A 57,671-nucleotide genomic window follows, 5' to 3' on the forward strand; every position below is an offset into this window, starting at 1 on the left:
GCGTGGTCCGAAGTTGAACACGATCTGGTCTATAAACCCTACTCTGGCAACCTATCAAAGGAAGAGTTATCTATATTGGATGAGATAAATGGTATGGTATTGAGCGGGGAAATCGCTTTGGAAAGATTGCAGTCTGCCATGGCGGAACGTACGAAACGGAAGAGTGACATTACCAACAAGTACGAGTTAACCAATTTTCTGGTCAGTGCTTTTGACAAAGAGCATAAAAATAAAATCAAAATTGGTGACACCTCGCTGCTGAACAATTATTTGAGTACCATAAAAAAGCTAGATACTGATCAATTCATTGAATTCATCAATGATATCGATGTCAGTTCTAAAGATTCGGCGACCGACCAGTTACTGAATATGTTGTTGTTTAATTACCGGGTAGGTCTTAGGACTTACTTTAAAAACCTTGGCATTGCCTACCATAAAATATCCAGCTGTGAAGCGTATATTTTGTGTTGGGTAAAGCTGGAGAACAATGTAGCGGAACTATATTTCCCTGAAGAAACAGAACGTAAGAAGACGGCGTTCGATATTCTTAAAATAATACAGCACCAGGGCCGTTTAACCAAGGGAGAAATCGCGGCACTCGAACGGTCGAGAAAACTACGTAACGATATCCTACACGGCGTTCACATACCCTCCAAAAAAAGTCTGGAAAACAGCTTGTCAGAGCTCATGGATCTATCGCAGAAAGTTATAAGCAAGTTTCAGAGCCCTTCCGCGCGGGCAAGTTCATAAAGTAACCTTCGGATGCCTAGCTAATCGGCCCGGACATGTGCTTCAGCACGAGCACGTGTGACTTAAATGCCTGCCTGAAAGATCGAAATTCGAGGTATTTCACCTGGAATTCGTCACATGTTTGTTGCACAATCTTATTGATAGCTGGATAATGAACATGGCTTATTTTTGGAAAGAGGTGATGCTCGACCTGAAAATTCAACCCACCCAGCAGCCAAGTAAGGATCCTGTTTTTCGTGGCAAAATTTGCCGTCGATTGGAGTTGATGGATCATCCATTCTTCTTCTACCTTATCGGCTTCAATGGTTTTAAATTCAGTTTCTGAAACAACATGTGCTAGCTGAAAAACGGTCGCTAAACAAACCCCGCACACCATTCCGGCAACCAGCAGTCCTACCAATGTAGGTAGCCACCCTATCACCATCACGGGCACGACAACGAATATTACTAAATGGAAGGCCTTACTTACCCAAAAAATAAATTTTTCCCTTAGCGGAAAAGGGAATTTATCGGAATCCCTACCGAGTCTCTGGCGGAAATACTTTTCATAATCCTGAAAGAAAATCCAGGCCAGATAGGACAAACCATACAGCACTATAAAATAGAATTGCTGATATTTATGATGTTTACGTAGCTGCTGATCATGGTGGATACGCATGAATTTGATCTCAATATCGTGGTCCTCCCCGTCGATATTGGTGTAGGTATGGTGTGCGATATTGTGTTTCAGTTTCCAGAAATAAATATTGCCCCCTACCAGGTTCAAGGTATATGAAAGAAGGGTATTCACTTTCTTGCTGCGGGAGAACGAGTTATGTCCGGCATCGTGCATAATGTTAAATCCAATTGCTGCCAAATTTATTCCCAGGATTACACACAAGAGCGTGCTGACAGCCCAGTGTGGTTGCACGACCACCAATAACGTATATATTATCGACAGTGAAACCAAGAGAATAACAGCCTTCAGTATGATCCTCCAATCCCCCGTCCGTAGCTTCCCCTGCGCGCCGAAATACGTGTTGATACGCATTTTAAGCGATTTTGAAAATAGTGTATTTACATTGTTAAATTTTGTTGTTGTTTTCATATGCTGTAATGTTATTAAAAAACGGTTGACGGCATAGCCGTCAACCTGTTATTTCTTTTTTTTACTGAAGACATTATCAACGGTGTCCTTGGACGGGCTGTCTTTTTCTTTTTGGTAGGAAGACTGTGTCTTCTCTTTTGTGCTTTTAGTCTTTTTTTGATCTTTGCTCATGATGTATATTTTTTAGTTTACTAACGTTATTATGTCAACTCGCGCGGCGTGCTTGCTCGACGATAGACATGAAGGCATCCAATCGGCGCCCTGTTGCCTGTTTAATCTAGAGATATTACGTGCTTTAAAGAGAAGGTTGCTTGTCGGTAAACCAGCAAAAATTTCAGGATAAAACAGTATGTTTTATTTTCATATCGGACTCGCGAAAGGGATTTAAATTAATGCGAATCTTTATTTTTAAAGATACGAATAATAGTTGATATTCAAAGGATTAAAGCTAGAAAGTTTCGGAAGTCTTTTTCTTTTGAATGTATCCGTCCATAATTAACCTGGCCATTAAGTAACTAAGTGTCGATTCCGCCCCCTGATTGATATTGACAACCTTTTCTTCCAGACCGTCGAAGCATCCACCTGTAACCGGATTATAGACGTGCTGCCTGATATGGTTCCTACCAAGAAACCACTCGAATGATGTGACCAGCATTTCCCGATATCGGTTATCGTGGTCTATACGGTAAAAACGATCAAGCGCTATAATGGTGTATGCGACATCTATGGGCTGCTCCCCTCCCCTGCAATTATTCCGGGGTTTTCCTCGATGTGCCCACCCCTTGTTTGTAACAACATGTATTCCGTCATCTGCCATCACCTGGCCTAACAGAAACTCGAACGACTTATAGGCAATGACCTTATATTCCGGTTTTCCTGTAACTTCATAGGCACAGAGCATCGCCTCGGGAATGCAGCTGTTGCCATAGGTTAGGTAAGGCTCATACCAATGCCACCCGTCCCTGCTTTCGTGTCCGAACATCGCAGCCAGTCGAGCGGCCAGTATATCCAGTTGGGCATGATAGCTCCGATCTGCTACACAGCTCAACCCTTTCATTATAAAAGCCATGGATCTTGTTGAGTAGTAGCGTAAAAAATTCACCGAGGCGCGTTCCAACAGATCGCCGGCAACCTTGGTGAACGCTTCCGGCAGTAGCTGCGCCATCCCCAACAGCTCACCCAACGCCCAAATGGCGCGACCATTTGCATCTTCCAGATTTTCCTGTTCGTTCTGTTCGGTAAAACGCCCCTGCTTATCCACATAGTTTAGAAAGGTGCCATCTTCCTGCAGGCATCGGGCAATGAAATACAGATATGTTTGGATCAAGGCAAGGTCTTCATCTGCCTGATAGGATTTATAATGGTACAGTATCGCTATTAGTGCTCGCGCGTTGTCATCGAGTGCGTAACCGCTTTCCAGGTCTGGCGAACTTATATCAGCAAACTGTACCATCCCGATGTCTGTCGTCATGCGGAGAACATGGTCAAGGTTAACCGGCGGCAAGGAATAAACAACCTTCCTCCCCCCTCCGATAAGATCTTCAAATAGTTCCATATGCGCTATGGCAGCATTAGGCCACGATGTAGCCACGGTTTTTTGTATATTGATATGCCGGATCCTGTCCAAGCGTATTGTGTCGTCCAGTATCTGATTGACTGCGCTGGCCAGTTGCAGGGGTGCGTTAAAATCTATTATAATCCCCATATCTTCCTTTAACACTTCACATACATGTGGTATCGGTGTCGACACGATCGGGCATCCAGAGCTCAATGCATAGGCAAATGTACCGCTTACGGCTTGTAATGGATCTTTGGAGGTAAAAAGGTAGACATCTGTCACCAAAAGGTACGAAAGTAGATCCTCCGTTGATAGAAAATTATTGACGAACCGTACATTCTCTGCGATCCCATAGGTATCGATCAATTCTTCAAGTACGAGACGGTACCGTTCGCCTTCGGATTGAAATAAGGTTGGATGTGTCACCCCTAAAATAAGAAAAATGACCTCTGGCGCCTTTTCTATAATTTTGGGCAACGCTTCCAGGGTTGTTTCGATGCTTTTGCCGGGACCTAGCAGACCGAAGGTGCTGAGTACCTTTCTCCCTTTAAGGTCAAATCGCTCGCGTATCTCATTCTTGTCCGTCGCCGGGGTCAGGTGCGTACCGTGCTGGATGACAATGACCTTATCGGGATTGATCTGATAGTCGCTAGCAAGAATATCCGCGGAATGGTAGGTCATTACGACGAGCTTAGCGCACGCCTCCGCTATAGCGTTTACCTCCTTGAAGAGTTTTTTATCAGGACACGGCAATACAGTATGGAAGGTTACAATAACATGCTTTTCTATCTGGGAGAGCCATTCATGAAATCTCTCGCTTTGGCCTCGGAAGAGTCCGAATTCATGCTGAATGAAGACCAGGTCAATTTTATCCGACCGGTTAAGATAGGCCAGCAAGATCCCGAAAGAGTCGTCATCGGATATATTGAGCACGTGATCACTCATGAAATCATATGAAAGCCTTTCATCGTCATTTTCTATTGGTATAGGGATCTGGGAATAGGCATGTAGAAACTGATCAGAAATTGCCGTCATCAGATCTGTAGTATATGCTGCTATGCCACAGGCACGTGGCGGAAAAGTGGACAGGAATACTATTTCCCGTTTTGTTCTTGGTGTCATATATGTTTTTGAATAGATGTGAAATCTTCGCGCACCGGCGTCCTTATCCCGCAAAGCGCGGGCAGTTAGGACGTTGCATAAATAAGTAGGCAAAGAACATTAAGTACGGATAGTAAGTGCGGTTCCCTTGCACTTCATTGAACGGAGAGTGATCGTGGAGCACGTACCGTAACGATCGGAAACGCTCAACTTTTATGGAGACCACCATCTTTCGGAAATGGTGTTTGAATTTGCAAATTAATTAAATATCCAAAACATTACATTAACGTATATAAATGTACGACAAATAATTTAATTAAATATTATTTACAAGATTGTTACGTGTGGATGACATAGAAGCACTACGGTTGTTAGTCGTTTCGGTTAAAAATTGTGGTGCCAGTAAGGAAATCAGTGCAGGCAAAAAGTCGGTAGTGCTCCGGAGGTCTACGCTGTGCCTGTTTTCCATAAAACCACCCATAGCAACGCTACAGGTGGTTTCGTTATGGAGCGATAAAACGTAGATTAACGTCGTCTCCTCCTACCCTGCAGCAAACGACTGGTGAAGTAACTCACCGCCGCACCCACCACGGCCATCAAAGCCGTATGTGCGAGATTGCCCCAGTCAAAGCTGTTCCAAACCGAGCAGATCGTACCGCCGAGGGTACCTAGCTGCACATTACTCAGCGGCCTCATCACTTCCCTCCTTTCCTTCCGTTTTTGGTTTGTCGGTATCATCCTTTATCACCTGTTCGATGATGCCCAGGCCTACCGCGATGTATTTTAACACATTCAATGCCTTTGCCGGCAATTTTATCGGTGCCAGCAATACCACCTGTACCGCCTGGCTTATTTTATCTATTAACTGTCTCATTTTCTGCTATTAAAAGTTCATTTTGCACGAACTAAGTTCGTTCTGCGTGAACTAAGTTCATTCCGCATGAACTTAGTTCGTGAATTTTTACAAACACATCTCCTTTTTCCATCATCGCTGCAAGCCGCTTGTAGAGCGGGATGTACGCTTTTCTAGATTGCCGGATTTCAAGTTCATGACTTTTCTTGAAATATTTTTTGGTTTTTCCAACTAAAAGACACCCCGCCGTGTCGGCGAAATTATTGCCCATGTGGATATAGATGTAGGAGAAATTTGGCACATCCATCAACTGTATCATTCCCCTATGAAAATCAGGAAATAGCCGGTGATAACGTCCATGCATCCCACCGTAGCTACGGAACGCCAACTTATATCGCCCCGCTGGAATCGCCGTACTCCCTTTGATCTTTTCCGCACGAACTGAATCCTCCAGCACATAGCAGATGTGTTCGCCATCGATATAGAGTACAGACAGGGTACTGTTTTCCCCCTGTCTGACACGTTTTACGTGAATCTCCATCGGCTAACGCACCACGTGTGTTACCATCTCCGACCAATCCGATCGCCCGTAACCATTTACCGCACGCACGCGCACGCCGTAGCGTTGATAGGGTATCAAAGGCGCAACAACGTTCTGCCTCGATGAAGACGTGGTATACGATTCACTCCACTCATCCGGCAGACCATGTGCATCAAGCTGGCACAATTGATATTCGTACAACCTAGCCGAATTGTTTTTGTCGAAATCCAAGCGCATCTGCCCTTTCTGCCGACCGTCACTCACGGTAATCCCTGTCACTGGCAACGGCACATCATCCTTCTGCGGTAAGCTAGACACCGCAAACCCCGAACTCAATAGTTTCGGCAGATCACCATCCGCCGTCTGTGTTACATAGAAAGCCAGTCGTTTCAATAGTTGCTCCATAGCTTTTCTAGCTTGGTTCTTCGCGGCCGTATCCTCCGGGCTGCCGCGCCGCTTCGCCATCGATAGCTTCTCCTCATAATCGTTTAAGACTTCCGTCACCGTTTCCAAAGGCGGCTCCGGTGTTTCAAAGTTCACGTTGTCCGTCATGGCGAGCAACGCCGTTTTCCCTTTGACCAATACAGTTTCATCGCTGTCCCTGGTGAAACCACCCAATGCTTGTTGTTTTATGTTCATCACATAGTTGTTTTAACAGCAGGGTCCATTCCCTCGCTGTGAAACAAAAGTGGTCTGCACCGGAAAATTTTAACGGAAAACGACGACAGAAAGGCACTAATAGGCACAAAAGGGCACTAACAACGACGACAACGATCGTTAAGAAATAATCGATTATATTTGTATCGGTATGGAAAAGCAAGGAATTAGGAAAGAAACAATCGTCACATCAGTATCTAGAATGGTTGCTGATAAAGACACCGTCCGGTCGTACATCAAGGGAAAAACCTCTCTTAACGAACTTAATAAAAAAGGTGTTAAATTGGCAAAGCCACTATAAAAGCTTTTTCGGCGCACGGAAGTATCATTTCGACGGACGAAAAAGTGATGCCGATGGGCGGAAGTATCACGTCGTCGTCCATCTAAATCGTTTTGTTGCCCTACCTGACGAAACTTACGTCCATCTTTTTCGCGTCGATGGGCGGGATGATTATTCCGCTGCACAAGGCAAACGCGTTGTCGTATGCCGACAACGTTGCGATGCACAGCAGTTGATTGCTGTCGCACAAAGACATCACCATGATGGGTAGAAGGTTCGTCTCGTCACAGCAAAAAAGGCGTAGTCCGGACAAGGCGATGAAAATGAAGGCCAACTTCGTTGCCTCGATGGGCACATGCATCGTCATCTCAGGCAAAACAGCCGCATCCTTGTCCGGCATACTAACAAAGTCATACGCCGTCAAGACGTCGGCACACGGCAAAACAAAGGGGAAGCACGATCTTACCCACACCTCCCCTTACGCCAGTACGACGCGCAAAGTATCTATTATATTAACGTTTCCCTTTGCGTTTGCTTTCCTCGAAAGCGCGTCCCAGATCGTCTTCGGTATAGAAATGGCGCCTTCCCATCTTACGTGGCACCAAGATGCCACCTTCTACCCAACGGGTATAGGCACTATCTTTAATGTTCAGCTTACGCATCACCTCCTTTCGGGTGAGCAAGGTATCTATTTCGCTTGGCTGGAGAGCCGAAGAGCATGTTTGCGGTATATCCACAGCAATATCAAGTGCTTTCAGGATGGCCAATATGATGGCACATTGTACGCATTTACGTGGCCCACGGCCACAGGTATCATTGTTCATTGTAAAATGGTGTTATAAGGTTAGATAATCGTGTCGTCATAAAATGAACACGGAGCATTAATTCTATTTTTTTCTGGTCGTCTATAATAGATTATGTCATGGTTACCCCCTTTCTGTTAGTAGATACTATCATTTATTTCAGTGCAAAATGCCGGTACGTTGCTAAATCGGCAAGAAACTGTGCCCTATAGGTGCGACTAATGGGAATGATTGGATCATCCTCGTCCTGTAAATTAATCTGCTTGCCATTGTGCGCGACAACCGCATCGAGGGCTACGACAAAGCTTTGGTGTACCCGCGAAAATAGGCCGTTGGGTAACAGCTCCATTAACACATCCAACTTCGAACGAACACGAACAGTCTCTTTGGCCGTGAAGATCGACATAATCTTCTCCTTGCTGGAAATATAGCGGATATCGTTCACGAGCAAGCTGAACTCCATTCGCTTTACATCGACAATATTGATCCGCTGTACCTCCCTTTTCTCCTCTTCCCGGCTATCCACTTCAGCTATCATCCTGAACAGTAAATTCTTTACGTCTTCTATTGCAGGCATTTTAGGGATATAGCCCATCATCCCCCTACTCGAAGCATCATACACCCGATCGGTAAAACCGGAACATACCGCGAATACGGGTGGCTTCTGTAGGAGGTTAAGCAATTTAATACCGTCCAATTCCGGCATCTCCATGTCGATAAACAGAAGATCTACCGGATTTTCCCGCATAAATCTAAATGCTTTGAGCGGATCTGATTCGATCGGCAGTACTTCCAGAAAAGGGTATTCCGACAATAAACTATGTAAGATCATGATGCTTTCTGGCTGATCATCTACCATCAGCACCGTGTAAACCGATTTATTCATAACTTGTTTATATTTATCGTAAAAAAGAACTTCTCTTCATCCTGCTGTACAGCTATCTGTATCGGCAACCCAAGCCCTGCTATCTGCTTTTCCGCCATCTCCATGCCCGTACCGGTACGCACCGTTGTTTCTACTCTTTTCCAATCCATATAATTGACACATGAAATTACCCAACCTTCATTCACTCGTCGAACACTATACATTATTGGAAACTTAGGATCCAAACGCGCATATTTCAAACAATTCTCCAAGGGTAAAAGCAGTAAACCCAACGGTATATCATCTTCCGATTTTTTAAGCTCCTCTATTCCAGTACATATCACCGCACCTTCCCCATATTGCTGGTTGATCATCGCTATAAAATGTTTGAGTTGCCGTAGCTCCTCTTTAAGCGATACCAAACCCATACACCCTTGATCCACCTTATTGAAATAAGCGAGCAACTCAATCAGGGCTATAATTTTCTTTTTTTGATCAGGTTTAGAATCCAAGAGTACCGCACCAATATTTGTGCTTAAAATATTACTGATAAAATGTGTTTTTATCTCCCGCTTGATAAACTGCTGCTGCAAACCAGTCAATTTTTTTAGTAGCTGCCTCTTTTCGAAATGATGTTGTATCAAACGCGTTATCGCCACCGTAAACGCAGCCATGCTCACCACGATTATATAAGGACTTATCAGCCGTTTGCGAAAATCTGCTTCATTGTAAGGAACCGTATCGTCGAACAACTGCAAACCTACAGCAGGCATCCATTCTTGTATTAACTTATACATCACGGGAAATAATGTCCAGTAAAGTACGGTGATGCCAACCACGCCAATTATCCGCCTTGCCCACCCTCCTTTCCATACCATATCAAAACAGAGCAGGTGCACGCTATAGTAGGCCGCATACAATAGTACCACAGCGGCGATATGGCGATGCGGGATATGATCTTCTACATACTTCGCATTTACATTCCACATAAGACTATAGAGGGCAATAATAAAGATAATTGCCAGCACAGGCATTAACGATCTTGAACACGTCATATCCATTAGGTTTAGTAGATGTACGTAAACCTAATGAATCTCGAAAAAAAATAAAAATTTAATTAGTGAATTAATTGATACGAAACACGATCAAAATGCGCCATTCGCCCCCGCCATTGTATAGGTATCCATGCCTCTTTCGTGCCCAGTCGCTGTTTCCGGAAGGGAAGCAAATTTGCCGGATCGAAACTTCCATTTTGATGTAAGTAACCCCAGCATTCCCATACCCAAGGTCGGTCGGCCACCTTCTTTTCCAACCGATCGTATAAGGACTGCATACCGTGACCTATAAATCCCCGCCTATCATCCCACACACCCGGATCAATTCGCTCTACCGCGCTCAGCTTGCAAACTCCGCTTACTTCTTTCATCCACAGAGGAATAATCGGCACCTGTAATACATGGCTTATCATCGCTATTCCCTGCTTTACCTGCAAACTTCCCCCAAGGAACCGAATTGCCGTACGCAGATCTTTGTTCCCTGCTAACGTGCCTGAATTACCATCGGCAAATACGACGACATGTCTCTGCCCCCGCAAGGCGGATCTCATTTTTAGCAGCACAGCGCGGTCGTCGCTAAATAAAAAACGGTATGCGCTGCCATTGCGTTGGAGTTGTGCCTGTAACCCCAAAAAAGTGGATTCATAGCGTCTATACACCGCCCTATCTAGCAGGAGATCGAAACTTAATCCGACCTTCCCCAATGCAAGCACCGTCTCAAAATGGTTTCCCAAATGGTATAGGCAGAGCAAAGCCGGTTCAAGTTGGAGCAACATCTGTATATCGGCGGTATGTTCGATTTCCAAAAGTTTATGTTGCTTGGGTTTGTGAAATGCCTCAAAACGCCTGTATAAATCTTCATGTTCCTGCCATGGGATATGCGGCAAAAAATGGTGGATATGTGCACTAAAGAGCGCAAAAGGCCACTCAAATAATGTCTTGTTCATGTTATAAAGGTTTTATCAAAGAAGGGAGGGCGGCTCATTGCCCCCACCCTTCTGACCGTTAGCGTCTAGTATGCGTTACAGCGTAAATATCGGACATCTTTCCTTTTTCGGTTCTGCCTCGAGAAAAGGAACAATTTCGGACCAAGTCAATACTTCGGATGGCTGTACGTTAGGCTTTTTATTGAACAATACTTGTAGATTTTTCATGTTGCTTTATCTTTAAAATTTTACCATTTATCCCCCAGCAGCTTGTACCTTTCTGTTGGGAAGATATTTCTCATTTTGTCGGATCCAACGGTTCAAATCTTAAAAACCTTTCTGACAAGAAAAAAATGTGACCGTACGTTACAGCCTAAACGACGTAAATAGCGTATTCGCGTTCGTAATAATTTTCATGCTGCAATGGATTATTTGAAGGTTAAAATTTAGTGTCGTTTACGCCATATAGACGTCGTTTATGCCATATCTGTGTTTTATTCGCTTGATCTTGGAATGAAAAGTTATCAGATACGAGCCGTTTTTTCTTTACAGAATATTTTCTTTAGATTTGACCCGTTAATTAATTTATACAAACCTAGTTCAATGTGTAGGCCGCCTTTTACTGATGAGAGGGAACTGTTGCAAAAGCTGCGGGATGGAGATTCGTCTGCATTTGAACAGGTATACAATTTATATGCTGCCCCACTGGCGTATAAGATACATAAGTTGATTAAGATACAGGCTGTTGTTCAAGAATTGCATCAGGACACCTTTTTGAGATTATGGAATAACAGGAAAAGTTTAACAGAAGGTACGAATCTAAAAGCGTATATCTTCACTATTGCCCAAAACTTGTCCATAGATTTTTATCGTAAAGCTTCAAAAGACAAAGAATTGGAAAAACAACTCGCCGTCCATATTAATTTATCTTACGATCATATAGAACCCCTGCTAAGCTATAAAGAAACATCAACTATATTAGAGCAATTAATTTCACTCCTACCTCCACAGAGACAAAAGGTTTTCAGATTGATTAAACTCGAAGGCAAATCCTACGAAGAAGCGTCTGTTTACTTTGGTGTTTCGATAAGTACAATAAAAGATCACATGGCAAAATCTTCCGATTTTCTCAAGGGAAAGCTATCTGAGAACTATCCACACCTTCTATTTACCATAGCGAGCTATATTATTTTAAAATAATTTCGTTTTTTTTTAACTGAAGCCGAGAACAATTTCATTTGGTTCGTCTATATAATTAAACGAGGCTTGCCATGACGTATATCGACGATATATTCAAACGCTATTTAAACAATTCCTGTACGGAAGAGGAGCTCAGCATCTTGTTACGGTACTTTGAGCTAGACGAATATTCGGCCGATCTCAAGTCCCTTGTGGAGCAGGAACTTCTTCATATTGAGCAAGATCAGACATTGTCCAAACCACTTCTCGAAATGGTGGAACAAAATCGTTCTTTGCTGATGGAAAAGATACAAACCAGGAGCAAAAAAGATAAGATCAAAAAATTACTTATTGGCGTATCCATAGCTGCATCCATACTACTTGTCTCGACATGGACATTTTATTATTTTGGCCGTCAACCTATCGAGCAAGTCGAGCTTGCCGACCAGCACAATACCGAAATAGAGCCAGGGGGCAACCGTGCCACCCTTACGCTGGAAAATGGTCAATCTATCGTTTTGAACGAAAATAAAACCGGAATTGCTATAAGCGAAAATGGATTTGCATATATCGATGGCTCAAAAATTACGCAAAATACGGCAACGCAATATGCCACGCTATCCACGCCACGCAAGGGACAATATCAGATCGTATTGCCCGATGGTACTAATGTATGGCTTAATGCAGAATCTTCGATACGATACCCGACTGCTTTTAGCGATAATGAACGAATGGTAGAATTGAAAGGAGAAGCCTATTTTGAAGTAACCCATAAACCAAAACAGCCCTTTATTGTGAAGACCGAATCACAGTACCTGAAAGTACTAGGCACAACATTCAACGTCCATGACTATCCGGATGAACTTCACACCGTCACCACCTTAATCAGTGGCAGTGTCGAGCTAAACAGCGTAAAAAATAATACATCACAAATACTTAAACCCGAACAGCAAGCGGTTTTACGACAAAAGGGATTTGAAGTTTCAACGATAGATGTAGCACCATATGTTGCTTGGAAAGACGGAGAGTTCAGGTTCAAGGCCACACCATTGCCCGAAGCCATACGTCAAATCGAACGATGGTATGACTTGGATGTGGATTATACACATATACCTAATGATATTAAGGTACACGCATCTATACAAAGAGATAAAAACCTGTCCAGTGTACTATATGCCCTGGAAGAGATAAGCAATGTCAAATTTACGATCAAAGGGAGGAGGCTACAACTTATGAAATAATGAAGTTTACCTTGTTTGGCATCCTTACCAAAAGAATAGCCAGGGTAGTGGAATACCTTGGCTACTAAGGGGCTAACATTCTATTTATTTGTCGCTAACAGAATAATATAACCCTATAAACAACAAAGTTATGAATATTCGCTTTGTTTGCAAGGAGAAAAGAAGCTATGTAATGAGGTCATCTTTTCACCTTGATAAGCACATATTAAAAACCCTTATCGTGATAAAAACTATTGTATTATTGATACTGGCACTTAGTTTTCAGGCTACGGCTAAGGTATCAGCACAAACCATAAGTCTGACGCTAAAAAATGCAACGCTTTCCAATGCATTGGAACAAATTGGCAAACAGACCAAATACGACTTCTCTTATAATGACAGAATCTTAAAAAAAGCCAGACCAGTGAATATATCGTTGCATAATGAAAGATTGGAAACGTCATTGCAATTATTATTTGCCGAGCAGCAGCTTACCTACGAAATACGCGATCGGATTATTATCATTAAAGAAAAGAAAACCGTTAGTCAAAAGCCCCTATCGTCCGTCATACAACATAAACAGGAATTGATTCGAGGGCGCGTTACGGATGAAAAGGGCGAGCCGATGTCCGATGTAACGGTGCAGTTCAAAGGAACGACAACTGGGACCAAGACAGACGTTCAAGGACTGTATAACATCGAAGTTATCGTAAGCAACACAAACTTAGTCTTCAGCTATGTAGGCTATGCTCCCCAAGAAGTTCCCATTGCTGGGAGACAGGAAGTAAATGTGGTCTTAAAGATGCAGGACGCCAGCTTGGATGAAGTTGTCGTGGTGGGCTACGGCACCCAGAAGAGAAGCGACGTAACCGGGGCGATCGTCTCCATCAGACCGGAAGAGCTGGAAAATACGCCCTACTCCAATGTCGTACAGTCGTTACAGGGCAAGCTTCCTGGGGTGAACATCACCAACACAGGAACCAGTGCCGAAGGAGATACCCGGCTGCGGGTTCGCGCACAGAATTCAATCAACGCCGATGCCGGACCATTGATCATATTAGATGGCATTCAGTTCGAAGGATTCCTTTCGGAAATAAGCCCGAACGATATCGAATCGATCGAAGTACTCAAGGATGCTTCTTCTGCCGCGATTTATGGAGCACGCGGAGCGAATGGCGTTATGCTGATCACCACCAAGCGAGGCGTTAAGGGCAAAACTCGTCTGGCGCTGGAATCCATGCTTAGTACCAGCAACATCATCAATCGGCCAGATATGATGGATGCCACCCAGTTTTATAACTTTAAACAACGACGCATGGGATTCGTCAGTTCGTTTGAGGAACAGCAATACCAGAACGGTGTCAATACCGATTGGCTGGACTACGCCACACAGACCGGCTTCAAGCAGGATCACAACCTATCCATTTCGGGCGGAGCAGAAAAAACAAAGTTTTTTATAGCAGGAAACGCTTCCCGAACCGATGGTGTAGCACGTAACGACGTATACAATCGTTATGCACTGCGGATCAATATGGACACCGAGATCACCCCTTGGCTAACGTTCGGTACCGCCTCTACCATCGGCTATTACGACCGTCCCGGCGAGGGAGCCAACATCAGTAACGCCAGCCGGATGAATCCGTTGACAGCACCCTATGACGACGACGGAAAATTGAATTTCCAACCCAATCCAGACGATCTGAATATTGTAAATCCATTGGAAGGATTAAACATCCAAAAAGAAGATGTAGCCAGACGGATATTGACCAACAACTACATTCAGGTCGATTTCCCATTTGTGGAAGGGCTTTCGTTCAAGACCTTAACGGGTTACAACTACCGCGCACGACTGATCGAACAGTACAGTTCGTCCTCAAACACGTTACGGGGCAGTCAGGTGGGGGGCTCAGCGACGGTCAACAATCAAAACCGAGAAGAATGGTCTATTGAAAATATTCTGAGTTATACCCGAGATTTCGGACGACATAATGTCTTCCTAACGGGGGTGTATACCGCCCGGGCGTACGAAACGAAATTTCACGACAATACCGGTGTAGGGTTTCCGGGCGATCACATGTCATACTATCAATTCAGATTGGCTACCACGCTAACCCCATCCGATCAATATATCAAGGAATCTTCCTTATCACAAATGTTTCGAGCGAATTACAGCTACGACAGCAGGTACCTGTTTACCTTCACGGTGCGGCGTGATGGCTTTTCCGCTTTTGGAGCGAACAATAAATACAGTGTGTTCCCTTCTGCGGCTGTTGGATGGAATATGGAGCGGGAACCTTTTATGGAATCCCTCACCTGGCTAGATCGCTCGAAATTGCGGCTATCATTGGGCGAAAGTGGTAACCAGGCCATCGGTGCCTATTCGTCGATGCCGACCATGGCCAATCAATATTATCTGGATAACGCAGGCGATCCGTTGATCGGCTTCTATCCCAACCAGCTAGCCGATCCTACCCTTAGTTGGGAAACCACACGTCAACTCAATATCGGATGGGATTTCTCTCTACTTAAAAACCGATTATCCGGAACGGTCGACGCCTATTTTTCCAATACCCGAGCCTTGCTGTTGAACAAACAGATCCCCCAGATCAATGGCGTGACCACCATCCGACAGAATATTGGTCGGACAAAGAGCAGCGGCTTGGAGGTAGCGTTATCTTCTATCAACGTACAAAACGATAACTTCTCTTGGCGAACCAACGCTAATTTTACGTATGCCAAAAATGAAATTGTAGATGTTGGATTGTTTGATGACGATGGAAAACCCTTGGACAATGTAGCCAGCAGCTGGTTTATTGGCAGGCCCATTGGCGTCATCTATACCTATGGATTTGACGGGATTTGGCAAGAAACCGACGACATACTCCATTCACATATGCCTACCGCAAGGCCAGGCGATGTACGGATAAAGGATCACAACAACGACGGTGTCATCACGGTGGACGACCGGCATATCATCGGCCAGAACTTTCCGAAATACACCGTAGGCCTCACCAATACACTCGCCTACAAGGATCTATCCCTAAGCTTCTTTATATATGCATCTCAAGGAGCGACCCGTTTTACCGAGCATATGAACACCTATTTCAATGGGTCAACAACTATTCGGCAACGGGAATGGTGGACACCGGAAAATAAAACCAACACCTACCCCGCCAATCGAGATGATTCCAATCCTTATTCACTCAATTATTTTGGAAAGACAAACGACGCATCCTTTATTCGCTTAAGCGATATTTCGTTGGCGTATAAAATACCCCAATCGATTACCAATAAAGTAAACATAGATCGTCTAGAACTTTTTACCAACGTGAAAAATGTGCTAACGTTAACCCGATTCATAGGGCTGGATCCCGAATACGAATCGGACTTCGGCATTCCGCAAATACGAAGCTTTCTTTTCGGTGCGCGAATCGGATTTTAACCATTTCAATTACATCCAATCATGAAAACATACGCCTACAAGCTATTCATACTCCTAACGCTGACCGTAATGACGGCCGGTTGCAGCGACAGCTTTCTCGACGAGATTGCAAAAGACGAGACTTATGCAGATAACCTCTATACCGATCTGAACGGCTTTCGCCTTGCTAAAAACGCACTACTCCATTTCCCAAGGCAGGAACGAATGGAACCCATTCAATCCGCCGAGCTAGGTGTGATTTGGAAGATTGGCACCGACGTTGGCTGGGCCAATACAGAACTCTCCTGGACGAGAGGCCTCAACCAATATACAACAGCCGACCTAAACGGAATGATGCAATTTTTAAATGGTGACACCGAAGGAAGACCAGGCATATTCCTGATCTTATACAGATGCATCAGCTCCGCCAATTTGCTCATTGCCCGTTCCGGCGATCCGGATGTCGATTGGCAGGGCGGCAATGAAGCAGACAATGAAATAAATAAGAATGAAATGGTCGCTCACGCTAGGCTTATCCGTGCGTGGGCTTATCGCCACCTCGTCATGACCTTTGGTGCGGTACCGCTCAATACGACGGAAATTACCGGGGAGAACTACCGCGACGATTGGCAACGGGATCCAGTAGAAAGTATCCAAGCCCTTATTGAGGAAGATCTGCTTTTTGCAGAACAATGGTTGCCAGATAATTCCAACGATGTTACCCGTTTATCAAAGGCGATCGCGCAGCATTACTTAGCTGAACTGTACCTTTGGCAAAACAAACCCGATCAGGCAGAAGCCAAGGCCAAAGCGGTGATTGATAATCCGAATTACCAACTCATTACCGAACGATATGGTGTCCGTAGAAATGAACCCGGATGCGCGTTTATGGATCAATTCTATGACGGCAACATACTCCCCAGCCAAGGCAATACTGAAGCGCTATGGGTATTTCCAAATTCAGATGTCGACAATATCCTAGGAGCGTACAGCAATACGATGCGTCGTACCTGGGTGTCGGCGTATAACAACCGGAATATAGCTTATTCGCCCGAATACGGTGGCCGGGGTATCGGTCGTGCCGCAATCACGGCCTGGGTATTCTCCTTATACGAATCATCGGACGATCGATTTAGCGAACACGCTATTCGAAAAAGCTACGTAGATCGGGATGGGAATACGGTCGTGTGCCAAATGTCTGCATCTCAAATGACCACCAATAACCATATCTGGGCCAGTACGCGCAAATGGGATTGGACGTACGATAATCCTTCTCGCTATGGAGAAAGTTATTCTTATGCAGACCAGACCTATCTGCGATTGGCAGACACCTATCTACTGCTTGCGGAAGCATTACACATGCAAGGAAACAACAGTGAGAGTAATGGTGCCGCATTTTACATCAATCAAGTACGCCAACGTGCCCATGCGACACCTGTGTCGGCAGGCGAGGTTACACTGGATTATATTCTCGATGAACGAGCCCGCGAACTTGTAACGGAAGAATCACGTAGGGAAACGCTCATGCGTACAGGTAAATTGATCGAACGGACACGGCGATACAACCCCATTGCATCCGGAGAACGGAACGGTGGGGCGGGCATTCAGCCATTCCATACACTTTTACCGTTTCCGCAACGGATTATTGACGCCAATACCGGGCATCCATTGAAACAGAATCCTGGGTATAACTAATAGAAACCAATACGATGAGAACGATACTAAATTTAATATCCATTTTAATCGCCTTTACAACATGCAAAGGCGAAAAATTTGAATCAGACAACCGCATCCAAGGCTACCCCGAAGCAGCTATAGAAACGCTGCGTGAGGCTCCATATCCCATAGGCGCAGCCATTTCGATGGGACCGCTACGCAATAGTGAAGCATACCGCCAAACGGTAATCCAAGAAATGAGCAGTATCACAGCCGAAAATGCGATGAAGATGAATTTTATCAGCACCGGCCGTGGGGAATACTTCTGGGAAGACGCCGACTATTTGGTTGATTTTGCCGCACAAAACAATCTCCGAGTACATGGCCACACGCTACTATGGTACCGTCATACCCCCGATTGGGTAAGCGGATTTTCAGGAACAAAAGAAGAGTGGATAGCGATTATGCGTGAATATATTCAAGCGGTGGTGGGTCGCTATCGAGGGAAAATTGCCTCCTGGGATGTTCTTAATGAAATTATCCTAGATGATGGCACCCTACGCCCGTCAGTTTGGCTGAGCAACATTGGCTTGGAGTATATCGGTTTGGCTTTTAAATTTGCGCACGAGGCTGATCCTAATGCACTCCTTTTCTATAATGATTATGGACATGAATACAGCCACAACCGTCGGTTAGCAACTAAACAATTGGCAGACAGCTTGGTGAATGCCGGCGTCCCTATCCACGGCATCGGATTGCAAATGCATACCAACACCAACCGGTCCATCGACGATCTTCGGTATGCCATCATGGCCGCGGCCACAACCAAACTTTTGGTACATGTGTCGGAGCTCGATGTTGCTGTAAACCCAGATCAAAATCCTAACGCAACATTTACAGAGGCATTAGCCGCCCGGCAACAGGAGAGTTATCGCGCCGTAGCCCAGGCTATGTTGGATCTGCCGGAAGAGCAGCAGTTCGGCATTACATTTTGGGGAGTGTCTGACGACAACTCCTTCATGAGAGATAATCCCGATTGGCCATTGGTTTTCGATAGCAATTATCAACGGAAATCGGCTTATCGAGGGATTTTACAAGGGATTTACCGAAAAGGCGATCCAATGGTACCCGTATCACTTCACCAAACATCGGCTAATTTATTTGCCGACGCTCAAGTAGAAATCGCTATTTCAGGAGGTATGTCCCCCTATGTTATAAGCGAAAATTCCAATCCCGCTACTGCTACGGCCGTTGTTAAGGGCACTAAACTTATCATAACCGGTGTAACAGAAGGAACAACGAACATTACCATCACCGGAGAAGACGGAAGCAGTGCCCAACTACCGGTCACTGTAAAGCGGACGCCCAGTCTAATTACATTTGAACAATTGAAAGCCAACTTGTCATCACAAGAATCTATTATCCTACCTGATGATATTAAAATCAAAGGCGTTGTCATCTCGGATACTAAAAGTAGAAATATTGATGCTAAAACTGTGGTATTGCAAGAAGACAACAACAAAGGGGGGCTTTTTATAGAAACCACGGAAGAAGCCGATTGGAATGTGGGAGATGAAGTAGAGGTGATTGTATCACAACGCACGCTAGCAAAGGTTTATGATGAGTTTACGATAAAAGATATTCCGACAGACCATATTCAAAAGTTAGGAGATAAAACCATTATACCGAATCAAACGACTGTCGATCAGATACTCGCCTACAAAAAAGATTGGACGGGTACACTCGTGAAATTAGGTAGTGGCAGTTTTTCGGGAGGAAATGGGAAGTATAGCGGCATGTTGGCATATACTGACGCCAGCGGTTCCGTTAAATCCATGGTAAAGATACACGCAACCTTTGCAGGAACTGATTATCCCGAACAGGTAGACAACCTTATTGGTATTATACGAAGTGAAGGCGCTAATATCAGATTGGATATCCGGAATACCGACGATGTTATAGGAAAAGTAAGACCACACACCTTTATCCTCGATAATTTCGAAAGCGGGGTCAAGGATATCAAATTTAGAGGAGGAAACGATGCCGCCGTTGTAGACGTGGTGGACAACCCGCTGAAATCGGGTTTAAATACAAGTAATAAAGTGCTCAAGGTCACAAAGAGCTTTGCAAGCCAGCAATTAAACGTTTACATTAAACGGGCCAGCAATCCAGCGGTAGACATATCTGGTGAGGTTTGGGGTAAGAATTTCGATCGGGTGCGCTTTATGTATTACAATCCGGTAGCTTCCGGAAGATCCGTTGCATGGAAATATAATGGACTAGACCCTATACTTAATATTGCGCCGCAGCCGACGTTAGGCGTTTGGTCTTACGTAGATATTGCTTTGACATCAAACCAGATGGATGCACTTACATCCATGAACCTACGCTTAAATGATGGATCCGGTACGAGCGAAAATGACATAGTCTACATCGATAATATCGAATTTTACAATGCTGAGCTTATGGAAGAATGGATGGGGCAATAAATAATCACCTCCCCTAAGTCAAAATATCCCCGACACCATTCTGTGTCGGGGATTTATTCCACCCCTATTCGACCCAGTTATCCCACCCCCGGGATTACTTATATTACCAAGTTATTATCGCTACTTGACCGTTACAATTTGGTGTCGTTTACGCCATATACGCGTCGTTTATGCCATATCCGTGTTTTATTCGCCTGGATTTAGAATAAAAAAATGACTTTTTGTAAGCTTGTGAGACTAACAATCGAAAAAATACCTGTTATGGAAAAAAGCCTACATATTAACTTTCGATCGCACTTTGACCAAGCGATTACCGATCAAGCGTCCCAGCAGCCAAAACCTTCGCTCAACATCCGACACGCAGACACGCAGTACTTTGCCAAAGAAGAAAATTGGGCCATTGCACAAGAATTTGATGGCAAACATGGTTATCTCTTTGGTTATGATCTATGGCTCGAGCAGGCTGTCACTATTCCTGTCCGTGTCGATATCGGGGATTTGTATGTGGTCTATGTCGTCGAGGGAAACGACGACATTTTGATCCGGGATGCTGGGGCCGATCTTGTTTGCACCCTTGCTCCCAGCCGTGCCCGTTATCTTTATGTGCCTCCGGGTAATTATCAGGTTGAACTTTCTCGTGGACAACATCAAGTCTTCGGATTTTACTTTGATGGCGGAATCTTTCGAGATGGGAATGACCGCAGCTTTCGCTTTTTACAGGAAGTGATCGATGGCTATCGCTATAACGCGAAAAGCCTGATCCACAGCATCGATTTTCTCGTTGGGCCGAAAACCCGGCTACATATTACCCATCTCTGTAAAAATTTAAAGAAAGGCGATTTCAATAACGAGACTTTCATTTTTGATGAACTGAGCCGGCTGGTACAGCTTTCCAGACGGAAGGTCCACGAGGAATACGAACAGATCAACCCAGTACAACATCTGGCCGATAATGCCATTGAGCTGGTTAAAGCCTATGTGCATACCCACGGGCAGGCCTTCAGTATCCAGCACGTCGCCGACGATCTGGGTGTGACCGCTGCTCATCTATGTCGTGTATTTAAAGACGAGAAGCTTCCTTCTCCCAGAAGCTATAAACATCGCTTTCTGCTTGCGCGTTGCAAAAAAGAACTTCTACACGATCAGCAATTGGGCGATGTCGCTGAGCGCTGCCAATTTTCCAGCGTCGCGTCATTCAGCCGGTTCTTTAAAAAGCACACCGGGCACACGCCGGGTGCATACAAAGATGAGCTATATCGCTTACACCATCGTGTTTCGCTATAAATGCATCAGGATGTTGACCAACTTTCCAAATGGATCCCGCACATAAAACCGACGCACGCCCCAGGGCTCATCCACCGGACCGTATTCGATTTCGCATCCATGTTCTTTCATTCGCGCATAAGCTTCCTCGATATCATCCACTTCGATGGATAGGTCGGGGACGGCTGTTCCAGATCCACCTTCGGTTGCGAAAGCGATCTGCACACGCATTGTTTCCGTATTACCATAGCTCGTTATCCAACCATGATCCATCAAGATATCCAAACCTAACACCTCTCCGTAAAAATGTTGTGCAGCATCAATTTGTTGTGTGCTGATATTCGCGACTATTCTTTTTACTTTCATCGTACCCGATTGTTTTAGCTTTCTTCTTCAATAGGTCTCCGCAATTTACAAATCAAAAATTGATAATTCAAAACATCAAAAACGGACAAACACCTGCACTGCATTCTGTATTAGTTTTGCTTTGGTAAGTATCACGAATCGATAAAGTAAATATGAAAACAAAGCAGTATAAACGAAAATTTGCGGTGTTTCCCCGGTAGGCGGGACGCGCAAATTAACTAAGGAAACCAACGATCGATAGATCGAAGCTCCGCAGCTAAAACATTAGATTACACAACGCATAAGAAAACAAAAACATGCAAAAGCTTATCAATAGAACGAGAATAGGAACAGCCATGGACGCAATAGCTCAGACGAAAGCCGCCCAATGGATCGGTAGAAAATCGCTATGGGTTTATACACAGCTTCCAGAGCTTGTCGCCTACGGATATGCTTTTCTGTATATGTATACCGGATATGACAAACTCTACAATTTGGAAACCTTTATTGATGGCAATAGCAAGATACCGCTCGTGGGACGGTATGCCGAACTTATCGGTTGGGGCATCCCTACTTTAGAAATCCTATTAGCTGTACTGCTTGTATTGCCCTTCTTAAAGCTGAAGAAAATCGTGCTTTGGGCTTCTGTCGTCTTAATGGGTATTTTCACCATCTACTTGGCGATGATGTTGGCACTCGTTCCGGATAGGCTTTGCCATTGCGGTGGTGTAATCGAATCGATGGGCTGGACCACGCACCTGATCTTTAACCTCCTTTGGTTAGGTGCTGGGATCTTTGCCATCAGAAAACTTAAAAAGTTATATTTTTAAATCTAATACCATGAAAACTCAAATTAAAAAATTAGTAAAATCAGCATTGTTCGGTGTAACAGTGCTTGGTGGAGCGATGTTAACGCAGTCTTTTGGAGAAGCTGTTAAAGAAGAAAAATTAAGTCAATTGACAGACGTGTATGTTAATTCGTCTAGTTCGGGAGATTATGAGAAGCTATCTTCTCCAACCGACTACGATCCTCAAAATTGCGAAAGTCCTAGTGACGATCAATGTGCATGGAGACGCACAAATGCTCCGGGCACTGTTCCAGACAGCTTTGATGCGAGTACAGCCGAAGCTCTTCATCAGGCAGGCTTGATCGAGCCCATGGACAATAATACAGGAATATACGATGATAATTAGAATATCATAAGCGGGGGGGAGCCCCCCCGCTTATTTATTCAAAGCTTCTTCAATGATATTAACTAAAGCATTCTCGTTGTGTTCAGTATATGGATTCGGTGGATTAATGGCCACGATCTCATCATCCCCATCTATGATTATCATGGTGGGATACGATGCAATGTTGTAATATTTAATAATAGGGTGTTTTTTACCTAGATCCCCCAGCCACAATTTGATATCTGTATCATCCGTATAATCCCCACTAGCCAGAGAATTTTTCCACATTTCTTTTTTTGTATCGATAGACACACTGACATATACAAAATCTGGGTTACGTTTAAAACGTTCTTTAACTGGCTTCATGTTTTTGTGTAATGCGATACATCCTCTACAGCCCGTAAACCAAAAATCTAATAAGATTACTTTTCCTTTAAAGTCAGCGTTTCTGTATATTTTACCATGTTCATCTTCCAATTCGAATTGGTAAGATTTTCTTCCTGATGATTTTTTGTTTCTCATCTCCGAGATATATTCTTTGTATTCTTGATTTTTGATATTTCCTAAGAGAGTCATAAAGAACATATCATCCATGTATTCTTTGGTTCCGCGATTCAAGAAGGATGAAAGCGCTACCTGATCGTATACATGATCCCTGTATCTTTCTGATATTAACTTGTCGACCAGCATTAGATTTGGCTTAATTCTTCTACCCAATGGTGCTAACCTCATTGAAATGTCCGTTCTAGTTTTATAAGCCAGGTACCTTGGATACATATTCGATTGGCCTAAATAGTTTTTTGATTCATCAGGAATTTTTTCGTCACTATAAAATTCATTGTAATGGCCTACGAAATACGCTCGTAAAGAGTCTTTGCTAAATGCAGACTTAAGATTTAGATAATTTATTTCGAAAAATCTGACACTACCATAAAAATTATAATAAATAGCGTTACTTGTCAAAGAATCGAAGGCGTAGGTAGAAATAATATCCTTGGCTACATGAATCGCTGTATCGTGAACCGCCTTATAGGCATCCAAGAATTTCCAAACGTCTTCTTTGCTGGCGTTATGATCGAAATGACCTTGAGCAGCACTGAGACTAATGCGTTCTTTCTTCATCCGTGCATACAGGCTAAACAAATCAAACTGACATTTCATCAGAGGTGCCGACATTCCTGAAAACAATACTTTTTGAGGAAGAACGTTTATCATAACGGTTGAATTGGGTTCTATCATAAAAATGTTTGCATTATTCCCCAATATCCTATAATCATTGCCGATACTATCAGATCTATTTTTGGGTAAATTAAATTTTACATAGAAAACAGCAGGAGATTCATTTAATTCTATCTTGAATCGTCCATCATCCACATTTACCATGATCTCCGTTCCCCTTGTAAAAATCTCGTCGTGTTCTACAAAGTTTGTCGTGTACGTGATCCTAAAGGAATCCACTCCCAATGAATGATCGATTTGTCCTTCTATAACGGTCTGTCCATGAAGGAACGAAACGATTAAGCAAAAACATAAAAGAATACTCAGTGCTTTAAAATTGGCAGTATTCCACCATCCTTTTAATTTATTCATCATCTTATATTTTGAGTTATTTTACTTCTGTTAATTTCATCCTGTGGGATGTTGAAAACATAGCGGCTAGAGTTAGGTTCAAGCCGATACATTTCCTGATCGAGTATGCGGGATAAAACTATATTCGCACCTTCCTTATTAAGCCGTTTGATATCATCCCATCTCAGACACCTCCATACAAGCTCTTTCCGTCTTTCAGTTAGCACAGTATTTAAAGCATTATCTGTGTCAGAAAATTTAACCTGTTCATGCTCATATGTACCCGTTCTATATCTATTTAGCAGTAGTCTGTTCATTAACTCGGACGCATCTTCGAGGCTGCCCTTCCTGACCAAACATTCTGCTTTTATCAATAAAACTTCATCAACAGCCAACCCATTAAAGGGAGCTAACCCAGTACCGTTGTACCCCCTTTTCATGGTAAACCTATGTTCGGCGATCTTATCGAAGTAAACGGACAATCGAAGATCGTCTTCACTATAAAGCTTCATTAAAGTGGAGTCAACGAACACGGTTTCTGTACGGTTTCGCTGTGCGGAATTGCTGTATGTTGTGGTCGTTCCGTACATAATCAATTCGTCATTAGTCCGTGTAAAAGGCGTACTCGAGGTTAACGAAATGGTATTGTAATCAATCAATCTATCATAACGGTGGAGTACGCTATCTGCAAATTGCTCGGCTTTATCGTATTCTCTTCGATACAGGTGTATCCGCGAGAGCAAGGCGTATGTGGCCAATCTTGTCGCTCGGTTTCTTTCTGGTAGCGGTCCCCAATACTTCAAATATTGAAGCGAGCGTTCCAGATCGTTAAATATATGGTCATAGCACGCTTTGACTGTCGAACGCTCCACCAGATAATCAATCGACGGGTCTTCCCGAAGTGGTATCCCTAAATCGGCATTCTGGGTCGCCGGATCAAAAGGTACCGAGAAATTTTTAAGGAGATCGTAATTTGCTTTTGCACGGTGAAAAAGTGCCTGCCCATAAACATCCTGCATTTCTTTTGGTATCTCACCAATAGCTTGTTTTTCTATTTCGTTGAGAATATTATTCGCATAAAAAATGCTCTGATAAGGTAAGTTCCAATCCTCTATATTCGTTTCCCCACCGTAGATATCGGTGTCCCAAATATAAGAGTGTCGTTCGGTGGCCGTGTTCGCGGAGCGCCAATTACTTTCCGAGTCAATATAATATTCATCCGATGCTAATTGAGGTAAAACCGATGCTATACCTATCACCTCAAAATTGTCCAGTAACCGCTGAAAATCTTCCGCTGTTTTCGGGGTCAGAATATTGCTGTTTGGTCTTTCTTCCAAAAAGCTCTCGGAACAGGATAGCAGCAAAATGGCTGCTGCCGTTAGTGTTAAAAATTTCTTCATGATCTTAGTAATTAAATTTAGCGCCAAAGGAAATCTCGAAAGGCGTTGGATACCCATTATGGAATGCTGGGTCTATACCCTGATCGTTTTCCTTCCATAACAAGGCTATGTTTGAACAATACGTGTAGAGTTGTAGGCTTGACGCCCTATGGCTACCAAACGGCTTGAAAGCGTATGAAAATCGCAGATCTTGTAGACGGATATGGCTTCCGGTTAGCGCAAGTACGCTCGAATTTTGGTAAAACGATTCTCTGTTTGCGTTGATCGGATACTGAAAAGCGGGTACACTCGTCCGATTTTCGTCTCCCCCGTGTTGCCATCGGTCGTCGTAGTCGGCGTATCGATAGTTGCCACCGATCAACCCATTCGAACTGAACGAATTTGTACGTTTAAAATAATAGCCGAACTTGTACAGGATATTGAACGAAAGCTCCAAGTTCCGGTAAGAAACGGTATGCCTAAAACTACCGAACCTCGTGGGTACTTTAGATCCAAGCAACGAAATACTGTTCCGATCTGTACCATTTAGAATATCACCGTAGTTTTCGGTATCCTCCCCTTCAAAAAAACCGAGGGGATTCCCTTCATTACTAAGTCCTTTGAATCCATAAAGAACAAGCGAATTAATGGGATTACCTTCTATGGGAACGATACCTATGCTGCTGACGATATCCGAATTCGACCCCGGCTCTATATAATATTCGGTAATCTTGTCATTGACCGCATTAAAAATTAAATCAGTCCGGACAGAAATTGCTTTGTCCTTAAACCAAGAAAACCACAATTGTGCATCCAGACCTTTGGTGGCGGTGCTCGCCACATTTCCGTAAAATTCGCTTATGCCCACTTGCGGCGCTACCGGACTCCAACCCATCAGATCTTGTCCTTTCTTTACAAAATATTCTATCGATCCCCCAACACGATTATCGCCCAAACTAAAATCCAGTCCTATATTTTGATTTTGGACACGTTCCCAGCGCAGCGAACTATTCGGCGGATTAAGAATAATGTCTATTGGGCTACCCCAAAGGTTTCCCGCTCTATGCAATCGCGAGGTAAGATAAGCTGTTGTGCTCTTGTCCACATTACCATTGTAACCGAAAGTTGTCCTTATTTTAAGAAAGTCAAGCGGCATCCATTTGAGGATGGGATGTAAGTTATAAGACGCTCCCACGGACCAAAGCGGTACCCCTTTTTGGTTTGCCGAGACACCAAAAATATTGGATTCGTCTTTTCGAAAACTTCCGGTAATCGACAGGTTGTCTGCATAGGTATAGGACAATAATCCATAGTACGAGCGGTTGTTATCAGCTTGCCTCGAACGGCCAGCACCACGATTGATCAGCGAATAGCCTCCACTGTGGTAAAGTGGAAAATACGTAAAAATATCTACTTCGGTAAAACTTTCCAGATCACGGTTGTAACCATACATACTTCCCAAGTTCTCGAACAGCCGCCTATCATGGCGCCATTCCATGCCGACCATACCGCTGAAATGATGCAGATGACCTAAATTTTCATTCCAGTCCAATTGTGCTCGTCCGTAATGCGATTCCATCCGTGTGGTACTTTTGTTCAAGATATCGCCGCGCGCGATCGGACGAACAACCGTGCCCTGTACTTCATCGACCTGACTATATTGATTGATCAGGTTCCTTGTATAAAAAGAACGTTGGTCGTACAGTGTGGAGTTTTCAAGCCAATTATTACTCGTTAGGTAATTGACGCCAATTTTAAAGGAGCGATATACCTTGGAGTTAATCCCCACCTGAAAGCGTAATTGCTGATCCTTTCCTTCATAACGGGTGAGGTTATCCCTAACTTCTTCTACGGGGCGATACTTCCAGTCCAGTAAGTAACCATTCCCCACCGTATCGGTATACGACGGTCGTAACGTACTCAGGTTCGCAGCTTCCAATGCGATATTATTATGGGCCAGTTGTTCATAAGGATAGCGTGGTCTATAGCCATAGGCGTTCCCTTCGTTGTTCGTATTTTTTACATACCAAACATCCATATCGATCCGCAGGTAATCTCCAAAAGGACTCCATTGGTTATTATTACGGATATTGACCCGACTGTTTTCGGCGGATACACTTTCACTTAGTGACCGATCATAGCCCACGGACAAGATATTTTTTGCCTTAGTGGAACCGGTGGAGATACTCACCTGTTGCTGGTGCTGCAATTTGTTCCTGTAAAAATACTGCTGAAAATCATGGCGGACATCCTGACTCCTCAGCACATCAATTTTTCCGTGCGCCTCTTCCAAGCTTATATCTCCGGATCGGTTCTGTTCCAAAATATCGACGACGGGCGAAATGTGCTGATATATGGTATTGATATTTCTGTCGTAATACCCTTGTTCAAAAAGCCATATCTCCGAATCAATAAAATCACTTGAAGACATCTGCTTCTCATAAAATAAGTTCGGTTTCTTGCCAATCAGAAAATTGGACGAGAAATCGATAGACAACCGATCCTTCGCCTTCTTGGTCGTGATGACGATCACGCCGTTACCGGACCGGACACCCCAGATCGAAGCAGCTGTTGCATCTTTTAGCACCGTTACACTTTCAATGTCATTTGGGTTAATGTTATTGATATCCCCTTCAAAAGGAAAATTATCCACTACCACGAGCGGACGTGTACTGGAAAAAAGCGTACTCCGCCCCCTTACACTTATTCCGTCCGGATTACCCGTATTACGATCGAGCAGCAGCCCGTTTGTGACACCATCCAATCTTGATAGTATATCCATAGATGGATTACGCTGCAAAGTCTTAGAATCAACATGGGCGAAACTCCCTGTAGCACGTTCCTTTGGTAACTGCTGGTATCCGGTACTTACCACCTCGACTTCTTCAAGCTGATTTTCAAGTGGCTCCAGTGATATAGTTAAATAGGTAGTCCTTTCATCATAGTCAATAGCTTGTGGTTGAAAGCCGACATGTCTCACTTCGACGGTCCCTGTACTTTTATTCGTCGGTATACGGAATCTGCCCATTTCATCGGTACTAACGGAAACGCCGTTAGCACGGACAGAAACACCTTGGATAGGCTCACCATCGACGCTAGACAGCACCTCTCCTAGCAATACTGTTTTTTGCCCTTCGGCAGTCCGCGTTTCCGCAGACTGCGCCCAGGCTTCTGATAGATTAAACAACATGAAACAAATCAATGCCAACACCAAAGGCATTGATTTGTTCTTCATTGCCTCTACCCCTATTATTCCTCTACGGTTACTGTACCGCTGATCTACGCCAGAGGTACATGCGTTTAGTAGGTCAGTAGTGGATCTCCAGTAGCTTCTTAGTAGATCTCCAGTACCTTTTCGGTACACTCCCCGTACACTAACGGTACACTCGTGGTACATTAACGGTACCTCAGCTATTTTACGCAAACGTTGCGTAAAAGGTACTACATCCTTACTGCATCTATACTTGATCCTCGCTTTTAGCTTGCCTAAAAAACGGCGTGAAAAACTCTTTGCTTCTTCGGGTGCTGTTCGCGTTTCCTTCGGGTGCGCTTCGACTACGCTTCGGAATTGGTTCGAAACACCTTCGGTATTTCTGTGCGTATTCTTCGGGTATTGTTCGGGATTTTCCGAACAGCTCCCGAACACTTCCCGAAGATCACCCGAACAAGGGCCGAATAAATCCCGCGGATGTCCCGAAGAAACGTCGACAACCTCTCGAACGGTCGCCGAAGGCAAGGCAATGCCCCCCTCTCTTACTTGATTGGTTAAGATTTTTGATAATCTAGGTGGTTTTTCTTTTCGGGAACAAGCTCCTCCTTCGCGTTGGCTAAAGGCCAGTCCTCTCCCACCCTTGTAAAAATTGTTCATTTTTCGAGGTTTTTAGGGTGTGGCCTAAGGCGCTGGCTGAGGTGACTCTTGCTATTTCTCCTTTGTGCCTAAGCTGGGCTTAGGCCACATTGTTAGTAAAATTGTTTTGAATGAGAATGCGGACGAAACGTAAGTTCATAATCGAAATAATCGGTTTGTAATGCCGCATTTTTAGGAAAGCCAAATAGGCTAGAAACCCAAACTACTCAGGCTTTTTAATGATGTTTCTTGTTCTTTGTTTATTGCTCATAACTATTTATACGTTAGGAGTCTTGGTGGTGGAGGGTAGATATTTGATACATGTGGGACTACACACCGTGGCCACTTATCAGTTCTCAGGCCTTACGTAACACGGATTTACAGTAGCCCCACATCTACCAGATATGCAAATATAGCATAAAAGTATAGATGCGGGTATTTAAACTACTGCCCTGCGTTACGGCCTGAGAAATTTGTAGCCGCAAGACTCTAAATTAAATACCATCGAAGATTTTTAATCTTCTATTAACAAGACAAATATAGATAAAAATTCTATATAACGCAAATATTTCCTGTCGAATAATATTATATAATTTGACGGTATTAGTTGTAATGAAACCAAAAGGAAAGATCACAGCATTAGCTCAACACATAATAGACACCTTTAGAACACTTTATTTAGAAAATGGGATCTCTGGCAGAAAATTTTCTCATGATATTACAGAAGGGTCAAACCCAACACGAGTTTCTGGTTTTGAAAACATCTACAATAATGAGACTTACACTCCTGAACTCACGAAAAAAGCTTTGAATTATTTCGGTTTAAGGATGGAGGACATTTTACCCGATGACTTATTGGACAACGATGAGTTAATAGAGAAAACTAGAATTCCGATACTAAAACAGATGAGTATCAAAGCGGCTTTAAATTCACTTCTCGAAGAAGGTTATTTTGACACTCCTCGCCTGCGCGCAGAAATCACATCCTATTATAACTCTTTTTTGCCTGAACCCGACCATAAACAGGATTCTGATTTCTCGGCACAACTAGAAAATTTGTACAATGAAAGAAAAATATTAAAAGTTCGACTGGATGATGAGGACGAAAGGAAAGCCAAGCTGATCCGCTTCGTGAGTAACATGGAGTTGAAAGAAGATTAAGTCTTCCGCTATTTATTTCCTAAATTTGTACCTGTGTCAATGGGAAAACCAATCAACATACCTACTTTTTCTTACGAACTAAATACTATGGTTCGAAAGCACCGTGAGACTAAAGGCTATACGCAAGAGGAATTTGCTTTTCTGATTGGCAAACCTTTGGAGGAAATCCAAAATAATGAAAATTTAACTAGCGATTCATCTTATGACATCAACCATACGAACTTTTATGCTCGGATTTTAAGCAAGAAACCAAAGGAAATGTTTTTCGAAGACTCCTTTGAAGAGGCAAATATCAATATTATTGCAACAAAGACGACAGTAAAAAACAAAAGAACAGGAATAGAGATTGACAAATTCAAAGGAACAAGTAGCTTTAACAAGAAATCAATGGAGATAGAATCATACTCGCTCCCAATAAAACCTGTTTATGATGTAACTATCGAGGATGAGAATAAGGTTTTGAAGATAATGGACCAATGGTTAAGAGAAGGCTATTTCAAAATCGGTATCACCGGCTATAAACTGTACCAAGATTTATTGGCACAACATGCGGAAGGCAAAATACAATTACCCGACTCCTTCCGCCCTATCCTGGTCTCTCGCGCCATTACAACAATGTGCGGCAGACGAAAAAAACCGAAACTTCTTCCCCATCGGAAACTTCCGAAAACGCTAGAAAAATGGCTATTGTATAAGGAGGATGTGTAATATTGCAGCAAGATCATGGAACCGATTTAAGAGTTAAGTTAATTATATTCTTGTCCAACTTTTGTTATAATTTCTATATTAGTGTCACTTATAAGTCTAATCATATGAATATAATAGATGCCAAAAACAAACTCAAAAAATACCAACGTATAATTGGTAAGGTTGTGGATAATAAAGAAATATCTGAAATCGCTATACATCCTACAAATGACTCTATTCTTCCTGAAATCACAATGTGTTTGTTAAATTTTGTAGATTATGATTATATGCTTTCTAGATATACCGATTTTGATTTAGTTGTAATATATGATATTGAAGATTTCCCGTCAACAGGTTATGTTATGTGGGACACTATTGATAACGTAACAAAGAAGCTCAAGATTTAAAGTCGATATAATTGATCAATTTTATAAAACCAAAGTGATTTGCTTTCATTCTTTGAATTGCTAATATTCGGCACGACTAAGGATCCCCAATACAAATTAATCCTAAAGACAAGTAAATATGACAAAAACACAGATTGAAGAATACTTAATAAGACTTGAGTATGAGTTGCTAAATAATTCTGATAATCAGAAAATTGAACTATCTAGAAATTGGGCTAACTCTTTTCCTTCCGAGACGGCAGTCTACATATTCCGCGAAGATGGCGAAATTTGTTATGTTGGAGAAACTGGAAGTCTCAGAGGGAGAATGACTGATATTCTAAACACCAAAAATCATACATTGCGAAGGAATATAGGAAATCATTATTTTTCTGAGTTTCCTACTTATGAAAAACCAAGCTCAAAAAAAGGATTTTGTCAAGAAATCGAGAACTTGCTGAATCAAAAAATCACAACACATCTGACTGTTTCGTATATTCTAGTGGATCTTGGAAGAAAAGAACTTGAGGAAAGGCTGTACGACAAGTTTTTTCCAAAATATTCGATCAAAGGAAAACGGGGAACAAAAAAAATTCTTAGGAGGGAATTGCTTTAAGGATGGCAAAAAACGCCAATCAACCTTGTGCAGATTACAGGAACATACAGCATCGCAGATGCTTAAGGGTAAATGCACAATGTCTTAGGCATAAAAACATAGGCGACGCGCACCTCCTACTCTCCTCTAGTTTACTTTCCTAATAGCGCTCGTTTAACAGCAGGTGGCGAGGAGCTAAAATTTAAGAAGCCGAAAAAGGGTAGATAAGCAAACCCAAAAGAGAAACGGAGAAAGAAGAAGAAGTTTTACCTCGCTAAGTCGAGCACGCAGTTAAAATTTAAAAAATGTTAAATAAAATCATATTCAATTCGAAATTTACATCTAACGACGATTTTGTAGATTTATTAGACTGCTTATTGCTGTATGATCAGATTATTCTATTAACTAATAGCATCAGCATCCAGCGTTTGTTACAAAACTTAGGCATAGATTTATTAATCGAACTTCAGATTAGAAAAAGATTAAATTTGCTATACCACGACAATGTCTTCGGACCTGGCTTAATTAATAACGATGATTTATACCTGTCGACATATACCTCTACCAGCATCTCACTAGAGGGACTCTTATATGATTACAACAGAAATTTTGTTAAAAACTCCACACTGAATAATGCGTTTGCATCAAAGCATTCAGACCATTTTAAAACATATTCATATCCTTTAGAACTAACAAACATTATATACTCGGACTTACAGAATGAAAGTCTTATAAATAATTATTTCAAAATATACTTAAAATCCTTATCTGAAGTTCTGTCAACAATCCAAATAGATATCCACTTTAAACCTAATGGTAGAGAATTTCTTGGCAGAGAATTATATACAGCAACTTATTCTGGAGATTTCGATTCATTCATTCAACAATTTAGAGACGTGGTTGGCTATGATTACTCAGTTACAGACTTCTTGTTACAATACGGAATAAGCAAAGGAGACTTCTTATTAGCTGGTGATTTAGATTCTGAGATTTCTAATCCCATGAATTTAGAATTTTTTAGAGAAATGTCATTCGATATTTTTAATAGGAATGTGGCTTCTAACTTTCAAATTAATTCCTTTGAAGAGTACGTTTTTTCCGACTTTACTTCTATTGGTAAGGCTTTTATTGAACAAAAGATCAGCACTGACACATTGCTTAAACTATACGACTCAACGCAAGAATTAAGATCACACATAAGAGATCTGGCAGATAGTAAAAATATTGTGGGAGAATACAACAAGTTAATAGAAGTAGATTTCAACCTTGCTAATAAATCCGATTCCACTATTAAATTTATACTTAGTAATATAGTTATTAAAAGTGCTAATTTTATGATAAAAACGATTGTTCCTCCTCCTTTGCTTGATATAGCAAGTGAGGTAGTACCTTTAGCTGTTGATGCTTTCGGTCATTTTGGCTATGATAAAATTAAAAAAGGTTGGCAGCCCAAAGGAAAACTAACTGAATTTGAAAATTTAAAGAAAAAATTTTTGTAGGAACCTAGCTTAAATTTTTGTGATTGAAGCTGAATTAAGCAATGTGTCTATAGCGGAGGTCAGCATATTCCACACCATACTACACCTTGTTATCGATATGTAAAGGCGTAGTACAGGCTAGCTGGACATACTGGAGCAAGCTGACCCCTCAAAATTGAATCATATTTAGGGAGGCATATTGCATTTAAAGCCGATATTCGACTGCCATACTGGCTGATGTTGACCCCCTAATTGCGTTTTTCAATTTGAGTATTTCGGAGCATTGGGTTCTTCCCCGCTTTTGGTAGTAATTCCATCATATTCTGCCTAGTCCAACAATTAAGAAGTGCGTACTTTGTTCTCATATTCCTCTTTGAAAAGGGCTGGAGCTATCAAATCGAGCAGTGGTGGCGACTTCCACAATCCACGGCTTTCAAAACAATTATTGATAAAAAGGGAAAACGGGATGAGTTTAGACATTAACATTTCTTTCTGATTATCTAAGTACCTATCATACTCTTTTTGTGATTTTAAAATCTTCTTTTTTGGTCTCTCTAATTTTTTGCTTTCGTGATAAAGTTTTAATATTTCATGCAATGGGATTTCACTCGCTAAACCCATTTGATGATATATAAGTGAATCGATATTTACAACAGACAACGGTTTAACATGATGCGTAAACAGTCCCTCTTCTGCCAATTCTGAAAGTGCATCCTGAAACCAAAAATCAATAAGTTCATTGAAGCCTGGAGTATCGTATTGATGATCATGAGTAAGCAGAACAGGATAAATGAAAACATCTTTGTAGTAATAATCCGTATCAGCAATAAAATCATTTTTTAGAAGTCTACGTATGCTGTTTATCAATTGCATCACGGCTTTGGCTTTTATCTTTCCGCATGGTAATTCTTCGTAATCTAAAACTCTTCCGAACTCTTCTTCATACACATTATAGTCAAAAGACATTTTTTTGTCTGCTGAAATCAGGAAGTCTTTTGATTCAATTATCAACATATTATTGCCTTTTCGTATATAGTAATCAGGCGCTGCATCAATCTTCATATCATCCATTTGCTTTCCCGAGAATCGAATGCACCTATCAGGGTAAATACTTTCCATAACCTTATAACAAAGTACTTTTTCTGAAAATTCGTTTCCGTAAAAGCTTCTTACGTCTTTAATCCTTTGTGCTATTGGTAAAACTTTGTTTACATCCCTCAAAAGGAAATAAACACCTTTGAAGATCTTTTCAACGACAAACAAATTGAAGATAATTCGATAAACGCCATCCTTCACTTTGTAAAACGGCTTTGCTCTTGTAGAGAGAAAATCATTTTGGTCAAGTTCATCTTTCTCCTGTATTATAATTTTTTCAATAAAAGCGCAGCTCAGCTCAAAGTTTTCTCCTTGTTTAACAACAATGTCAGTATGCGCTTCTCTTGCATTTTTTATCGCAGAATGCGTTAATGGCAACAGCCTTTTTAAATATTCCTGCCATGATGTACAATTGAAATAAGCAACAAATGCCGTCAATAAAGGTTGAGCTATTTGAGCAGTTTCAAGAAATTGAAAGAGGTAAATCGCTTTGATCATTTGTGTTGCCCAGATTTGATGAATGTCGTAATTCACTTTATCTGAAAGAGGGTATTGCATACAAAACATTATCATTGCGAATTGCAATTCTTTATCACTATTTTCTGATGATGAGAATGCAGTACTTTGCTTACTTGTGAACTCAGAATTTAGAGCCAAATAAGCTTTAAACAAATTTACTTCTAACTGTACTTCCGTCTGAGTTTGGGGTTCTTCTGTCTTTGAAAAGTAATATTCAAAAAGTCTCAAACTCGAATAGGTATTTATTATCCCAATCCGGATATTTTTCTTTTCAAGTTCTCTAATCCTGCTGTAAACATCGTAGGCGAAGTCGCTGTTTTCTGCTTGAAAAAACATCCCTAAAAATTCCCTATTGTTCTCAAACTTTGATTTATGATTTTTGAACCCTAGAAAGAAAGCCGCTGCATTTAGGATCTTTTCTCTGCTACAGCCCGCTAAATATTGTTGAATTGTTAATCGTTCTTCGTTGGGAAAAACTACTTCAAATTCTAGGATTTGTGCCAAGGTAACTGTGTTTGAGACGGATGATTTATTATTTTTCAACATAATTTGGTTAACTTGCCTTGTACGTCTTCAAACTAAATTAGACACATTAGGATGAAACCTTAAGGAGACTTTCGAGTTATAAATATATTAATTTTTGTTGATTATACAATTTTCTTCTTTTGTTCAAAGAATCGATTTTTATCTGATTGCTGACATAGACTACGTTAGCGTTAAACCCATCTTTTTCAAGCATTAATCTCCTTCATTCCTATAATTTTAGCTATGGTATGAGGAATATCAAACACGCTCCCCAATTTTAACTCAACCATGTTACTAACAAATATTGGATCCCGAAAAATATCGAGCACATCCCCTTCGAATATGTAATGCGGCTTTGCCAATTCAAGCGCGTGGTCTCTAAATTTCTCAAATTGCTTATATGTGGCAAACCTGACAGAATAAGATTCATTTTTCAATTTTGAGAAGCTAATTTTCCATTTCTGTTGAAACTCAACTAGTATCCTCCTCACCTCGTCTTCTTTTTCTAAAGAATAAATATCCAATAATTCGTCGTCGTCATCATTAGTTTCATAATACTCTGTCCGATACCAGTCAATAAAAATATGCTCTTCAAATATAAATTCAAATTTTCCGCCTAAAACATCGAGACCATGTAATAGGGCTTTATTATTTTCATGAACTCCGTACTTCAAGGCTGATACAATCCAGATAATAGGTGCGCTTTTGAGGTTTCGTCTAGCACCCTCCTCAACATTTTCTATTCGACCCAGTATCTCCTTACAATGATAATCTGTACAAGATGAAAAAAACTTCAAAATTTGACCAGACAGATCTAATAAGGCATAACCGTTCTTCTTCAAATCGTATTTTTCTAAAACATTTGCCAGTTGTCTATAAAGTGATTTATCTTCCTCATTTTGAAGTAAGTCAAGTGTTGTAGACCAACTATCCGCCCTGTAAATATTACTCTCGTACTCAAATTTTGATTTACACAATTGCAATATTTGTTCTTGCACATAAAGGTTGTATAAAAAATCACTTACAGTATAACCGATCTTCATATGCCAGTTATGATTATACCTATCAATCTCTTTGCTAGAATAGGTGCTAAACAGATACTTTCCAAATAAAATGTCTTCACTAGCTCTTTTGTAGATATTTCGTAATACAGACCTTCCCAATTTTTGAGGGGGACCTAATAGTTCTAGATCATACTTAATATTGGCAAGATTCTGTTTCAGTCGTTGATGAATAAATTTTATTTGTGCCTGTACGCTATCAATTGATATTCGATCCCCGGGTTGCTGTCGTATCATATTTTCGACGAGATTATCGAGCTCAAAGAATAGTGGGTAACTATCAGCTATTAAGTTAAAGTGGGATCCTGCAGGATTTTTTTTTGTAAAACACTCATTAATTATTAATCCTAATGCATAGATATCAGCGGCATTGTCAACGTTCAAAGTATTATTTTTCAACTTCTGCTCTGGTGCCATGTAATTACGGTTTGCAAGCCAGTCACTCTTCTTAGTTATATCATATTGCTTAAAATGAGCTATTCCAAAATCTGCCAGCACCAATTCGTTCTCCTCTATTAGAATATTCTCGGGTTTAATGTCTCTGTGTTTTACTCCTTTCTTATGAATAAACTCTATCGCGTTACAAATTTTAAAAATGTATTTAATTAGCTTATCGGCATCCTTTTCTGTATCTATTACATCTCTTAATGTTTTTGAGTAATATGGCATTACATAACAAGGTACATCGTTATTATGGCCGGTTGCTATCACTTTTACAATATTCCTATGCGTAGTATTTTTGCAAAAGACTACCTCATTCTTAAAACGAGCGATTTTGCTTTTTTTTGTCGAATCAATAAACTTTATAGCGTATATATTTCCGTTGGCTTCTACCCGCCATACTTTACCGGAACCGCCAATACCTTTTTGTTCTTTCAGTAAGTAATCGATACCATCTAAATTTATAGTCTCGTTTTTTCTGTACATTATTTCCCACTTTGTATAACTTCACATCCCTATAGTTATCAATCCAGCCTGTTTAGTAACAATAGTTGATCCTTCAATTTAAGTAGTCGCCCTACTAAATGCTTGATCCGATTATGAAATACCGAGATCTCTTGCTGATATTTCAAATACGACAGTACGAAGGAGTCCATCACATGCGTATATAAAATAAAATCTTCTTTAACGACGACATCAAATATTTCCAGCTCCATTATTTTATCTACATTGCACTTTAGCAGGTAAAAATTGTTTATATTACTAGTATACTCGTTAATCAAAGAATAAAACTCTGCTAGTTCTTCCTCTTTTACTTTTCTACTTTGTTGGTCGTCTTTTTGATGGTCGAGTATTTTTTGTTCTAAGTATGAAGTAATTTTTTGATAACGCTCCATCAATAATGTATCGTATTCACTAATGAAAGAATTTATTTTAATGACTTCTTCAGAAATTATTTTATACGTATCTCTAATACCAGAAATTCCAGCAAGTGCGTAGTATAAGTTTGATAGATCATCTTCGTCAAACTCATCTGGAAAAAAAACAGAATGATATCTCAATTTATCGATAGATTCCAGAACATCTAACTCTGGAAACAAATAAAGCATATTGACTGGCTTAATCCCTTTCTCAATATTATAGCCCGCAACAAACGATTCCAAAAATTTTGCACTCTCCTCGGTGACTTTATCTGAAACAATTTTTGCATTTCGAAGAATAACCTCTTTTAACTTAGCATCATCTCGATCTTTTTTAAGTTTCTCAGCTTTGGTAGTTCGTAGAAACGCCTGTTTGGATAAAAAAACAGAGGAACCTATAGTCGTGATTGTGATAAATGCTGGCCATACAAATTCTTTAAAATTATCTCGATCGACAAACCAATCATAAAGCATAAAAACGGAAGAACCATCCATGGTTAATATTTTTTTAGTAAGAATTATAGTAGAAATGCTCAGAATTAATCATGTATATTGCTACTCTATATTTAATTTTTTACGTAACAATCTTTAAGGTAATCGCACAAAAGCAAACTGGCACTTGTATCCTGCAAATTCTAAACTCTTATTAGCTATGTTATAAAAAGTTACCTTACTGAAAAAAGGAATATCTAGCTTTTTGCTATTTTTAGCTACTAACGATACAAACAAAATAGCAAAGGACGATGGCACTAATGGTTTAAGCTTAGCCGCATCACGATATTTGTCATTTTGTAAATGTTCAATAAATTGGTCCAACAACTTCTCATCTTGTCTCAATGCAATACCACTAAAATTTCCTTGTTGGAAAAGATGGCTTAGGCTAGGTGAAGATTTCCCCATCTTAACATGAATAAAGGTATTCGTTGTTGAGTCATATACATCACACGCCTCATTTTGATCTTTACCTATATATTTAATTGCAGCATCAGGGTGTCCTAAGTCAAAAAGATAACGCCCTTTTAAAGCATCACATATCTCCTTATTGTATTCTGACTCCATAATCTTACTTTTTGTTGGCGTAGGTAATAGTGTACTACCGTCAATGACACGATTTTGAAAGTAACTGTTTATCAATCTATAAAAGTTCGGAGAGACTTCATACCAGCTGCCTTCCGATAGAATATACCTATTCTCCTTGAAGTCAGTCTCCCACGAGAGTGCTCTTTCCAAAGGCCAACTTCTTCCCCTCTCATCTTCTTTTATTTCGTGAATTTTAAATCCGGACAAAGTGTCTATCGCAATTTTTTTTCGTTCGTCGCCTATACTTTTCTTCCAATCATGTATAGAAGGCATTTCGAATACAGACTTTTTATCTACCCTTGTTCGATCTCCGGTGGTGAAAGCAAAACCTTTAATAAGAGTATCTTCTCCAAAATAAATAGGGGGAATAACGTATACCTCATTCAATTTTCCATTTTTTAGTTCTTTCACAAGCAACTTACTCAAGTCCTCTTCCAGTTTTTTATCTCTAACTAAAGATATGTTGTCTATCCACGGATATTCATTTTTGTAGGTTTTCTGTTGATAGAGCTCATATATTTTATGAATGTACTGCTTCAGTGCTATCAATGATCCAATCGGGTTGAATGTCCGCAAGCTGTCACGTCCTTCAAAGGCCTGCCCTACTTCCATTTTTTTAGGCACCTTACCAACAATTCCTCTTAGAATTTCTTTTTCTTTATTAATTTCAAAATCCTCTGGTGTCGTACCTACCACCGCCAATCTCTTGGTTTTTTGTGATTTCAGCTCCGGTTTAGTTGTATCTAGCTGCCTAATTTCACTCTTAGGAATAGCGTTAATCGCGGTCTTTAGTCCAAAATTATATTCTATCTTACTTAGATCCATTAGATGAACTCCCATACCGAAAGGTATCGCAAAATGTCGATTTTCGACTTTTATTACAACAACAGCATATGAGGAAGAATTACGAAATGGATTAGAGCCTAATTGAAAATTACCTATTATAAAATCCGCCCAATTTGGGCTATTGCTCCCGCTACTTTTGTAATAGAGAGTACACCCGTCTTCTTCTTTATGTTTAAGTCGCTGTTTAAATAGCTTTTTAGGATCTGTTACGTCTTCTTTTAAAAGATAGATGGTTGGTTTTATAGTGCCCATAACGAGTTAGTTTAGTAAGATACAAGATAAACAATTATAAAATACAATGCAATAAAACTACTGAGTAGGCAAAGTTAACAACCTGTATTGTGAGATTTTACGGAAAGCCGTAAATGCATTTTGCAATTACAGTCTCGTATAATATATCTATTCTCCTCATTTTTGCGGAATAGCATCTGCCGGATTAAATTCCACAATGAGTTTCCGCATACGGCCTTTGTCGCTAAAATGGCGACCGAGGTTTATGGTTTTATCAAAGAAATCATTTTTCCCATTATCGTCTGTATAATGAAATACCTTTACAGACTTACAATTTTCATGATCAAAAACTTCTTTGAACATGGTGCGATCAGAAAGACCACAAGAATGTCCGACAACAAGTACTTGAAATTGCCCCTCATTTAAAAATCTTATTAGATTTCGATAATTGGGAGTCTTCATGTAGAAATAAGATTTGATATGTGCAAATAGATCGTTATTCCGTTGCGCCTCAAATTGCGAATAATCACTATCATGCTAGTTGACATCAGTTTTCCCTGATTCTTTAATTAGTTCATGTATTATCAGTCGATTTAGCTTCATAATTATGCTAAGTTTGTTAATAATTTAAGTAGGTTCTTATACATAAAGGTAGTAACTTTCCTTTTTAATCGATAAAATGCCAAGATAGTCTTCATCGAAGCTATCTTGGCAATTCGCTCCTTCTAACTCGTATGACACTCCCGGCTGCAATAATAGCAGCCATTTATTTCTCTGTAAGGGAACTTTCTCTTAGCTTCTGTCACAGCAGTACGACAGCCATAAAACTCTCCTAAGTAAGTATAATCTTCCGTTGGAAAATATGAGCAACCTAACCTGTGTACCTCATAATCGCCGTTTGATTGCATATTGTTATTAATATAATACTTCTCCATTTTTATATCTCCCTTCTAATACCTTTAAACTTACCACCGGATGTCTTGACATCCATAAACTGTCCTGTTTGCGTATCACGCTTAGTCCATAATCCAGTCTTTGGATTTTCTGATTGCGTACGTCCGCCGACGTATCCATGACGGCGGCTGTCGCCTGTCTTTCCATTTCCTGCCATTGCATTTTAGCTTTAGAAATTGTACACCTTGCCTCCACGATCATCTAGAGGGAAGTTCCGTGATCCAGAAAACAGGTCAACAGGTCGCACCTCAAGCGATTGCTTTAGCCATTAATAAAATCTACATGATGTGTTTTTTCATACAGGACATGGGACACATTCAATACCCCAAGGTACGCTAGAAAGAGAAAGTATTTTTACGGGTTTCCGTAATATTTGTTTGGTTATGCGAAACAAATTGCTTTATTTCGCGTTCAATTTAGAAGATCAATACTTTCATTCTGCCTTTCTAGGTACGGATGATATAAGTTTAAGAGGGCTAAGTGCTGGTAACACTTAGCTCTTATTTTTTATATCAGCCTCCTCTTTTTTCTACTCCTTCTTTATCACCATATTTAAAACTAACTATTTTATCAAAAATACTAAATATATTATCGGCCCTACAACGGAACTTTTCCACATTTACGTTTTTAGCCTTAACTCTTTAAAGAAAGCAATAAGCTTATGTACAGACGTATATGGCTGCTGTTCTAATACAGGCGTTCCTGCGTTTCTATTCTCTCTTCTCTCTGCACGATCAATGGCTTGGTCTACATATCCTCCAAGCTGTTCGAAATGATTCAGCTTTGTTTTATGGTAGATGGGCCAAAGTTTTTTCAGATATCTCAAACACTCCTCGCCATCCCTAAATGCTTTACCGCAATCTTCAAAATGAAGGATAAACCAATATTCTAAACTAATGGCGGTAAATGCCAATTGAAATCCATGCTTTTCCACTTGCTCAAATACATTTTGTAAATGAGGTGAGTTATCATGGTCAAAAAATAACCAGACATCTTCATAAGGCGCTTTCTCTTTTTTGGCTTGCTTTACGCGCACTTTCGCCTCTGCAACAAGATTCATGGGATCATTCTTCTTGTGGCGAACGACATCGACCGTAACCGTGTGCTGCAATTCACGCGGCAAAAAAGCTGTACGCAAAGTCTTTGCATATACCTCCTCAGTAATACCTTCGCAAAGAATCAATACCCGTCTATGTGATACAGCTCGCCTTTTCATTTAATCTTCTTGCATTTCGACTAAAAAGTTCTCATCCTGTATCACCGGAGTTGCTCCTAAGCGCCCGGCCATGTACCATTTATCCAGCGGGGTATCTGCTCGTACTCCCTCGATATCGGAACAACGGAACATCGTGGAAGCACCACACTCATCTTTTTCTACAAACCATACCTGATCCCTTCTGAACGTATCGTGTGATAGCTGACTCACATCGTGCGTAGCAAATATCAGTTGAGCCTGGTTGCGATTGACATCCGGACGGTGAAAAAGGCGTATCAAAAACGTCGTAATATCGGGGTGTAGGTTCTTCTCTAACTCATCTACAACCAATACATGCCCTTCTTCGAGTGCTTCGATGATAATACCGCCTAACGCAAATAGGTTTTTGGTGCCCGCAGACTCATCTCGTACATCGAATGCTCTTTGCCCAACTACTTCTCCCTTTTTAAAGACCTTATGATAGGTCTTGATATCATACTTATATTTATCTAGAAGTTTCCCTTTTACATCGGAAGGAATACTATCCGGAAAATGGAACATATCTGGGTTCGTCTCTTCTGCTGAGACCTCTGATATCCCCGTATCCAATGCACATATTAAAGCATTAAATTTTCGGGAAAAGCTAGAACTGCTATCCTCTGCTAACCGACGTGCATATAAACGTTTCAAATCTTCTTCTGCCAGTCCATCTAAAATAGGATAAACGCGTAGCTTGCTATCAAAAAAGCGATAGGCGTCCAAAAGTAGCTCTACGTTATTCTCCACTGCTTTGGATAAAAACAATTGGTTGGGAAGCGTCATCCGTTCGATGGTTTTCTTTCCACCTCGGTAGGTATCCCCAAATTTCATGTCCTTTCTCTTTTCGCGCGTGAAAAGCAAGGATTTATAGTTTCCGTTGAATATGTTCAGTTCTTCGAATTCTATTCCTTTTTTCGTGTAGGAAACCAAGTATTCGTAGTGGTTGTCATTAGAGATAAAGTCAATTTCAAAGCGAACTGGCCGATCTTGATTATCTTCATCTAATAAAAAGGGCTCATAGGGTTTTAGATCCTTATCCGGTTTAAGATCTGCCGAATGTAGAACGAGATATTCTAATGCTCTGAACGCTTTCAGAAATCCGCTTTTGCCAGATGCATTCGCTCCATATATCACCGAAGTAGCCAACAGCTTCTTCTCCCCTGCTTCGAAATAATTTCCAGTATGCCCCTTCAAAGCGGATTTGGTCATATCGAGTTCGATACGATCGCGCATTGACCTGAAGTTTTCTACTGTAAATTTTAATAACATAAATTTCCTCTTTAATTAGCACAAAGATAGATACAAAATATATATAAACCTATTTTTTACGGAAAATATGTTTTTTTTAACACTATACACCAATAGAAATCAATATGGATGGGAGATTAGCTATCAATATAGTTTGTGTTACACAAATATATTATCAACATAGCGCGTAGGAGTCGGAGAACTGTGAAACAAAATCGTAATAAAGGAATTTAAGAGAATATTTATAACCTAATCTACGGAACACATTTATTTAAACAACTGATAATGAACCTTTAGATTCCAACTCATTCAGTTCGGAGCTTGTGTAGGCCCGCAGGATCTACTTTTCGAAGTTGCAAGAAAAGTTCACCAATTTTATTGAAGATATCTTCTAAGTCTATCTTCTGGTCGAGAGGTATGAATTCATCTTTAAATTTGTCAGGGTTCTCATGAATCCCCTTCACATTTTTTGATTTAGAATGAACGAAGTTGTTTCGCCAGCGGATTAATTCTTTTAGGGTTTCCATACTGTGATGCCCCACATCCAAACCAGCCCCAAATAACATTCTTGGAATCACAACCCATTTACTGAATGTATCAAGTTTATCCAGATATTTTTGGGCATAGTTATCTCCCAAGAGGGAAGCTGCCAAATCCCAAATATATGCTTCACAGTACATTGCGAGAAAAACTACCGATTTGATCATCTCACACGTCAGAGCGTCTTCACCCTCCATTATTTCGTCGTGTCTATACATGATAATGCTTCTATTCCATCCTTCTCCTACAATCTCATAACCAGCAGCAATATCGTCTTCAAGCTGTTTCTTAAGAATTTTCACTTCTCTTTTACTCGCCAATGCAATATCTAGAAAATGGGAATGCACTGATATTCGAGCATAGTGCCTAACATTCGACACGTTATCCATATATTCTTTTTTATCCATAAATTTGCTTGATTAAATTGAATATGAAATCATAGTTTATTTTTAAAACTAATTTTAGTGAAAATTCTCATATTTAGCATAGGCTCATTTCTACCTCCTAAAATTAATTCAATACATCTTCTAGCGCATTTGTTGCTTTCCGTCTGATAGCTGGCAATGCTAACATTCTATCAAATATATCTAACGCTCGCCTCCTCTCGCATCTATATTTTAATTGTCCTTGATGTAATTTAGAGTATATAGCTAGAATTAATGTCAATGGTTCATCGTCTAGGTAAGCTCTTTTCGAAATATCCACATTTTCTGGAATGATCATTTGATCTAACATATTCAGACATTCTAATGGATATTGGCCAGCACATTCAGTTAGATATAATAATAAATATCGTGGGTCACGCGTGAAATGTTCCGAAGCGATGTACTTTTTTATAAAAGCAGATAAGTCTTGAAAATACTTCACTTCGAATTTTCTTAACACAATAGAAGAAATTTGCCCGGATATTTGCTCATATTCGAAAGCCAAACAACGATTGACGACATCTAAAGCACGTTTATTGATACCGTCTTCATTGATTAAAAATGCCTCCGCCACAGTTAATGCACATTTAGCCGCTTCCTCGCCAAGTAACAGAAAATTATCGTAAATCGAATAATCATTAATTGATTCCAATAACCAACTGTTAACAAAAAAATAGCTTTTCTCATATAATTCAGGATATTTCAAAATTTCATCAAAATAGAACTGCATCTGACTATGGTAGCTGTTATTGAAATATTGCGCTGTATCAATTGAATGTTCAAGAATTATTTTTCGCTGGTAACTTATTAATGTTTTAAATATCCCAAAAGACCTTTCAATATTCCATCTATTTAGATAACCAAGATGAGACATAATCCCACATAAAATTGTATTAGAAGAATTGTTAATAGGATCGACTAGATGTTCGATCATAGAAAAGATCTCTCCCTCATATTCAGGATAGCTGGTGAGAAAAAATAGGTTATAACATGCAGCTCCCCGAACTGTATTGATAAAATCACTCATAGGGTGATCCGGATTTAAAACATCTGATTCGGTGGACTGAGTCTTAATCGAAGAAATAAGAAAATCGAATATATGCTCACTAAAAATTTTATTCTCCAATAAATAATCTAAGTTCCATATTGTATATTGTCGGTATTCAGGTTTCAGATCTAGCTCGATAAATCGGTGGATTAAATTCGAGACCTTTTCTGGATCGAATTTGCATTTAATCAAACCCGAAATTCCGTATGAGATATAAGCTTGAGATACATTTTCAGAAAACAACTGTTCAATTAAAGGATAGAAAAGAGTTGGACTTTTAGAAACCCTATTCTCAAAAACTCTTGCATGCTCTACTAAGCCACCTCTTAAAAATTCTTTGGATTGAAAATTTTCGTCGATAGCCTTCATACTAACAAGCCAACCCTTGTTGTTTAGTTTATTATAATTTAAATTTGGTAATGGAGGTCCAACGGCACCTCCACGCGAGGAACTTCTATCCAATGATTTATTATGATCCAAATAGCCAAATCTTCTTTCCAACATCTTAAATTCCAACCACAAATTCTGATCTCTTTTCAATATTTGCTGAGGAAGAGCTTTAATAAATAGATATTTCTTTTTTCCAATTCTGAGACTATATTTTTTTTTATCATTTTCTGTACCGATATAAATCTCGTAGGGATGGGAAATTTTGTTTATTATACCAACTACCAATGCATATTGTTCATCATTTAGCGAGGACACAGTATTTGCAATAAGTTTTCTTAAAGTAAGTTGAAAAAAATCGTCTGGCCCTATAAACCCATTTTTAGATTCTATTGTAACTAATAATTCAACAATTTCGTTAGTTGGTCGGTCAATTCGATCTTTTAAAATCTTAGCTATAGTAGTAAGTATTGGAACATAATTACTGGCTTTATGAGTATCGAAAAAAGTCTGGAAACTTACTGATTCGCAATCCGTATAAAACTTGATCAAATAATAATCCAGCGATTTTTCATCAGCGGCATCTACATACCTATATCGACTATCGTAAACATGCGAATTTAATAAGGGTGTCGTAATTTTAGGATAAGTTTGGAAATAATTGTATTTAGTCGATTCTAGCATTTCAAGTTGTACACTCAGAAGAAATTCACACGTACCCTTAGAATCTATGTTATACAAAACATCGATTAACTTATCATATCTATGATCAAATGTAATTCTTTCCTTTTTATCCCTCTCTTGCAATACTACGGGTCTGAGTTTTTTAAAAACAAATTCTATATTCGATCTGGCTATCTTTTTTAAAGTGGTAAAATACCATAGTTCGGTATCTTGGCTATACAGATAATAATTTTCAAAATATCTAAGGAGCTCGCTATCCCAATTTTCAATACTGGGAATTAATCCCCTCATCATTTGAGCTTTACTAGGGAAAGCGCTTCTTTCTATAAATTCTAGTACCGCGTTCGGGTTATGATTTATATTTTTAGTGAGTAGGTTATAAATTTCTACTTCTTCACCAGCTACCAAGTCATTTTCCAATAAAAGATCTAGCCATCCTTTTGAATCAACAACTTCCATAAAAAGTGAAGAAAAACTTGGCAGTACATCATCAACCAATAATATTTGCTCTTTCTTAGATGGTATTTGAACTCCTCCAAGTTGTGCAATAAACAAGTATTTGATATGAAATCGAATTCTGTCATCTGCAAGAATTTCCTGATAAAGGTTTATGTATTTTTGATGTTTAGCCTCTCGCAGGTATTCGATAACGGTTTTTACGAGAGAGCGAATATAGAGGCTTTGATCTTCCTCAAGAATATATTTGATTAAATTCCTGTCGGACGAAACAAACCACCGAGCAAGGTGGTATTCGTAGAATGATTGATGAAAGAAAGATAATTTACTTGAGTTTCTAACTAAAATATTATGAGATAATAAGTACTCAACCTCCTTTACATATTCAGTTAACTGAGCCTCAGAGATCAAATTTGGGGTAATTTCATACATCTGTTGTACAATAAGATCCAAGCAGTCCTTTATTTGAAAGTTTTTATCTGAGAGTACTTGCCTCCAAAGTTCGTCATATATCTTTGATATGGTTATAGTACCATCCTTCTGTATAAGTTGGTTAACGTCGGGAATTTTAGTAAATAATTCAAAGTTGTAAGGAACAATAAGAAGGCTTGTTAAACGTTTGCTTACATTTTGTATTTTTAAGGTCTTCAAGACAGAATGCACCTCTTCTTTAGACAGATGGTCTACTTCAATTTTCTTTATGTGACTGCTATCATTGTATCGTTTTAAGTCTGCATCAAATTGCAGATCGTAAGAGCGCGATGATATTATAATACGTACATCTTTTAAAGACAATAATTCATCAACAAATCGAATATAAGTGGAAAGATAGGCTCTATCTGACGATAAGGTCTGGGATAATGCGTCCAATTGGTCTAGCAAGATGATACAACGTTTTCCGGAGGTCTCAATACCTTTTACTAATTCAGGAAGAGTGGATATTGCCTGAAACAGCAGTTTATATAAATCACGTATGTTTTTATCGTAATACTGATCGCATTTTATTCCAAGAACCAAAGTACTCTCAGAATCTTTTAAGATTGAATAGAGATCCTTTAGAATTGTGGATTTCCCTATTCCCTTTTTTCCTTTTACAATGAGTATCTTTTCTTCAGGGCTTTCTCCTGGCAAATCACTCCTAACCCATTCTACAATTTTATTTGTCTCCTTTCTTACAAGATGGGTTGCTTTCTTATCTGAAAAGTAATTCTTTAGATTAGCTAGATGTGTTGAAGCTGATAAAAATTCCGACTCGACATCAACTTTCGGATGAATTAATAAATTGTATATCTCAGCTATTTTTTTCCTAATATCTTCATCAAAAACTGTATCATAAAGATTATATTCTTTTAAAGAATCGATTAAATCTGCTCCGTCATGTAATTCGATGTAACCATCTCCATGTATCTCTTCGTTTCTGTTTTTCCATCCAGCCCACCATTTTTGTTCATCTATACCTAGTTTTGTGGGTACACATAGCATCCATTTTGAACAGTCGTATTCATTGGAGTTAATGACAGTTTTAAACGAGTCTCTTATCTGCTTTTTTTGAGACTCCCCGATTCCATTTACAAAGAATTTGCATTGGATGATTGTTATAGGTTCAATTCCCAACTCGCCAATAAAGATATCTACACCACCATCACCAACAACGACCTTTATCCCTTTTACATGATTATTTGGATACTTTTTTTTGAATAAAGATTCACAGATATCCTCAAATTTTGTACGGGCTCCCGCTTCAGTATATCTCTTGACCAACCACAGCCATTCTTCGTTCATAATATAGTCAGTTAATTAAAATATCTATCATCTCCTCACCCTACTCCTAAAATACCGTTCGGTCTCCTTATCCATAAAATACACATAGCAAGCTTTCATGCCACGACCGAGAAGAACACGATAGGTATTCTTCACCAACTGCACAAAATTTTCGCTTCCTTTAACCTGTCCATCGTGCGAATTTGCAGGGAATCCCTCCCATTCACCGGTATCCGGGTTATATTTAAGATCGTTACCAAATATGACACCGGCATAATCAAACTCAAACCCCTGTGCGGTATACACACAGCCTACCTGATCGATACCTGCCTCGTCATAGGCCCAGTATTGTGATTTGGGAATACCACGGCGCATACCTTGGGTATTCTCGTCCGCATTCCAAGGCCGTATATAATCGTCCACGACGACATCTTTGTGCAATTCCCCATCGGCATCGGCTTCCTTGGTCCAGGGCCAGCAGAAACCTGCCATCACCCGGCCGGTATACCCTTCTGCAACTTTATCGCGGATGGCCTGCTCCAATGCATGCGGACTGTCCATGATACGGAACTCGAAGGCATCTTCCTGCCGCCACTCCGTTGTGGCTGTCTGCCGGATATGCAGGGTATGATCGATCCACTCGCTGTATTTCTCGGATCCACCATTGCGAAACTGAGATTCCAGGTTGTATTCGTAAACGGTACAGCCCATCTTTTCGGCCTGCGCACGGATAAAACTCGATGAGCCGATTTCGCCTTTTCGCACGGCTTGATAATCGTCGATAAAGAAAACGCATATGCGGCCCGCGTGGAGGAGGTCTTCTACTTGCAGCCGGCCCGTTGATTTGGCATAGCGTACCTGCGTTTTCTCGCGAATACGATGTGCCTCGTCCATCAACAGGACATCAACTGAGTTTGGCTTTACATCACCGTAAGATAAGAAGTACTTCAGGAGGCTCGTGGAATCCTTGCCCAATATCTTACGCAGCGTCTCGGTAAATGATCTAGAGCCGGTGGCATAGTGCGCATTGATATCCAGAGCGGTTAGATCGGCCAGCAGCTGTAGCCCTACGACGGATTTCCCGGTGCCTGCTCCTCCTTTGACGATGATGGCGTATTTATCTTTTGGCTTGGCTTTTTGAGCCAGCGACATGACCGTATCGTACACAATAAGCTGTTCATCCAGCAGGATATAGTCTCCTTTAGCCTTTGCCCTGCCAAATAGTTGCAGCTCGCCGTTAAGTTTTTGCTTGATGACATTGGACACCTGTTTGAGCAATTTCTTGGACGGCCGGAGTTTGCTATGCTCTACTTCGTCGAGGATGCTCATCCCCTCGCCTGCTCCAACGCGGTTGTATATAAAGGCGGTAAGTTCGTCACGGTCGTCTGCTCCATATACGGGAAACCGCTCTACCGCATCTTGAAAGCGGGTATCGAGCAATATCTGATCGCTGGAGATGCTGTAATTGTGCAGGTAGCTACAGGCGGACAATTGAATGGGTTTCGTTTCTTGATAGAAGGCGCTGTTGTTCTCTTTGAGGTAGTAGAGATAGTTGCCGACCTGCACGCTGGGGTGAAGGACCTGACGGTTGCCTCCGCCTACCCAGGTCAGTACGTAATCGCTGTCGTAATCGGTAAAGTTGCACTTTTCCCACTGCTTGAGCTCAATGATCACGGCCTGTTTCTGCTGCTGCTCGTCATGCCCATAGATAACCACATCGATCCGTTTGGCGCTAAGGGGGAGTTTATACTCCACCATAACGCCCTGTTCGTTCAGGTTCTGGCGTTCGAGTATATCGGACAGGCGGAACAGCGAGTTGCGCCAGGACATGACTTCGTTTTGGGAGGGATTGTACCCAAATTGCAGCAGGAATTGCTCGCGGAGTATGTCGGCAAGCTTGTTCTGGATATTTAATTGTATAAACTCGGTTGCTGACCCGGCGTATAGCTTCATAGTTCGTTGTATTTTTTGGCTGTTCCTTTGGCTTTATCGACGGGATATTTCTCGTTGTTGCGCTTGATCTTGTCTTCGATGATCTGCTGGATGTCGAGCCCATGTTTATCGGCCAGTAAAAGGGCGTACATCAGCACGTCCGCCAGTTCTTCTTTCAGCTTTTCGGGATGGGCTTCTTCATTGCCTTTCCAGAGGAATAGTTCCAATAGCTCGGAGGCTTCTATACTGAGGGCTACGGCGAGGTCCTTGGAATTGTGGAACTGCTGCCAGTCGCGGGCATCGCGAAAGTCCCTGATCTGCTGCAAGAGTTGTTCGATATCTGTCATGGTGTGCTTAAAAAACGGCTTGATGGCTAAATTTACGAATTTTGCGGGAGTATTGGGGGTGAAAATTTACAGAAACATTTTCACTAATATTTCCTACTTTTAAAGAGGTAAAGGAATTTATGAATTATATCCAAAATCAACTAAAGAAAATTTCGCTATATGAAACCAGATAATTTGACTGAATTTACTGATGATCAGTTATTCCAAAAAATGAAAAACATCAAGAATAACAAGATAATAAACGCCGTCATCGTTGGAGCCACCGTGGGGATTTTCTTTTTTGGGGTAATGAAAAATGGACTTGGGCTGTCCACGTTTTTTCCTTTAGTTATAGGATATCTGGTCATTAAAAATTCAGCAGGGGATAAAATTATTGAACAGGAAATCCGTAAAGAAATGCAGTCTAGGAATTTGGTGTAAAATTTACCGCATGAAAAGAATTATGATCTGGACATCTTTACTTTCACTTTTGGGCTGTAATAATGTAAGCACCGAGTCCACTAAAATATCATTAGAAGAAATTGAAGAGATGTTTTCTAATATGAAAGCAAATGGCGTTCACACGGATACGACATTGCTTTGGGGTTATTTCTTCACTTCAAACAAAAAGGACAATTTCGAAAAGGTTGCCAACGAACTTAAAAAGAGAAACTTTGAATTTGTAGAGATTTATCAAGCAGATGATAAGCGTTATTGGCTGCATTTGGAGCGAAAAGAAATTCATAATGCCAAAAGTTTGTATGAACTTGACGAGGAACTTTACGAGATAGCTACCAAGTATAAAATCACTTATGATGGCTTTGATGTCGGAAATGTAGACGAGGGCAAGCCACTTGAACGTGATATGTATGCAGTTCCTGAAGAATTTGAGACCGCTGATTACCAGGAAGACGGCCTCCCCTGTTTACTGGTTGGTAATACCGCATTTGATCGGTTCCCTCATAAAGAAGAATTTTGTTATTTCATTAAGATAGCCACGCCTTATAAAGCAGAAGGAGAGTTTATGCTGCCAACTAAAGTCGAACTTGATGACTTGGATAATTTTGAGCTTTTTTTCGAAAACAATTTGACGCAGAAAAATATCAAAAACTATTACGTCTTTCGTGATACCCATAAAGGAATCAGAAACTTTTATATAGTAACCAATGATAAAGTAGGTGCAAAAGAAGTTATCGATAACCTAAGCCAATCGGGTGAGCAAAGACCGTTTGAATTTGAAATCTCAACGGACAAAGAATGGAGTTTATATAATGCGTTTAGAGAAAAAATATAATGATGCGTCTTGGCATTATGGCGGGAATTATCTCCCAACTTTACCTGAGGAAAACTGAGCAACGCATTATCTGTGAAATAACTAAAGCAACTGACTAATGAAAACAGATGACAAACTCGAAAACATCGACTCTGAAGATATTGATAATCTGCTGATTGAGATTGAAAAATCATTCGAAATTTCGTTTGCAGATGCAGAGCTGTCTTCCATTACGACCTTCGGACAGCTATGTGACTTGGTTATGGAGAAAATTAAACTGGAAAACGTTGACAGTTGTACCACACAGCAAGCATTTTACAAACTCCGTAACGCAATCTCCATTACGTTACAGATAGATCATAAATCGATATCGACAGACCTTCCATTAACAGTAATCTTACCTCATAAGGAGAGGCGACATAGGACTAAGAAACTAGAAAGATATTTGGGGATTAAATTAAATATACTGAGCCCTCCTGGTTGGTTGATCACGACACTTGGGATTGCATTGTTTGCTTCCGCAGGCTGGCTATTTGTTGATACCTTTGTAGGGGTCTTGGGTATTTTGCTTACCTGTTCGGGATTCTGGTTTGCTCAAAAAGTAGGAAAGGAACTCCGTGTAGAAACGGTTGGTGAACTTGCGAAAAAAATAACCAGGGAAAACTATGTTAAATCACGTAGGAATCCGAAGACTTATAATAAAAATGAAATAGTCGATCTCCTGACAGACATCTTTAGTGAGAACTTCGGACTGGACAAAAGTAAGTTGACAAGAGAGGCAAGACTTTTCTAAATATATGGATATTAAAATAACAGTTTTCCAGCTGTAAAAGCAACAACCAAATAAACGTTGTTTCAATTGAACGGCATGTATTAATTTTAAATCGTCATGAAAAAGGCTTACATTTTTAGTGGCTTAGGTGTCGACAAAAGAGTTTTTCAAAAAATATATTTTGGAAACTTAGATGTCGAATTCATAGATTGGATTGAACCTCGAAAGGATGAAAGAATTGAGCATTATACGAAAAGGATTTCAGTGAAAATCAATTCCGAAAGACCAATTTTAATCGGCCTGTCGTTTGGCGGTATTATTGCCGTCGAAATTGCAAAAACGATAGCAATAGAGAAGCTAATTTTAATTGCTTCGGCCAAGACTAGAAACGAAATACCAATGCTGTATAGGATTTTGGGGAAACTAAAGATACATAACGTTATACCCGCACCTTTTCTTAAAAGTGCTAATTGTATTTCTCATTGGTTCTTTGGAGCTCAGACACCGAGCGACAAAATATTATTAAAACAGATCTTAGAAGAAACTGACAATAAGTTTCTTTACTGGGCTATAGACAAAGTAGTGACTTGGGAGAACCTGCAAATACCATCAAATTATGTTCATATACATGGTCTCAATGACAGAATTTTACCGATCAAAAACATAAAAACGGATTATAAAATTCAGGGTGGTGGTCATTTTATGACGGTAAATAAATCAGAAGAAATAAGTAAATTGCTCAAGAAGATCATTGATTGAGTTGGAAAGATATCCGCTTTTGAAACTCCATTTTTTCCACCATCTATCTGGGGATGCAACAGTGGCTGGTCCAACTAGAATAGTTGAGGCATTGCGGAACCTCTACCATAATTGCCAGCGAGCTGCCCAACTTTTGCCCCACTATTGCACTATTTGCCCCACTATTGCCCCACTATCTTATAGAAAATACTTGAACCAGAAGTACCAGTTTTGATTAGAATTTTGAATTTACTAGACAACTCTGTTAATTCAGTCGTCGCCGTTCTTTTGGATATACTATTCAACGTCTGATAGTCACTATTCGTGATTTTCCCTTTCTCTTTAGTAAATAATACCGCTTTCACTTGCCGGCCGTTCAATCCAAGAGACTCAAGATACTCCGTGTTATAAATATTCTTCTTGAATATAACCCAAAAATCCGATCCCTCCACAAGATAATTTGGCTCGGGAAGACCACCAGCTACACACAATTCCGTCATTTTGCTGATACCACGTCCCCAGGACTCCACATAACCGCTACGGAAAAAAGAGTTGGCTATATCTGGATTATATGGCCTGGATGAATGGCTGTTTAATAAATTACGCACCGTCCAGTTTTCCGGGAGATGCCACTCGTTCCAAATCATAAGCTTATCAGGATATACCCGAATCTGAATCGGGGTTGATCCAGAATAGTCTTTATGTGCGATCGCATTTAACAACGCCTCCCGAACGGCTTCCTTTTGAAAAAGATCCAAAAAAACTTCTTCGCCAAAAAGTGCGCGTGTTCGGCTGATAGTTGAATGCCATGGCAAGTCTTCGTTCAGATCATATCCCAAAAACAAACGAACATCTAAACAGTTGCTGCAATAACGTATCAAAACTCTGTCGCTATTGATGTTGTTTAAATAGCTAACTAATAGAATCTTAAAAAACACCACCGGATCAATGCTTTCCTGACCCTTCGCCAATGCGTTCCCGTTAGACGATATTATAACTCACCACTGCACTAACAACTATAACAAAATCAAAAAACTCAGAAAAAACTTGCGCAATCAAATAATTGCATATATATTTGCAATCAAATGGTAGCAAATAAATTTTTATGAAAATAAGAAGAGATGTTTTTCAAGCAATAGCTGATCCAACAAGACGGGCAATTTTAACACTGATAGCAATGCAATCATTAACACCTAATGCAATTGCAGAGAAATTTGATTGTAGCAGACAAGCCGTGTCAAAGCATATTCAAATTTTGGCTGAATGCCAGTTAGTAAGCCAACAAATAGTTGGTAGGGAAATTTATTACCAACTAAATCCTAACAAAATGAAAGAAGTTTCGGATTGGCTAGCGCCATTCCAAAAACTTTGGGAAGACCGATACAACAAATTAGATAGCGTATTAATTAACTTAAAAAAGAAAAAAAATGGAAAACAGTAAAACTAAAATCACAGCAGAAGTTGGAAAACAAGAGATTTTCATCATAAGAGAATTTGATGCCAAACCAGAATTGGTCTTTCAAGCTCATACCGAACCCGATTTGCTTGTTCAATGGATGGGATTGGAAAATCATACTATGGAAATTGCAACATTAGAAAACAAAAACTTTGGTGCGTGGCGGTTTATTCATACAGATGAAAGTGGTAATTCTTTTGGTTTTAATGGTGTTATTCACGAAACAGATTTTGCCAAACGAATTATTAGAACTTTTGAATTTGAAGGACTTCCCGAAAAAGGACATGTTTCGTTGGAGTTTTTAAATTTTGAAGCATTGCCAAACGATAGAACCAAACTTACTACTCAAGTCATTTTCAAATCTATTGAAGACCGTGATGCAATGATACAATCGGGGATGGAACACGGTGTTGTGGATTCTTACAATAAACTTGACAATTTATTATCTAAACGCTAAACCAATTATTATGAATTATAACACCCAATCTTTGGCAAGAATAAGTATCATCAGTAGCGGATTGTTCATTTTATTACTTGCATTTTTGCACATCATCAAAACAGAAATTAATCCGGCTTGGCAACCTATTAGCGAATATGCACTTGGTAATAATGGTTGGATGATGCGATTAGCATTTTTCTCAATGTCTTTAGCCACCATAGTTGCAGCGTTTGCATCAACGAAAATTTTTAAAAAAATAAGTGGACAAATTGGAGTTATTTTATTGCTACTTTCTTCAATAGGTTTTTTGTTGGCGGGATTATTCAATACGGACCCAACTACTGTTTCTAATGAAAATATGACCACAAATGGAACAATTCATAGTATTGGAGCGGGACTTGCTGGAATGATCGTTTTTGCTTCATTATTTTTCTTGTGGCAAGTTTATAAAAACCCGCTTTTACGTGAAATTAGATTTCCATTGTTTTATGCAACTATCTTACTTTGGTTTTCAGAAATAGTTTTGGTCATTAGTATGGCAATTTATCTTCCCAAAAATGAAGGAAATCTTGGACCTGAAGTATTGGTAGGTTGGCAAGGTAGATTTATGATTTTATGTTCAGCATTATGGATAATTATCTTGATGAAACAAATAAAAAAAGTCAAATTATGAAATCTACCGTAGATAAGTATATCAATAGTTTCCCTGAAGATATTAGGGAAACTCTACTTCTATTAAGACAAACTATAAAAAAGGCAATCCCCGATGCAGAAGAAAAATTATCTTATGGGCTTCCTGCTTATCATTTCAATGGAGTATTGCTCTATTTCGGTGCTTACAAAAACCATATTGGTATTTATCCGACACCATCAGCAATTGAATATTTCAAAGGTAAACTTTCCGAATATAAAATTGCAAAAGGTTCTATTCAAATTCCTAACAATGTAAAATTTCC

Annotated in this window: 52 protein-coding genes (2 of these 52 cut by a window edge); 25 read left to right on the forward strand and 27 right to left on the reverse strand. The window is 40.4% G+C overall.

Annotated features, from left to right (window positions below):
* Positions 1-750 carry the 3' portion of a RelA/SpoT domain-containing protein gene (locus tag H8B17_RS08600; protein ID WP_190308787.1) on the forward strand. 471 nt of this gene lie to the left of the window's left edge, so the window shows 750 of its 1,221 coding nt (coding positions 472-1,221); the start codon falls outside the window, past its left edge; its stop codon occupies positions 748-750.
* A 16-nt stretch (positions 751-766) separates the two neighbouring features.
* Here the strand turns inward: H8B17_RS08600 and H8B17_RS08605 are convergent, their stop codons facing one another.
* The 3 genes from H8B17_RS08605 to H8B17_RS08610 all read right to left on the reverse strand — a co-directional run bounded on the left by H8B17_RS08605 (position 767) and on the right by H8B17_RS08610 (position 4,517).
* Positions 767-1,837, reverse strand: coding sequence for a fatty acid desaturase family protein (locus H8B17_RS08605; protein WP_190308788.1), 1,071 nt, complete (start codon positions 1,835-1,837; stop codon positions 767-769).
* Between the two features lie 48 nt (positions 1,838-1,885).
* Complete coding sequence (locus H8B17_RS20750) at positions 1,886-2,008, reverse strand: hypothetical protein (RefSeq protein WP_262887149.1); 123 nt, start codon at positions 2,006-2,008, stop codon at positions 1,886-1,888.
* Positions 2,009-2,285: 277 nt separating this feature from the next.
* Positions 2,286-4,517, reverse strand: a complete 2,232-nt coding sequence (locus H8B17_RS08610; RefSeq protein ID WP_190308789.1) for a glycosyltransferase — start codon at positions 4,515-4,517, stop codon at positions 2,286-2,288.
* 323 nt (positions 4,518-4,840) lie between these two features.
* On the opposite strand from H8B17_RS08610, the gene H8B17_RS08615 reads away from it, so the two are divergent.
* Positions 4,841-5,020, forward strand: coding sequence for a hypothetical protein (locus H8B17_RS08615; RefSeq protein ID WP_190308790.1), 180 nt, complete (start codon positions 4,841-4,843; stop codon positions 5,018-5,020).
* A 155-nt stretch (positions 5,021-5,175) separates the two neighbouring features.
* Here H8B17_RS08615 and H8B17_RS08620 read toward each other — a convergent pair whose 3' ends face one another.
* The 3 genes from H8B17_RS08620 to H8B17_RS08630 are packed head-to-tail and all read right to left on the reverse strand — an operon-like array spanning position 5,176 to position 6,529.
* Positions 5,176-5,370 (reverse strand): hypothetical protein, encoded by a 195-nt coding sequence (locus H8B17_RS08620; protein WP_190308791.1) that lies wholly within the window; start codon positions 5,368-5,370, stop codon positions 5,176-5,178.
* A 31-nt stretch (positions 5,371-5,401) separates the two neighbouring features.
* Positions 5,402-5,890: a DUF5675 family protein gene (locus H8B17_RS08625; RefSeq protein ID WP_190308792.1), complete on the reverse strand. Its 489-nt coding sequence runs from the start codon at positions 5,888-5,890 to the stop codon at positions 5,402-5,404.
* A 3-nt stretch (positions 5,891-5,893) separates the two neighbouring features.
* On the reverse strand, positions 5,894-6,529 hold the full coding sequence (locus H8B17_RS08630) for a fibronectin type III domain-containing protein (protein ID WP_190308793.1): 636 nt from the start codon (positions 6,527-6,529) through the stop codon (positions 5,894-5,896).
* 293 nt (positions 6,530-6,822) lie between these two features.
* On the opposite strand from H8B17_RS08630, the gene H8B17_RS08635 reads away from it, so the two are divergent.
* Together H8B17_RS08635 and H8B17_RS08640 are read left to right on the forward strand one after the other, a co-directional pair.
* On the forward strand, positions 6,823-7,098 hold the full coding sequence (locus H8B17_RS08635; protein ID WP_190308794.1) for a hypothetical protein: 276 nt from the start codon (positions 6,823-6,825) through the stop codon (positions 7,096-7,098).
* Entirely contained in the window at positions 7,088-7,669 is a 582-nt protein-coding gene (locus H8B17_RS08640) for a hypothetical protein (protein ID WP_190308795.1), read from the forward strand. Before H8B17_RS08635 ends, H8B17_RS08640 begins: the two co-directional genes overlap by 11 nt.
* Before the next feature lie 115 nt (positions 7,670-7,784).
* On the opposite strand, the gene H8B17_RS08645 is transcribed toward H8B17_RS08640, so the two are convergent.
* The 4 genes from H8B17_RS08645 to H8B17_RS20755 form a co-directional block, all read right to left on the reverse strand.
* Positions 7,785-8,516 carry a LytR/AlgR family response regulator transcription factor gene (locus H8B17_RS08645; RefSeq protein ID WP_190308796.1) on the reverse strand — a complete coding sequence of 244 codons (732 nt, stop codon included), beginning with the start codon at positions 8,514-8,516 and terminating at the stop codon, positions 7,785-7,787.
* A complete protein-coding gene (locus tag H8B17_RS08650; RefSeq protein ID WP_190308797.1) occupies positions 8,513-9,550 on the reverse strand; it encodes a histidine kinase in 1,038 nt (345 codons plus the stop codon). The genes H8B17_RS08645 and H8B17_RS08650 overlap by 4 nt, the downstream gene beginning before the upstream one ends.
* Positions 9,551-9,612: 62 nt before the next feature.
* A complete protein-coding gene (locus H8B17_RS08655) occupies positions 9,613-10,497 on the reverse strand; it encodes a hypothetical protein (protein WP_190308798.1) in 885 nt (294 codons plus the stop codon).
* Positions 10,498-10,572: 75 nt separating this feature from the next.
* On the reverse strand, positions 10,573-10,704 hold the full coding sequence (locus H8B17_RS20755; RefSeq protein ID WP_262891639.1) for a hypothetical protein: 132 nt from the start codon (positions 10,702-10,704) through the stop codon (positions 10,573-10,575).
* 375 nt (positions 10,705-11,079) lie between these two features.
* Between H8B17_RS20755 and H8B17_RS08660 the strand changes: the two genes are divergently transcribed.
* The 6 genes from H8B17_RS08660 to H8B17_RS08685 all read left to right on the forward strand — a co-directional run bounded on the left by H8B17_RS08660 (position 11,080) and on the right by H8B17_RS08685 (position 21,725).
* The gene (locus H8B17_RS08660) at positions 11,080-11,676 is read left to right on the forward strand and encodes an RNA polymerase sigma factor (protein WP_190308799.1); all 597 of its coding nucleotides are present in this window, start codon (positions 11,080-11,082) and stop codon (positions 11,674-11,676) included.
* 71 nt (positions 11,677-11,747) lie between these two features.
* Positions 11,748-12,896, forward strand: a complete 1,149-nt coding sequence (locus H8B17_RS08665; protein WP_190308800.1) for a FecR family protein — start codon at positions 11,748-11,750, stop codon at positions 12,894-12,896.
* Positions 12,897-13,116: 220 nt separating this feature from the next.
* Positions 13,117-16,317 (forward strand): TonB-dependent receptor, encoded by a 3,201-nt coding sequence (locus H8B17_RS08670; RefSeq protein WP_190308801.1) that lies wholly within the window; start codon positions 13,117-13,119, stop codon positions 16,315-16,317.
* Positions 16,318-16,338: 21 nt separating this feature from the next.
* Positions 16,339-17,991, forward strand: coding sequence for a RagB/SusD family nutrient uptake outer membrane protein (locus H8B17_RS08675; protein WP_190308802.1), 1,653 nt, complete (start codon positions 16,339-16,341; stop codon positions 17,989-17,991).
* Between the two features lie 14 nt (positions 17,992-18,005).
* Positions 18,006-20,441 (forward strand): endo-1,4-beta-xylanase, encoded by a 2,436-nt coding sequence (locus tag H8B17_RS08680; protein ID WP_190308803.1) that lies wholly within the window; start codon positions 18,006-18,008, stop codon positions 20,439-20,441.
* A 231-nt stretch (positions 20,442-20,672) separates the two neighbouring features.
* Complete coding sequence (locus tag H8B17_RS08685) at positions 20,673-21,725, forward strand: helix-turn-helix transcriptional regulator (RefSeq protein ID WP_190308804.1); 1,053 nt, start codon at positions 20,673-20,675, stop codon at positions 21,723-21,725.
* Here the strand turns inward: H8B17_RS08685 and H8B17_RS08690 are convergent.
* Complete coding sequence (locus tag H8B17_RS08690; RefSeq protein ID WP_190308805.1) at positions 21,720-22,070, reverse strand: VOC family protein; 351 nt, start codon at positions 22,068-22,070, stop codon at positions 21,720-21,722. The two genes, H8B17_RS08685 and H8B17_RS08690, sit on opposite strands and share 6 nt — an antisense overlap.
* Before the next feature lie 296 nt (positions 22,071-22,366).
* Here H8B17_RS08690 and H8B17_RS08695 point away from each other — a divergent pair, with 296 nt between their 5' ends.
* Positions 22,367-22,879, forward strand: a complete 513-nt coding sequence (locus H8B17_RS08695; RefSeq protein ID WP_190308806.1) for a MauE/DoxX family redox-associated membrane protein — start codon at positions 22,367-22,369, stop codon at positions 22,877-22,879.
* Between the two features lie 10 nt (positions 22,880-22,889).
* The gene (locus tag H8B17_RS08700; protein WP_190308807.1) at positions 22,890-23,243 is read left to right on the forward strand and encodes a hypothetical protein; all 354 of its coding nucleotides are present in this window, start codon (positions 22,890-22,892) and stop codon (positions 23,241-23,243) included.
* 30 nt (positions 23,244-23,273) lie between these two features.
* Here the strand turns inward: H8B17_RS08700 and H8B17_RS08705 are convergent, their stop codons facing one another.
* The 3 genes from H8B17_RS08705 to H8B17_RS08715 are packed head-to-tail and all read right to left on the reverse strand — an operon-like array spanning position 23,274 to position 30,038.
* Positions 23,274-24,815, reverse strand: a complete 1,542-nt coding sequence (locus tag H8B17_RS08705) for a TlpA family protein disulfide reductase (RefSeq protein WP_190308808.1) — start codon at positions 24,813-24,815, stop codon at positions 23,274-23,276.
* On the reverse strand, positions 24,812-26,191 hold the full coding sequence (locus H8B17_RS08710) for a RagB/SusD family nutrient uptake outer membrane protein (protein ID WP_190308809.1): 1,380 nt from the start codon (positions 26,189-26,191) through the stop codon (positions 24,812-24,814). Before H8B17_RS08710 ends, H8B17_RS08705 begins: the two co-directional genes overlap by 4 nt.
* A 4-nt stretch (positions 26,192-26,195) precedes the next feature.
* On the reverse strand, positions 26,196-30,038 hold the full coding sequence (locus H8B17_RS08715) for a SusC/RagA family TonB-linked outer membrane protein (protein ID WP_190308810.1): 3,843 nt from the start codon (positions 30,036-30,038) through the stop codon (positions 26,196-26,198).
* A gap of 591 nt (positions 30,039-30,629) precedes the next feature.
* On the opposite strand from H8B17_RS08715, the gene H8B17_RS08720 reads away from it, so the two are divergent.
* The 5 genes from H8B17_RS08720 (at position 30,630) to H8B17_RS08740 (ending at position 34,345) form a co-directional block, all read left to right on the forward strand.
* Positions 30,630-31,178 (forward strand): hypothetical protein, encoded by a 549-nt coding sequence (locus tag H8B17_RS08720; protein ID WP_190308811.1) that lies wholly within the window; start codon positions 30,630-30,632, stop codon positions 31,176-31,178.
* Positions 31,179-31,217: 39 nt separating this feature from the next.
* Complete coding sequence (locus H8B17_RS08725) at positions 31,218-31,886, forward strand: hypothetical protein (protein ID WP_190308812.1); 669 nt, start codon at positions 31,218-31,220, stop codon at positions 31,884-31,886.
* Between the two features lie 104 nt (positions 31,887-31,990).
* The gene (locus H8B17_RS08730) at positions 31,991-32,272 is read left to right on the forward strand and encodes a hypothetical protein (protein WP_190308813.1); all 282 of its coding nucleotides are present in this window, start codon (positions 31,991-31,993) and stop codon (positions 32,270-32,272) included.
* A gap of 118 nt (positions 32,273-32,390) precedes the next feature.
* Entirely contained in the window at positions 32,391-32,867 is a 477-nt protein-coding gene (locus tag H8B17_RS08735; RefSeq protein WP_190308814.1) for a GIY-YIG nuclease family protein, read from the forward strand.
* A 284-nt stretch (positions 32,868-33,151) separates the two neighbouring features.
* Positions 33,152-34,345, forward strand: a complete 1,194-nt coding sequence (locus H8B17_RS08740) for a hypothetical protein (RefSeq protein ID WP_190308815.1) — start codon at positions 33,152-33,154, stop codon at positions 34,343-34,345.
* Between the two features lie 318 nt (positions 34,346-34,663).
* On the opposite strand, the gene H8B17_RS08745 is transcribed toward H8B17_RS08740, so the two are convergent.
* From H8B17_RS08745 to H8B17_RS08800, 12 genes are all read right to left on the reverse strand, one after another.
* Complete coding sequence (locus H8B17_RS08745; protein WP_190308816.1) at positions 34,664-36,484, reverse strand: hypothetical protein; 1,821 nt, start codon at positions 36,482-36,484, stop codon at positions 34,664-34,666.
* A 185-nt stretch (positions 36,485-36,669) separates the two neighbouring features.
* Positions 36,670-38,451 carry a serine/threonine-protein kinase gene (locus tag H8B17_RS08750; protein ID WP_190308817.1) on the reverse strand — a complete coding sequence of 594 codons (1,782 nt, stop codon included), beginning with the start codon at positions 38,449-38,451 and terminating at the stop codon, positions 36,670-36,672.
* Between the two features lie 38 nt (positions 38,452-38,489).
* Positions 38,490-39,380, reverse strand: coding sequence for a hypothetical protein (locus tag H8B17_RS08755; RefSeq protein WP_190308818.1), 891 nt, complete (start codon positions 39,378-39,380; stop codon positions 38,490-38,492).
* A 93-nt stretch (positions 39,381-39,473) separates the two neighbouring features.
* Complete coding sequence (locus tag H8B17_RS08760; RefSeq protein ID WP_190308819.1) at positions 39,474-41,063, reverse strand: DUF6119 family protein; 1,590 nt, start codon at positions 41,061-41,063, stop codon at positions 39,474-39,476.
* Positions 41,064-41,219: 156 nt separating this feature from the next.
* Positions 41,220-41,504 (reverse strand): hypothetical protein, encoded by a 285-nt coding sequence (locus tag H8B17_RS08765; protein ID WP_190309460.1) that lies wholly within the window; start codon positions 41,502-41,504, stop codon positions 41,220-41,222.
* Positions 41,505-41,979: 475 nt separating this feature from the next.
* Positions 41,980-42,153 carry a hypothetical protein gene (locus H8B17_RS08770; RefSeq protein WP_190308820.1) on the reverse strand — a complete coding sequence of 58 codons (174 nt, stop codon included), beginning with the start codon at positions 42,151-42,153 and terminating at the stop codon, positions 41,980-41,982.
* 462 nt (positions 42,154-42,615) lie between these two features.
* A complete protein-coding gene (locus tag H8B17_RS08775) occupies positions 42,616-43,212 on the reverse strand; it encodes an RloB family protein (protein WP_190308821.1) in 597 nt (198 codons plus the stop codon).
* Positions 43,213-44,499 carry an AAA family ATPase gene (locus tag H8B17_RS08780; RefSeq protein ID WP_223816446.1) on the reverse strand — a complete coding sequence of 429 codons (1,287 nt, stop codon included), beginning with the start codon at positions 44,497-44,499 and terminating at the stop codon, positions 43,213-43,215.
* Positions 44,500-44,783: 284 nt separating this feature from the next.
* On the reverse strand, positions 44,784-45,425 hold the full coding sequence (locus H8B17_RS08785) for a hypothetical protein (RefSeq protein ID WP_190308823.1): 642 nt from the start codon (positions 45,423-45,425) through the stop codon (positions 44,784-44,786).
* Positions 45,426-45,528: 103 nt separating this feature from the next.
* Positions 45,529-49,800, reverse strand: coding sequence for an NACHT domain-containing protein (locus H8B17_RS08790; protein WP_190308824.1), 4,272 nt, complete (start codon positions 49,798-49,800; stop codon positions 45,529-45,531).
* Positions 49,801-49,827: 27 nt separating this feature from the next.
* Positions 49,828-51,537, reverse strand: coding sequence for a DUF2075 domain-containing protein (locus H8B17_RS08795; protein WP_190308825.1), 1,710 nt, complete (start codon positions 51,535-51,537; stop codon positions 49,828-49,830).
* A 191-nt stretch (positions 51,538-51,728) separates the two neighbouring features.
* Positions 51,729-52,058 (reverse strand): nucleotide pyrophosphohydrolase, encoded by a 330-nt coding sequence (locus tag H8B17_RS08800; RefSeq protein ID WP_190308826.1) that lies wholly within the window; start codon positions 52,056-52,058, stop codon positions 51,729-51,731.
* A 159-nt stretch (positions 52,059-52,217) separates the two neighbouring features.
* On the opposite strand from H8B17_RS08800, the gene H8B17_RS08805 reads away from it, so the two are divergent.
* The 4 genes from H8B17_RS08805 (at position 52,218) to H8B17_RS08820 (ending at position 54,841) form a co-directional block, all read left to right on the forward strand.
* The gene (locus H8B17_RS08805; protein ID WP_190308827.1) at positions 52,218-52,478 is read left to right on the forward strand and encodes a hypothetical protein; all 261 of its coding nucleotides are present in this window, start codon (positions 52,218-52,220) and stop codon (positions 52,476-52,478) included.
* A 10-nt stretch (positions 52,479-52,488) separates the two neighbouring features.
* Positions 52,489-53,331 (forward strand): DUF695 domain-containing protein, encoded by an 843-nt coding sequence (locus H8B17_RS08810; protein WP_190308828.1) that lies wholly within the window; start codon positions 52,489-52,491, stop codon positions 53,329-53,331.
* A 97-nt stretch (positions 53,332-53,428) separates the two neighbouring features.
* Positions 53,429-54,103 (forward strand): acyl carrier protein, encoded by a 675-nt coding sequence (locus H8B17_RS08815; protein ID WP_190308829.1) that lies wholly within the window; start codon positions 53,429-53,431, stop codon positions 54,101-54,103.
* A gap of 96 nt (positions 54,104-54,199) precedes the next feature.
* A complete protein-coding gene (locus tag H8B17_RS08820; RefSeq protein WP_190308830.1) occupies positions 54,200-54,841 on the forward strand; it encodes an alpha/beta hydrolase in 642 nt (213 codons plus the stop codon).
* Between the two features lie 161 nt (positions 54,842-55,002).
* Here the strand turns inward: H8B17_RS08820 and H8B17_RS08825 are convergent, their stop codons facing one another.
* Positions 55,003-55,791, reverse strand: coding sequence for an ATP-binding protein (locus H8B17_RS08825; protein WP_223816447.1), 789 nt, complete (start codon positions 55,789-55,791; stop codon positions 55,003-55,005).
* Positions 55,792-55,925: 134 nt separating this feature from the next.
* Here H8B17_RS08825 and H8B17_RS08830 point away from each other — a divergent pair, with 134 nt between their 5' ends.
* The 4 genes in view from H8B17_RS08830 to H8B17_RS08845 are tightly spaced (at most 10 nt apart) and all read left to right on the forward strand, a layout consistent with a single transcriptional unit that may run on beyond the window.
* Positions 55,926-56,261 (forward strand): ArsR/SmtB family transcription factor, encoded by a 336-nt coding sequence (locus tag H8B17_RS08830; protein ID WP_223816448.1) that lies wholly within the window; start codon positions 55,926-55,928, stop codon positions 56,259-56,261.
* Positions 56,248-56,733 (forward strand): SRPBCC family protein, encoded by a 486-nt coding sequence (locus H8B17_RS08835; RefSeq protein ID WP_190308831.1) that lies wholly within the window; start codon positions 56,248-56,250, stop codon positions 56,731-56,733. Before H8B17_RS08830 ends, H8B17_RS08835 begins: the two co-directional genes overlap by 14 nt.
* Positions 56,734-56,743: 10 nt before the next feature.
* Positions 56,744-57,388 (forward strand): DUF998 domain-containing protein, encoded by a 645-nt coding sequence (locus H8B17_RS08840; protein ID WP_190308832.1) that lies wholly within the window; start codon positions 56,744-56,746, stop codon positions 57,386-57,388.
* On the forward strand, positions 57,385-57,671 hold the 5' portion of the coding sequence (locus tag H8B17_RS08845) for an iron chaperone (protein WP_190308833.1). It continues 61 nt past the right edge of the window; only the first 287 of its 348 coding nucleotides appear in the window; its start codon is at positions 57,385-57,387; its stop codon lies beyond the right edge, outside the window. Before H8B17_RS08840 ends, H8B17_RS08845 begins: the two co-directional genes overlap by 4 nt.

The organism is Sphingobacterium arenae (assembly GCF_014692505.1).
Taxonomy (GTDB): domain Bacteria; phylum Bacteroidota; class Bacteroidia; order Sphingobacteriales; family Sphingobacteriaceae; genus Sphingobacterium; species Sphingobacterium arenae.

Bases quoted from the DNA above. Each gene is read 5' to 3' on its own strand.
- H8B17_RS08605 (WP_190308788.1), bottom strand. From the start codon at position 1,837: ATGAAAACAACAACAAAATTTAACAATGTAAATACACTATTTTCAAAA.
- H8B17_RS20750 (WP_262887149.1), bottom strand. From the start codon at position 2,008: ATGAGCAAAGATCAAAAAAAGACTAAAAGCACAAAAGAGAAGACACAG.
- H8B17_RS08610 (WP_190308789.1), bottom strand. From the start codon at position 4,517: ATGACACCAAGAACAAAACGGGAAATAGTATTCCTGTCCACTTTTCCG.
- H8B17_RS08620 (WP_190308791.1), bottom strand. From the start codon at position 5,370: ATGAGACAGTTAATAGATAAAATAAGCCAGGCGGTACAGGTGGTATTG.
- H8B17_RS08625 (WP_190308792.1), bottom strand. From the start codon at position 5,890: ATGGAGATTCACGTAAAACGTGTCAGACAGGGGGAAAACAGTACCCTG.
- H8B17_RS08630 (WP_190308793.1), bottom strand. From the start codon at position 6,529: ATGAACATAAAACAACAAGCATTGGGTGGTTTCACCAGGGACAGCGAT.
- H8B17_RS08640 (WP_190308795.1), top strand. From the start codon at position 7,088: ATGATGGGTAGAAGGTTCGTCTCGTCACAGCAAAAAAGGCGTAGTCCG.
- H8B17_RS08645 (WP_190308796.1), bottom strand. From the start codon at position 8,516: ATGAATAAATCGGTTTACACGGTGCTGATGGTAGATGATCAGCCAGAA.
- H8B17_RS08650 (WP_190308797.1), bottom strand. From the start codon at position 9,550: ATGACGTGTTCAAGATCGTTAATGCCTGTGCTGGCAATTATCTTTATT.
- H8B17_RS08655 (WP_190308798.1), bottom strand. From the start codon at position 10,497: ATGAACAAGACATTATTTGAGTGGCCTTTTGCGCTCTTTAGTGCACAT.
- H8B17_RS20755 (WP_262891639.1), bottom strand. From the start codon at position 10,704: ATGAAAAATCTACAAGTATTGTTCAATAAAAAGCCTAACGTACAGCCA.
- H8B17_RS08660 (WP_190308799.1), top strand. From the start codon at position 11,080: ATGTGTAGGCCGCCTTTTACTGATGAGAGGGAACTGTTGCAAAAGCTG.
- H8B17_RS08665 (WP_190308800.1), top strand. From the start codon at position 11,748: ATGACGTATATCGACGATATATTCAAACGCTATTTAAACAATTCCTGT.
- H8B17_RS08675 (WP_190308802.1), top strand. From the start codon at position 16,339: ATGAAAACATACGCCTACAAGCTATTCATACTCCTAACGCTGACCGTA.
- H8B17_RS08680 (WP_190308803.1), top strand. From the start codon at position 18,006: ATGAGAACGATACTAAATTTAATATCCATTTTAATCGCCTTTACAACA.
- H8B17_RS08690 (WP_190308805.1), bottom strand. From the start codon at position 22,070: ATGAAAGTAAAAAGAATAGTCGCGAATATCAGCACACAACAAATTGAT.
- H8B17_RS08695 (WP_190308806.1), top strand. From the start codon at position 22,367: ATGCAAAAGCTTATCAATAGAACGAGAATAGGAACAGCCATGGACGCA.
- H8B17_RS08700 (WP_190308807.1), top strand. From the start codon at position 22,890: ATGAAAACTCAAATTAAAAAATTAGTAAAATCAGCATTGTTCGGTGTA.
- H8B17_RS08705 (WP_190308808.1), bottom strand. From the start codon at position 24,815: ATGATGAATAAATTAAAAGGATGGTGGAATACTGCCAATTTTAAAGCA.
- H8B17_RS08710 (WP_190308809.1), bottom strand. From the start codon at position 26,191: ATGAAGAAATTTTTAACACTAACGGCAGCAGCCATTTTGCTGCTATCC.
- H8B17_RS08715 (WP_190308810.1), bottom strand. From the start codon at position 30,038: ATGAACAATTTTTACAAGGGTGGGAGAGGACTGGCCTTTAGCCAACGC.
- H8B17_RS08720 (WP_190308811.1), top strand. From the start codon at position 30,630: ATGAAACCAAAAGGAAAGATCACAGCATTAGCTCAACACATAATAGAC.
- H8B17_RS08725 (WP_190308812.1), top strand. From the start codon at position 31,218: ATGGGAAAACCAATCAACATACCTACTTTTTCTTACGAACTAAATACT.
- H8B17_RS08730 (WP_190308813.1), top strand. From the start codon at position 31,991: ATGAATATAATAGATGCCAAAAACAAACTCAAAAAATACCAACGTATA.
- H8B17_RS08735 (WP_190308814.1), top strand. From the start codon at position 32,391: ATGACAAAAACACAGATTGAAGAATACTTAATAAGACTTGAGTATGAG.
- H8B17_RS08740 (WP_190308815.1), top strand. From the start codon at position 33,152: ATGTTAAATAAAATCATATTCAATTCGAAATTTACATCTAACGACGAT.
- H8B17_RS08745 (WP_190308816.1), bottom strand. From the start codon at position 36,484: ATGTTGAAAAATAATAAATCATCCGTCTCAAACACAGTTACCTTGGCA.
- H8B17_RS08750 (WP_190308817.1), bottom strand. From the start codon at position 38,451: ATGTACAGAAAAAACGAGACTATAAATTTAGATGGTATCGATTACTTA.
- H8B17_RS08755 (WP_190308818.1), bottom strand. From the start codon at position 39,380: ATGGATGGTTCTTCCGTTTTTATGCTTTATGATTGGTTTGTCGATCGA.
- H8B17_RS08760 (WP_190308819.1), bottom strand. From the start codon at position 41,063: ATGGGCACTATAAAACCAACCATCTATCTTTTAAAAGAAGACGTAACA.
- H8B17_RS08765 (WP_190309460.1), bottom strand. From the start codon at position 41,504: ATGAAGACTCCCAATTATCGAAATCTAATAAGATTTTTAAATGAGGGG.
- H8B17_RS08770 (WP_190308820.1), bottom strand. From the start codon at position 42,153: ATGGCAGGAAATGGAAAGACAGGCGACAGCCGCCGTCATGGATACGTC.
- H8B17_RS08775 (WP_190308821.1), bottom strand. From the start codon at position 43,212: ATGAAAAGGCGAGCTGTATCACATAGACGGGTATTGATTCTTTGCGAA.
- H8B17_RS08780 (WP_223816446.1), bottom strand. From the start codon at position 44,499: ATGTTATTAAAATTTACAGTAGAAAACTTCAGGTCAATGCGCGATCGT.
- H8B17_RS08785 (WP_190308823.1), bottom strand. From the start codon at position 45,425: ATGGATAAAAAAGAATATATGGATAACGTGTCGAATGTTAGGCACTAT.
- H8B17_RS08790 (WP_190308824.1), bottom strand. From the start codon at position 49,800: ATGAACGAAGAATGGCTGTGGTTGGTCAAGAGATATACTGAAGCGGGA.
- H8B17_RS08795 (WP_190308825.1), bottom strand. From the start codon at position 51,537: ATGGTGGAGTATAAACTCCCCCTTAGCGCCAAACGGATCGATGTGGTT.
- H8B17_RS08800 (WP_190308826.1), bottom strand. From the start codon at position 52,058: ATGACAGATATCGAACAACTCTTGCAGCAGATCAGGGACTTTCGCGAT.
- H8B17_RS08805 (WP_190308827.1), top strand. From the start codon at position 52,218: ATGAAACCAGATAATTTGACTGAATTTACTGATGATCAGTTATTCCAA.
- H8B17_RS08810 (WP_190308828.1), top strand. From the start codon at position 52,489: ATGAAAAGAATTATGATCTGGACATCTTTACTTTCACTTTTGGGCTGT.
- H8B17_RS08815 (WP_190308829.1), top strand. From the start codon at position 53,429: ATGAAAACAGATGACAAACTCGAAAACATCGACTCTGAAGATATTGAT.
- H8B17_RS08820 (WP_190308830.1), top strand. From the start codon at position 54,200: ATGAAAAAGGCTTACATTTTTAGTGGCTTAGGTGTCGACAAAAGAGTT.
- H8B17_RS08830 (WP_223816448.1), top strand. From the start codon at position 55,926: ATGAAAATAAGAAGAGATGTTTTTCAAGCAATAGCTGATCCAACAAGA.
- H8B17_RS08835 (WP_190308831.1), top strand. From the start codon at position 56,248: ATGGAAAACAGTAAAACTAAAATCACAGCAGAAGTTGGAAAACAAGAG.
- H8B17_RS08840 (WP_190308832.1), top strand. From the start codon at position 56,744: ATGAATTATAACACCCAATCTTTGGCAAGAATAAGTATCATCAGTAGC.